Annotated in this window: 53 protein-coding genes and 2 pseudogenes (1 of these 55 running past the window's edge); 20 read left to right on the forward strand and 35 right to left on the reverse strand. The window is 58.7% G+C overall.

Annotated features, from left to right (window positions below):
• Positions 1-53 precede the first annotated feature (53 nt).
• The 13 genes from L338_RS02300 to L338_RS16240 all read left to right on the forward strand — a co-directional run bounded on the left by L338_RS02300 (position 54) and on the right by L338_RS16240 (position 16,976).
• Positions 54-422 (forward strand): hypothetical protein, encoded by a 369-nt coding sequence (locus L338_RS02300; protein ID WP_022696744.1) that lies wholly within the window; start codon positions 54-56, stop codon positions 420-422.
• A gap of 101 nt (positions 423-523) precedes the next feature.
• A complete protein-coding gene (locus L338_RS02305) occupies positions 524-877 on the forward strand; it encodes a hypothetical protein (protein WP_022696745.1) in 354 nt (117 codons plus the stop codon).
• Between the two features lie 113 nt (positions 878-990).
• The gene (locus tag L338_RS02310) at positions 991-2,232 is read left to right on the forward strand and encodes a TolC family protein (protein ID WP_152485786.1); all 1,242 of its coding nucleotides are present in this window, start codon (positions 991-993) and stop codon (positions 2,230-2,232) included.
• Positions 2,229-3,839, forward strand: coding sequence for an efflux RND transporter periplasmic adaptor subunit (locus L338_RS02315; protein ID WP_022696747.1), 1,611 nt, complete (start codon positions 2,229-2,231; stop codon positions 3,837-3,839). The genes L338_RS02310 and L338_RS02315 overlap by 4 nt, the downstream gene beginning before the upstream one ends.
• Positions 3,836-6,991, forward strand: coding sequence for an efflux RND transporter permease subunit (locus tag L338_RS02320; RefSeq protein ID WP_022696748.1), 3,156 nt, complete (start codon positions 3,836-3,838; stop codon positions 6,989-6,991). Before L338_RS02315 ends, L338_RS02320 begins: the two co-directional genes overlap by 4 nt.
• Positions 6,992-7,636: 645 nt before the next feature.
• Positions 7,637-8,035: a BlaI/MecI/CopY family transcriptional regulator gene (locus tag L338_RS02325; RefSeq protein WP_206740773.1), complete on the forward strand. Its 399-nt coding sequence runs from the start codon at positions 7,637-7,639 to the stop codon at positions 8,033-8,035.
• On the forward strand, positions 8,028-9,008 hold the full coding sequence (locus tag L338_RS16235; RefSeq protein WP_022696750.1) for a M56 family metallopeptidase: 981 nt from the start codon (positions 8,028-8,030) through the stop codon (positions 9,006-9,008). The genes L338_RS02325 and L338_RS16235 overlap by 8 nt, the downstream gene beginning before the upstream one ends.
• Positions 9,009-9,011: 3 nt before the next feature.
• The gene (locus L338_RS02335) at positions 9,012-10,274 is read left to right on the forward strand and encodes a TolC family protein (RefSeq protein ID WP_022696751.1); all 1,263 of its coding nucleotides are present in this window, start codon (positions 9,012-9,014) and stop codon (positions 10,272-10,274) included.
• Positions 10,271-10,492 (forward strand): hypothetical protein, encoded by a 222-nt coding sequence (locus L338_RS02340; RefSeq protein WP_022696752.1) that lies wholly within the window; start codon positions 10,271-10,273, stop codon positions 10,490-10,492. Before L338_RS02335 ends, L338_RS02340 begins: the two co-directional genes overlap by 4 nt.
• Positions 10,493-10,535: 43 nt before the next feature.
• Positions 10,536-12,329, forward strand: a complete 1,794-nt coding sequence (locus tag L338_RS02345) for an efflux RND transporter periplasmic adaptor subunit (RefSeq protein WP_152485787.1) — start codon at positions 10,536-10,538, stop codon at positions 12,327-12,329.
• Between the two features lie 21 nt (positions 12,330-12,350).
• A complete protein-coding gene (locus L338_RS02350; protein WP_022696754.1) occupies positions 12,351-15,473 on the forward strand; it encodes an efflux RND transporter permease subunit in 3,123 nt (1,040 codons plus the stop codon).
• A 27-nt stretch (positions 15,474-15,500) separates the two neighbouring features.
• Positions 15,501-15,857 (forward strand): hypothetical protein, encoded by a 357-nt coding sequence (locus L338_RS02355; RefSeq protein ID WP_022696755.1) that lies wholly within the window; start codon positions 15,501-15,503, stop codon positions 15,855-15,857.
• A 36-nt stretch (positions 15,858-15,893) separates the two neighbouring features.
• Entirely contained in the window at positions 15,894-16,976 is a 1,083-nt protein-coding gene (locus L338_RS16240; protein WP_022696756.1) for an acyltransferase family protein, read from the forward strand.
• A gap of 43 nt (positions 16,977-17,019) precedes the next feature.
• Here L338_RS16240 and L338_RS16880 read toward each other — a convergent pair whose 3' ends face one another.
• Complete coding sequence (locus tag L338_RS16880) at positions 17,020-17,511, reverse strand: magnesium chelatase subunit ChlI family protein (protein WP_241762224.1); 492 nt, start codon at positions 17,509-17,511, stop codon at positions 17,020-17,022.
• A pseudogene (locus L338_RS17870) lies at positions 17,433-17,672 on the reverse strand (hypothetical protein); the annotation flags it as partial. The gene L338_RS16880 and the pseudogene L338_RS17870, both read right to left, overlap by 79 nt.
• Here L338_RS17870 and L338_RS17505 point away from each other — a divergent pair.
• The gene (locus L338_RS17505; RefSeq protein ID WP_277813412.1) at positions 17,593-17,964 is read left to right on the forward strand and encodes a helix-turn-helix domain-containing protein; all 372 of its coding nucleotides are present in this window, start codon (positions 17,593-17,595) and stop codon (positions 17,962-17,964) included. The pseudogene L338_RS17870 and the gene L338_RS17505 overlap by 80 nt on opposite strands.
• Before the next feature lie 12 nt (positions 17,965-17,976).
• Here the strand turns inward: L338_RS17505 and L338_RS18175 are convergent, their stop codons facing one another.
• From L338_RS18175 to L338_RS17245, 3 genes and pseudogenes are all read right to left on the reverse strand, one after another.
• Positions 17,977-18,225: a MerR family DNA-binding protein gene (locus L338_RS18175; protein WP_022696759.1), complete on the reverse strand. Its 249-nt coding sequence runs from the start codon at positions 18,223-18,225 to the stop codon at positions 17,977-17,979.
• Positions 18,226-18,404: 179 nt separating this feature from the next.
• Complete coding sequence (locus tag L338_RS02380; RefSeq protein ID WP_022696760.1) at positions 18,405-19,655, reverse strand: hypothetical protein; 1,251 nt, start codon at positions 19,653-19,655, stop codon at positions 18,405-18,407.
• Positions 19,648-20,027, reverse strand: a pseudogene (locus L338_RS17245) (integrase core domain-containing protein); the annotation flags it as partial. The pseudogene L338_RS17245 and the gene L338_RS02380, both read right to left, overlap by 8 nt.
• Before the next feature lie 67 nt (positions 20,028-20,094).
• Here L338_RS17245 and L338_RS02390 point away from each other — a divergent pair.
• Positions 20,095-20,796, forward strand: a complete 702-nt coding sequence (locus L338_RS02390) for an IS6 family transposase (RefSeq protein WP_022696762.1) — start codon at positions 20,095-20,097, stop codon at positions 20,794-20,796.
• A gap of 143 nt (positions 20,797-20,939) precedes the next feature.
• Here the strand turns inward: L338_RS02390 and L338_RS17250 are convergent, their stop codons facing one another.
• From L338_RS17250 to L338_RS02425, 10 genes are all read right to left on the reverse strand, one after another.
• Positions 20,940-21,929, reverse strand: coding sequence for an MvdC/MvdD family ATP grasp protein (locus tag L338_RS17250; protein WP_152485788.1), 990 nt, complete (start codon positions 21,927-21,929; stop codon positions 20,940-20,942).
• Positions 21,930-21,936: 7 nt separating this feature from the next.
• The gene (locus tag L338_RS17255) at positions 21,937-22,785 is read right to left on the reverse strand and encodes a hypothetical protein (protein WP_152485789.1); all 849 of its coding nucleotides are present in this window, start codon (positions 22,783-22,785) and stop codon (positions 21,937-21,939) included.
• 60 nt (positions 22,786-22,845) lie between these two features.
• On the reverse strand, positions 22,846-23,046 hold the full coding sequence (locus L338_RS17260) for a hypothetical protein (RefSeq protein WP_152485790.1): 201 nt from the start codon (positions 23,044-23,046) through the stop codon (positions 22,846-22,848).
• A gap of 817 nt (positions 23,047-23,863) precedes the next feature.
• Positions 23,864-25,975, reverse strand: a complete 2,112-nt coding sequence (locus L338_RS02395; RefSeq protein ID WP_022696763.1) for a peptidase domain-containing ABC transporter — start codon at positions 25,973-25,975, stop codon at positions 23,864-23,866.
• An 11-nt stretch (positions 25,976-25,986) separates the two neighbouring features.
• The gene (locus tag L338_RS02400; RefSeq protein ID WP_022696764.1) at positions 25,987-27,222 is read right to left on the reverse strand and encodes an HlyD family secretion protein; all 1,236 of its coding nucleotides are present in this window, start codon (positions 27,220-27,222) and stop codon (positions 25,987-25,989) included.
• A 62-nt stretch (positions 27,223-27,284) separates the two neighbouring features.
• Positions 27,285-28,133 (reverse strand): hypothetical protein, encoded by an 849-nt coding sequence (locus L338_RS02405; protein WP_022696765.1) that lies wholly within the window; start codon positions 28,131-28,133, stop codon positions 27,285-27,287.
• Between the two features lie 115 nt (positions 28,134-28,248).
• The gene (locus L338_RS02410) at positions 28,249-28,710 is read right to left on the reverse strand and encodes a DUF6624 domain-containing protein (RefSeq protein ID WP_022696766.1); all 462 of its coding nucleotides are present in this window, start codon (positions 28,708-28,710) and stop codon (positions 28,249-28,251) included.
• Between the two features lie 29 nt (positions 28,711-28,739).
• The gene (locus L338_RS02415) at positions 28,740-29,204 is read right to left on the reverse strand and encodes a hypothetical protein (RefSeq protein WP_022696767.1); all 465 of its coding nucleotides are present in this window, start codon (positions 29,202-29,204) and stop codon (positions 28,740-28,742) included.
• Positions 29,192-30,181 carry an MvdC/MvdD family ATP grasp protein gene (locus L338_RS17265; protein ID WP_152485791.1) on the reverse strand — a complete coding sequence of 330 codons (990 nt, stop codon included), beginning with the start codon at positions 30,179-30,181 and terminating at the stop codon, positions 29,192-29,194. Before L338_RS17265 ends, L338_RS02415 begins: the two co-directional genes overlap by 13 nt.
• 84 nt (positions 30,182-30,265) lie before the next feature.
• On the reverse strand, positions 30,266-30,448 hold the full coding sequence (locus tag L338_RS02425) for a hypothetical protein (RefSeq protein ID WP_022696769.1): 183 nt from the start codon (positions 30,446-30,448) through the stop codon (positions 30,266-30,268).
• Between the two features lie 338 nt (positions 30,449-30,786).
• Between L338_RS02425 and L338_RS16245 the strand changes: the two genes are divergently transcribed.
• The gene (locus tag L338_RS16245) at positions 30,787-32,226 is read left to right on the forward strand and encodes an esterase/lipase family protein (RefSeq protein WP_022696770.1); all 1,440 of its coding nucleotides are present in this window, start codon (positions 30,787-30,789) and stop codon (positions 32,224-32,226) included.
• A gap of 16 nt (positions 32,227-32,242) precedes the next feature.
• Here L338_RS16245 and L338_RS02435 read toward each other — a convergent pair whose 3' ends face one another.
• From L338_RS02435 to L338_RS02485, 11 genes are all read right to left on the reverse strand, one after another.
• A complete protein-coding gene (locus tag L338_RS02435; protein ID WP_022696771.1) occupies positions 32,243-32,911 on the reverse strand; it encodes a hypothetical protein in 669 nt (222 codons plus the stop codon).
• 11 nt (positions 32,912-32,922) lie between these two features.
• The gene (locus L338_RS02440) at positions 32,923-34,005 is read right to left on the reverse strand and encodes a DNA/RNA non-specific endonuclease (protein ID WP_022696772.1); all 1,083 of its coding nucleotides are present in this window, start codon (positions 34,003-34,005) and stop codon (positions 32,923-32,925) included.
• A gap of 1 nt (position 34,006) precedes the next feature.
• Complete coding sequence (locus L338_RS17270) at positions 34,007-34,342, reverse strand: hypothetical protein (RefSeq protein WP_022696773.1); 336 nt, start codon at positions 34,340-34,342, stop codon at positions 34,007-34,009.
• Positions 34,343-34,360: 18 nt separating this feature from the next.
• Complete coding sequence (locus L338_RS02450; protein ID WP_152485792.1) at positions 34,361-35,263, reverse strand: hypothetical protein; 903 nt, start codon at positions 35,261-35,263, stop codon at positions 34,361-34,363.
• A gap of 209 nt (positions 35,264-35,472) precedes the next feature.
• Positions 35,473-38,133 carry an endonuclease/exonuclease/phosphatase family protein gene (locus L338_RS02455; RefSeq protein ID WP_022696775.1) on the reverse strand — a complete coding sequence of 887 codons (2,661 nt, stop codon included), beginning with the start codon at positions 38,131-38,133 and terminating at the stop codon, positions 35,473-35,475.
• Entirely contained in the window at positions 38,130-38,915 is a 786-nt protein-coding gene (locus tag L338_RS02460) for a hypothetical protein (RefSeq protein ID WP_022696776.1), read from the reverse strand. Before L338_RS02460 ends, L338_RS02455 begins: the two co-directional genes overlap by 4 nt.
• Positions 38,916-38,956: 41 nt before the next feature.
• Positions 38,957-40,738, reverse strand: a complete 1,782-nt coding sequence (locus L338_RS02465; protein ID WP_022696777.1) for a Hint domain-containing protein — start codon at positions 40,736-40,738, stop codon at positions 38,957-38,959.
• Positions 40,739-41,227: 489 nt separating this feature from the next.
• The gene (locus L338_RS02470; RefSeq protein ID WP_022696778.1) at positions 41,228-41,626 is read right to left on the reverse strand and encodes a helix-turn-helix domain-containing protein; all 399 of its coding nucleotides are present in this window, start codon (positions 41,624-41,626) and stop codon (positions 41,228-41,230) included.
• A gap of 58 nt (positions 41,627-41,684) precedes the next feature.
• Positions 41,685-42,092, reverse strand: a complete 408-nt coding sequence (locus L338_RS02475; RefSeq protein ID WP_022696779.1) for a hypothetical protein — start codon at positions 42,090-42,092, stop codon at positions 41,685-41,687.
• On the reverse strand, positions 42,079-44,115 hold the full coding sequence (locus L338_RS02480; RefSeq protein WP_022696780.1) for a hypothetical protein: 2,037 nt from the start codon (positions 44,113-44,115) through the stop codon (positions 42,079-42,081). Before L338_RS02480 ends, L338_RS02475 begins: the two co-directional genes overlap by 14 nt.
• Positions 44,112-44,540 carry a hypothetical protein gene (locus L338_RS02485; RefSeq protein WP_022696781.1) on the reverse strand — a complete coding sequence of 143 codons (429 nt, stop codon included), beginning with the start codon at positions 44,538-44,540 and terminating at the stop codon, positions 44,112-44,114. The genes L338_RS02480 and L338_RS02485 overlap by 4 nt, the downstream gene beginning before the upstream one ends.
• Before the next feature lie 235 nt (positions 44,541-44,775).
• Between L338_RS02485 and L338_RS16890 the strand changes: the two genes are divergently transcribed.
• Together L338_RS16890 and L338_RS02495 are read left to right on the forward strand one after the other, a co-directional pair.
• Positions 44,776-45,255 (forward strand): SH3 domain-containing protein, encoded by a 480-nt coding sequence (locus tag L338_RS16890; protein WP_022696782.1) that lies wholly within the window; start codon positions 44,776-44,778, stop codon positions 45,253-45,255.
• Positions 45,256-45,512: 257 nt separating this feature from the next.
• Positions 45,513-45,902 carry a Ros/MucR family transcriptional regulator gene (locus L338_RS02495; RefSeq protein WP_027068212.1) on the forward strand — a complete coding sequence of 130 codons (390 nt, stop codon included), beginning with the start codon at positions 45,513-45,515 and terminating at the stop codon, positions 45,900-45,902.
• 39 nt (positions 45,903-45,941) lie between these two features.
• On the opposite strand, the gene L338_RS02500 is transcribed toward L338_RS02495, so the two are convergent.
• Both L338_RS02500 and L338_RS17275 read right to left on the reverse strand, forming a co-directional pair.
• On the reverse strand, positions 45,942-46,592 hold the full coding sequence (locus L338_RS02500; protein WP_022696783.1) for a hypothetical protein: 651 nt from the start codon (positions 46,590-46,592) through the stop codon (positions 45,942-45,944).
• A 151-nt stretch (positions 46,593-46,743) separates the two neighbouring features.
• Positions 46,744-47,265 carry a hypothetical protein gene (locus L338_RS17275; RefSeq protein ID WP_152485794.1) on the reverse strand — a complete coding sequence of 174 codons (522 nt, stop codon included), beginning with the start codon at positions 47,263-47,265 and terminating at the stop codon, positions 46,744-46,746.
• A 108-nt stretch (positions 47,266-47,373) separates the two neighbouring features.
• Between L338_RS17275 and L338_RS02505 the strand changes: the two genes are divergently transcribed.
• Positions 47,374-47,853: a GreA/GreB family elongation factor gene (locus L338_RS02505; protein ID WP_022696784.1), complete on the forward strand. Its 480-nt coding sequence runs from the start codon at positions 47,374-47,376 to the stop codon at positions 47,851-47,853.
• A gap of 12 nt (positions 47,854-47,865) precedes the next feature.
• Complete coding sequence (locus L338_RS17280) at positions 47,866-49,101, forward strand: class I SAM-dependent methyltransferase (protein ID WP_152485795.1); 1,236 nt, start codon at positions 47,866-47,868, stop codon at positions 49,099-49,101.
• Between the two features lie 27 nt (positions 49,102-49,128).
• On the opposite strand, the gene L338_RS18180 is transcribed toward L338_RS17280, so the two are convergent.
• The 7 genes from L338_RS18180 to L338_RS02540 all read right to left on the reverse strand — a co-directional run.
• The gene (locus L338_RS18180) at positions 49,129-49,728 is read right to left on the reverse strand and encodes a tyrosine-type recombinase/integrase (RefSeq protein ID WP_206740776.1); all 600 of its coding nucleotides are present in this window, start codon (positions 49,726-49,728) and stop codon (positions 49,129-49,131) included.
• A 101-nt stretch (positions 49,729-49,829) separates the two neighbouring features.
• A complete protein-coding gene (locus L338_RS02515; RefSeq protein ID WP_027068213.1) occupies positions 49,830-50,165 on the reverse strand; it encodes a DUF3768 domain-containing protein in 336 nt (111 codons plus the stop codon).
• 114 nt (positions 50,166-50,279) lie between these two features.
• The gene (locus L338_RS16250) at positions 50,280-52,985 is read right to left on the reverse strand and encodes a type IV secretory system conjugative DNA transfer family protein (protein WP_022696787.1); all 2,706 of its coding nucleotides are present in this window, start codon (positions 52,983-52,985) and stop codon (positions 50,280-50,282) included.
• Positions 52,986-52,990: 5 nt separating this feature from the next.
• Positions 52,991-53,392 (reverse strand): hypothetical protein, encoded by a 402-nt coding sequence (locus L338_RS02525; RefSeq protein WP_022696788.1) that lies wholly within the window; start codon positions 53,390-53,392, stop codon positions 52,991-52,993.
• A gap of 60 nt (positions 53,393-53,452) precedes the next feature.
• The gene (locus L338_RS02530) at positions 53,453-54,634 is read right to left on the reverse strand and encodes a type IV secretory system conjugative DNA transfer family protein (protein ID WP_081639434.1); all 1,182 of its coding nucleotides are present in this window, start codon (positions 54,632-54,634) and stop codon (positions 53,453-53,455) included.
• Between the two features lie 188 nt (positions 54,635-54,822).
• The gene (locus tag L338_RS02535) at positions 54,823-55,716 is read right to left on the reverse strand and encodes a serine peptidase (protein WP_022696789.1); all 894 of its coding nucleotides are present in this window, start codon (positions 55,714-55,716) and stop codon (positions 54,823-54,825) included.
• Positions 55,709-57,252, reverse strand: the 3' portion of a protein-coding gene (locus tag L338_RS02540; protein ID WP_022696790.1) for a caspase family protein. The gene runs 145 nt beyond the window's last position; 1,544 of the gene's 1,689 nt are visible here — the last part of the coding sequence; its start codon lies off the right edge, out of view; the stop codon is at positions 55,709-55,711. Before L338_RS02540 ends, L338_RS02535 begins: the two co-directional genes overlap by 8 nt.

The raw sequence follows: 57,252 nt of genomic DNA on the forward strand, positions 1-57,252 counted from the left end.
TCTTCCTCGCGACCCTTAAAGCTTTACACAATGATTTCTGGTACTGTGCGCGCATGATCCGGCTCGTTCTCTCCCTGTTTCTGGCGATGGTTTTCGCCAGCGCGCCTGTTTTCCAGGCGCAGGCGGAGTTGATGCCGGCTCCCTCAAGCCCCGACCGCGCCGCGAACGTTTCTGACCACGCCATGGAATCCATGGCGGAGTGCGGCCATTGCGATGAGTGCAATGACAAGGCCTCAATGCCGGATTGCGCAACGCCCTGCCTGATGAGCTGCACTGGCGGCTTCAACTCTCTCGCGCTTCTTTCCGGGTCGCAGCATGACATTCGTATTGCGTCGAGCGCGCTGATTTTGCCTTTTGCCTCGCGCCGCGCAGACGCGCTGTTCGACGCCGATCCCCCGCCTCCTCGACTCCAGACGACGTGATCTTTGTCCGCGAGCCGCGAGCCTTCGTCTCGCCTCCCGGATTCACTCGACTTTCTGGAAACTGAAATTTGCTCCCGGGACGGAGCATGAGGAGACGAACCATGAACACCACAATCACGCTGGCCGCGGCCGCGGCCCTGACCATGACTCTCGCAGTCCATGCGGCGGCGCAGGACGCCTCGTCCGGCAACGCGCCGACTGGACAAATTACGGAGCGCGCGCCGGAAACCGGCGACACGCCTCCCTCTGCGATGATGCAGGACGAAGACACCCGCATGATGGGGCGGATGATGGATGGCGGGATGATGGACGGGCCGGGCATGATGATGGACCCGGATTCCATGACCGAGGAGCAGCGTCAGGCCATGTCCGACATGATGAAGAGCTGTCATCGCATGATGATGGCGATGTCGGAGCCCGGCCCTGACGGCCGCATAAACGCGGACTCTCAATAGGCGTCCCCGCAGATTCCAGAAGATCTGACGAATCTCTGGATCTGATTGACGGCCGCGGGGCCGCCTTCAGGGCGCGTCTCGCGGCCTGCCGCCCATCAGTGCAGGACACCATCATGAATATGTTTTCTGGAGCAGCGCTCGCCTGGGCGCTCGCCGGCGCCGCGCCCGCGGCGGAACCCGCCCCGCCCTTGCGTCTTGAGGATGCGGTGGCCATGGCCCTGAGCGCGCGCGATCCCGCGGCTGAACGATTTGAGGCGAAGGCCGAGGCGCTGGAGGACCGCGCCGTCGCCGAAGCGCAGCTTCCCGATCCGACCGCGCGCGTCGGTCTGGCCAATTTTCCGGTCGACACGCTGGCTTTCGAGCAGGAGCCAATGACGCAAATCCAGGCTGGTTTGCGCCAAGAGTTTCCCAAGGGCGACACGCTGACGTTCAAAGGCGAACGCCGTCGCGCTGAAGCCGGCGGCGAGCGGGCGCGCAAAGCCCTGGCTCTTCGCAAGATCGAGCGGGAGACCCGGCTGGCCTGGCTGGACCGCTATTACTGGACGCAGTCGCAGGATTATATCCGCCAGAGCCGTGAAGCGGTGGATGAGCTGATTGATTCTCTCAGCGCAGCGTTCGCGTCCGGTTTGATGACCAGCCAGGACGTGTTGCGCGCCGAGCTGGAACTCGCCCTGCTCGATGATCGTCTGGCGGAATTGCGCCGGCAGGAGGCGGCGGCGCAAGCCGTGCTCGCCCGCTATGTCGGCGAGGCATCAGCGCGGCCCATGCCCGCCGCGCTGCCCGCGTTTGCGGATCCGCCATCTCTGGAAATCATGGAAACCGCGTTGGCCGATCATCCCGCTGCACGCGTGAAAGATGCGGAAGTCCTGGCGCAGAGCATCGATACCGAGATCGCCGAGGAAGCTTATAAGCCGTCCTGGGCGCTGGAAGGCGGCTACGGCCTGCGCGGCGGCGGGCGGGCCGATTTTGCCAGTGTCGGCGTCAGCGTCTCAATTCCGTTATTTACAGGCAAACGACAGGACAAAAGGCTTTCCGCGGAGATCAAGGAACGCAGCGCGGCCGAACTGGCCCGCTCGGCGGAACTGCTTGATCTGCGGCGCGATCTGGGACGCGCCTATGCGGACTGGACCGGCCTGCAGGCGCGTATCGATCTTTATGATCAGGCGGTGAGGGTTCGCGCCGGGGAAACCGCCGAGGCCTCGATCGCCGCGTATGGCGGCGGCAATGCCGATTTCCCTGAACTGATCCGCAGCCAGCTCGCCGAGCTCGATGCGGAACTCAATCGACTGAAACTCCGCGTCGACCAGGCCAAAGCCTGGGCTGAGCTCGATTATCTTACAGGAGGCGCGCCATGAGCCCGTCACGCATCGCCCTTATTTCAAGTCTGCTGACCGCCGCGGCGGCGAGCGGGTATTTCGCCGCCCGTCTGACAGGCGCGCCTCAGCCGTCCGGCATGGGAATGGGCGAACAGTCGGACGGGGGCGATAGCGGCCCCGGCGAGGGAACACAAGACCGTGAGATTCTTTACTGGAAAGCGCCGATGGACCCGAGCTACCAGCGCGATGAGCCGGGCAAGTCGCCCATGGGGATGGATCTGGTTCCCGTCTATGCCAAGACGGGCGCGGCGGACGATGAAGAGCCAGCCCTGCGTATTAATCCGGCCGTGGTCAACAATATCGGCGTGCGCACCGCGGCCGCCGCGCGCGCGGATCTGTCAGAGCGCATTGAGACAGTGGGCTATGTAACCGCCGACGAAGAACAGGAATCGGTCGTTACTGTGCGGTCTGAAGGCTGGGTGGAGCGGCTGGCCGTGGAGTCGATGGGCGCGCGCGTCCAGCGCGGCGACCTGCTGTTTCAGTTCTATTCGCCGATGCTGTTCAGTGCGCAATCGGAATATCTCCAGGCGCGCCGCTTGGGCAGGCCGGCGTTGACCGAAGCGGCCACCGAGCGGTTGCGGTCCCTCGGGATGAGGCAATCTCAGATCGAAGGCCTGGCCTCTTCAGGGGTGACGCGCCGGTTAATCCCGGTCCATGCGCCGCAAAACGGCGTGGTCACCGAGATGAATGTCCGTGAAGGCGCGCAGTTGACGCCGGGGCAGGCCGCAATGCGCCTGGCCGACCTTTCCACGGTCTGGGTGATAGCCGATGTCTTCGAAAGCGCGGCGGGAACCGTCGCCCAAGGACAGCGCGCAACCATGACCTTGGCTTCATTTCCTGGCGAGCGCTGGTCCGGCGAGGTCGATTATGTTTACCCCACGGCCGACGCCGACGCGCGGACCGTACGCGTCCGCCTGCGTTTTCCAAATTCTGACGGCCGTCTGAAGCCGAATATGTACGCCAATATCAGGCTGGAGAGCGGCGACGCGCCGATAGGCGGCGGAGTGACCATTCCGCAGGCGGCTTTGATCCGCGGCGCTGACGGCGACCGGGTTATCCTGGCGCTGGGCGAGGGCCGCTTCCGGCCAGCGCAAGTCACAGCCGGCGTCAGCGCCGGAGATCGCGTGGAAATCCTCTCCGGCCTCGCTGAGGGCGAGAGGGTCGTCGTATCGGGCCAGTTCCTGATCGACTCCGAAGCCAGCCTGGACGCCGCCCTGATGCGGCTTGATACGCCGGGTTTCGAGAAACCCGGGGAGAAGTCCGGTCTTCCGGGAGAGATGTCCATGGAAAAGATGGACATGGATCAACCGGAGTCAGGCCGCATGCGGACGGACGTCTTCGCGGCGGCGGAGGGCGTTGGCGTGGTAAACGCGATCGATGCGCAAGCCCGGACCGTCAATCTTTCTCATGAGCCGATTCCCGCCATCGGGTGGCCCGCCATGCGTATGGATTTTGAGGTCGCTCCGGATGTGGTCCCGGGCGACATCGAAACGGGCGACCTGGTCGAGTTCAGTCTGCAAAAAACTGGCGAGAGCTACACGATCACCGCCATCGCGCCCGCCGTCGCTGGGGAGACGGAACAATGATCGGCTCTCTGATCCGCTGGTCGATCGCCAACCGTTTGCTGGTGATCGTCATTGCCCTGCTGATGGGGGGCTGGGGCGTGCAGTCATTGCGTACCACGCCGCTGGACGCCATTCCCGATCTCTCCGACGTCCAGGTCATCGTCAAGACCACCTATCCCGGTCAGGCGCCGCAAGTGGTGGAGGACCAGGTCACTTATCCGCTCGCCACCGCCATGCTCGCAGTGCCCGGCGCGAAGACCGTGCGCGGCTATTCATTTTTCAACGATTCTTATGTCTATGTGATCTTCGAGGAAGGGACCGATCTCTATTGGGCGCGCTCCCGCGTTCTGGAATATCTCAGCCAGGTCGCCCCTCAGCTTCCGGACGAGGCCGAACCCGCGCTCGGCCCTGACGCCACCGGCGTTGGCTGGATCTATCAATATGCGTTGGTCGACCGCACCGGAAACCACGATCTTGCGCAGCTGCGCGCCATTCAGGACTGGTTCCTGAAATACGAACTTCAGACTGTGGAGGGCGTGTCGGAAGTCGCCGCCATCGGCGGCATGGTCAAGCAATATCAGGTCGTCGCCGATCCCAACAAGCTGCGCGCCTATGGCCTGCCGCTGTCGCGCCTGCGTGAAGCGATTCAGCAGGGGAATATGGAGACTGGCGGGCGCGTTATCGAGATGGCCGAGGCGGAATATATGGTCCGCGCCAGCGGTTATATCGATTCCATCGGGGATCTGGAGCAGATACCGCTAAAAGTCAGCGCAGACGGTGCGCCAGTGCTTTTGAAAGATGTCGCGACGATCCGGCTGGGACCGGAACTGAGACGCGGCGTCGGCGAGCTCAACGGCGAAGGAGAAGCGGCCGGCGGCGTGGTCATTATGCGGTGGGGCGGCAATGCGCTGGCGACCATCGACCGCGTCAAGGAGAAGCTGGAGCAGCTTGAAGCCGGCCTGCCCGAAGGCGTCGAGATCGTCACGACCTATGACCGCTCCGGTCTGATAGAACGCGCCATTGATACGCTGACCGAAAAACTGATCGAGGAATTCATCATTGTTGCGCTGGTGTGCGCGCTTTTCCTGTTTCATCTGCGCTCGGCGCTGGTGGTGGCGATCAGCCTGCCGCTTGGCGTCCTGGGCGCTTTTATCGTGATGAACGCGCAAGGACTCAACGCCAACATCATGTCACTGGGCGGCATCGCCATCGCCGTCGGCGCCATGGTCGACGCCACCATCGTCATGATCGAGAATGTTCATGCCCGACTGGAGGGCAAGGAGGTGTCAGGGCGTGAGCGCTGGCGTCTCATTGGCGAGGCGTGCGTGGAAGTCGGCCCGCCGATCTTCTTCTCTCTACTCATCATCACGTTGAGTTTCACGCCGATCTTCGCGCTGGAGGCGCAGGAGGGGCGGATGTTCAAGCCGCTCGCCTTCACCAAGACCTATGCGATGGCTGCGGCGACCGCGCTGTCGGTGACTTTGGTTCCCGTGCTGATCGGTCTTCTGGTGCGCGGAAAGATCGCGCCCGAGCATAAAAATCCGGTCAATCGCGTTCTGACGGCCGCCTACCGGCCCATCATCGGCTTCGCCACGGCGCAGCCCTGGATGACGCTGGGACTGGCTGCCCTGGTCATGGCCACCGCCCTAATTCCGGCGAGCCGGCTGGGCGCAGAATTCATGCCCGATCTCGATGAAGGGGATCTGCTCTATATGCCGAGCGCTTATCCGGCGGTTTCCGTGGGCAAAATGTCCCAGATCCTGCAACAGACGAATAAACTGATCGCAACGATACCCGAGGTTCAAACAGTCCACGGCAAAGCAGGCCGCGCCGAGACAGCAACCGACCCGGCGCCGCTAACCATGATTGAGACGACGATCCAGCTGAAACCTCGCGAAGAGTGGCGCGAAGGCGTGACTCTGGACTCGCTCAAGGCGGAGCTGAATGAGCTGGTGCAGATTCCCAGCCTTACCAATGTCTGGACCATGCCGATCAAAAACCGCATCGATATGCTGGCGACCGGAATCAAGACCCCGGTCGGGGTCAAGATCGCCGGTCCGGATCTGGAAATAATTGGCGAGATCGGCCGGCGCATTGAAGAGACCGTTGGCGAGGTGCCGGGAACCGCTTCGGTCTATTCCGAGCGGGTGACTGGCGGGCGTTTTATCGACATTGATGTGGACCGGGAAGCGGCGGCGCGCTTCGGCTTGAATGTGTCCGATGCGCATGATGTCGTGCGCACCGCTATCGGCGGAATGACGATCGGCCAGAGCGTTGAAGGGCTTCAACGGTTTCCGATCAATCTGCGCTATCCCCGCGAAATGCGGGACTCCTTGCAGGATCTGCGCAACCTTCCCATCGTGACGCCGGCGGGCGACGAAATCCCGCTCGGCCGCATCGCCGAGATCCAGGTGGCGGAAGGGCCGGGCATGATCCGCAGCGAGAACGCCCGCCAGACGGGGTGGGTTTATGTGGACGTGGCGGGGCGCGATCTCGGCTCTTTCGTGGCGGAGGCCCGCAAAACGGTGGCCAACGAAATCGAGCTCCCGGCCGGTTATTCCATCGCCTGGTCAGGGCAATATGAATACATGCAGCGCGCCAAGCAGCGTTTCGCGCTGGTCGTGCCGGTGATGATCTCGATCATCATGTTGTTGCTCTTCCTCAATTTCCGCAACATTGCCGATGTCCTGATCATTCTCGGAACATTGCCACTGGCCCTGGTCGGCGGGCTCTGGCTGATGTTCCTGGCCGGGTTCAATCTTTCCGTCGCCGTCGCCGTGGGGTTCATCGCGCTCGCGGGGGTCGCGGTCGAGATCGGCGTCTTGATGATCATGTATCTGCGTCAGGAACTGGCCGCCGCCGAAGCGCGCGCGGCGTCCGAGAGCCGCAAACTGGAAACCGGCGAATTGGCGGAGGCGGTGCGCCGCGGCGCGCTTCGCCGGCTGCGTCCGATCATGATGACCTTCGCGGTGATCGTCGCCGGTCTTCTGCCCATCATGTACGGCCACGGGACGGGATCAGAGATCATGCGCCGCATCGCCGCTCCGATGATCGGCGGAATCGTCAGCGCCACGCTGCTGGCGCTGGTCGTGGTCCCGGCTGTCTATCTGCTCTGGCGCCGCCGGGCGCTCACGGTTGGTCTGGGGCTGATTGAACAATCTGAGCACGAGTGAATTGAATCTGGCGATATCGTCTGAAACCGGAGGAATCAAACAATGATGGAGGGAGGGCCGATGGCCCCTTGGGGCATAATTTTCATGAGCCTCGTATTTGTCTTTGCCGTAATCGGCGTCATCGCGACAATAAGCTTTTTTATGTCACGCGTGCGGCGGCATAACAGAGATTGACGGCAAGCCTCATTGAGGCAGTGAGTCAACTGGGCTCGCCTTGTTGCGGGTTTTCCTGCTCCGATGGATCAGCGGGTGGCTGATTGGAAGCGGTTCTTCTGTCTTCGAATTTGAATTTCAGGAACGCGCTGAAGCGGAACACGCGTCCACTGCCCTGCATAGTTTTCCGGCGGGCTGCGGCGGCTGAGGGGCTTGAACCCAGCCTGCGCCGTCCAAGATCCGCGACGCGCAGCGGGCGTTGATAGGCGCAAGGCGCTCTGGCGAAGTTGTGCGAGGATGGCGCGCCGCACTGCAGCGGTCGTGATTTCCGCATTCATTTTCTCGCCTTTTGAGTCGGCGCGGTCCTTCTATGTCTGACGGGCCGTGGCGACGCGGGCGACAGGAAATAGTGATCTCAAGATCATATATAAAACCGATTGACAGTCGGTTTTATATAGTGTCTCCCTTCCCGTCAGGCTGAAAATGGAAATCATGCGCGCTCAACTCAAACTCGGAAAACTCGAACTGGCGCTTCTGGATTTCCTTTGGACGGAAGGGTCATCCGACGTGAAAGGCGCGCATCAGGCGGTGGGCCGGCCGCGCGGAATTTCGCTCAATACCGTCCAGTCTGCGCTTGAGCGGCTTTTCCGCAAAAGCCTTCTTGGGCGGGAAAAGGTCAGCCATGCCTATTGCTACAAGCCCTGTGTGAGCCGCGCAGAACTGGCGTCGCGCATGATCGGCGGCGTAATGGAAGACCTTTCCGGGGATGACGAGGCGCTGATCGCCGCTTTTGTCGATCTGGCTTCCCGTACGGATGAAAAAACGCTGGAGCGGCTTGAACAGGCCCTCTCGGCCCGCCGGGCGGCCTTCGGGGAACGTGGCGATGACTGATTTTCTTATCGAAAGCGGTATCGCAGCGCTGACGGGACTGATTGCCGCGCTCTGCGTCTCAGTCGCCTCCGCACTGTTCTATCCATCCCTCAGAAAAATGGTTTCGCGCAGCGCGCCAGCGTTCCAGAGCATTTTTCTCATGGTTCTGGCGGCGGTCCCGATTGGCGCGTTCCCGGGCATGACGGCCGCGTCCCTCTGGTGGACGTTCCGGGGCGGGGTGATCAGCGATCATTGTCATGTTCCGGCTTCTTCGACCGCATGTTTTCCCCATGCTCCGGTCGAGACGCACTTGCTGGCGCCGGGCGTCTTCGTCGCTTTGGGTGTGGCGCTGTGCGCTCTGGTGGCGCTGGAATTTTCCGGCCTCGCCGCGCGCAGCCGACAGCGGAAGCGGGTCCTTCACGCCTGCAGCAGGGAAGACATGAGAGGCCGCAGAATCCTTGAGACGGATCGTCCGGTCGCCCTGACCGCCGGTCTCTGGCGCCCGGAAATCTATATCTCGCAGGGTCTGAAGCGGCGGCTCGGCACGGATGAGTTGAGGGTCGTCATGCATCACGAGAATGCTCACGCCGCCCGTTATGACAGCCTGTCTTTCGCAATGGCCGCGGCCCTGTCGCGCGCGCATTTCCCTTCCGTTCGCCGCCAGCTTCTCGCAGATTTGCATCTTTCCCATGAACGGGCGTGCGACGAAGCCGCCGCTCACAGGATCGGCGACCGCCTGTGCGTGGCGGCGACCATTTTGCGCATCGAGCGCATGAATGCTGCGGGCGGAGAGACACGCCATTGCCAGATGGGGATCACGGGCGGCTCGGTGCCGGCGCGGGTGGAGGCCCTAATGGGGGCCGCGAAGGCCCGTTCGCCTGTGGACCTTGCAACTTCGAGCCTGTATGCGCTCGCAATACCCATCGCTTTGGCGCTGGCGGCGGAGCCGCTTCACAGCGCTGTGGAATTCGTTTTCTCCAACCTCCCAGGTTAGCTCATGCCTTTCCGCTTCCATTTCTTGCGCCTCAAAAAACCGATCCTCAATCGGGTTTTTGGCGGAGCCGCGCTCTCGGCGGCGCTTCTGGTTTCCACTGCCGCCGGCGCGCAGCAGGTCCTGACCGAGGCGGAAGCGCTTGAACTGGCGCTCTCGCGTCCCGCGGTCGAGGACTATCTCGGCGGCCGTATGCAGGAGGCCAAAGGCGGCGTCATTGCGGCCGGCCGCTGGGCCAATCCGGTCCTGGAAGCCTATCGCGAAGGCGCGGACGGGTTCGGCGGCGACGGCGCGGAAACCGCTGTGATGGTGGAACAGGAAGTGGATTTTTCCGGCGAACGCCGCCTGCGCAAAGAGGCGGCGCGCCGGCGTCTGGACGCGGTCAGGTTCGGCGGCCGCGCCTATCAGATGCAACTCGCCGCCGATGTCCGCTCGGCGTTCTATGAAGTGCTGGCCGCGCAACGGCACGAGGCCGCTGTCCAGGACTTGATCGATCAGGCTTCCAGGGTTGAGTCGATGGTCGTGCGGCGCGAGGAGGCGGGCGACGTATCGCTTTATGAACGCCGCCGAATTGAACAGGAAACGGCCAGCGCGCCGGCCGCGGCGGCCGAATGGCGCGCCCGCGCGATATCCGCGCGGCAGAAATTGAAAGCGCTCGTGGGCGGTGTGGATTTTGATCGCGTGGAGGGGGATTTGTCCCCGCAGGCTGAAGCGGATTACGTCGTCCGCCTGGAGGCGCTGCGCGACCGTGCGCGCCTGCAAGCGCTGGAAGCGGAGGCCGAGGCCTCCCAAGCCGAGGAGAGGGCGGCGCAGCGCGCCGTCATCCCTGACGTGACGGTCGGTCTGGGCGCGCGGCGGATCGAGGATTCGCTGGGCGACGAAACCGGCGTCCTCATGTCGTTCAGCCTTCCCCTGCCGCTCTTCGACCGCAACGAGGGCGAGATTGCCCAGGCCGCAGGCCGCGCCTCCGCGGCGCGGGCGGAATACCGGCTGGAAATGGATCGCCTGATGGCGGAAGCCGATGGCGCGGCCCAACGGCTTAACAACCTGATTTCCATCGCTCAAACCTATGAGCAGGACGCCGTCCTGCCCGCGCGCGAGCTCCGGCGCATGGCCATCCTCGGTTATGAGGGCGGAGAAATCAGCATGCTGGAGCTGACCGACGCCCTGCGCCGGGCGTTCGAGGCGGAGCAACGCCTCATCGAACTTCAATACGAGGCGCGGCAGGCGCGCACGGACTTCGAAAAACTGACAGGAGACATTCAATGACGCTTCTAAGAACCACGCTTTCCATTTTCGCGCTGGCTCTGGTCGCAGCCTGCGGCAATGAGCCGGCCGCCGAGCCTCATCCCCATGGCGAAGGCGCAGATCATTCCCACGCCGATTCTCATGAAGAGGCGCACGCCGAGGGCGAAGCGCACGAACACGCTGAAGAAGCCGATCACGCGCACGAAGAAAGCGAAGACGATCACGGCCATCCGCACTAGAGGCCGACCGCCAGAGCGTCGTTCTGTATCCGAGGTATATTTGATGACCCGACTCCCCCTCACGGCCATTGTATCGGCCATGGCCCTGCTGTCCGCGTGTGGACAGGAGGAAGCCCCGCACAGTCATGCGGATGGCGAGGCTCACAGCCATGGCGAGGAGGCGGACTCAGGCGAGCACGGCCACCCTCATGACGCGGAGGCGGAGTCCGAAGAGAGTCACGGTCATCCGCACGGCGGGGAAGCGGAGGACGTCCCGGGGGAAGAGGCCGGGCATGGCCATGCTCATGGAGAGAATGACGCCAATTCCGGTCACGGGCACGCCCACGAAGCCACTGAACCTGAATCCGATGATGGCCACGAACACGCGGCGGCCTCAAACGGAGAGGAACACGGCCATGGCGGCGGAATCACTGTCACCGACTTTACGGATTCAACACAGCTCTTTGTCGAATTTCCGCCGCTCGCCATTGGCGAAGAGTCGGCTTTCGCCGCGCATTTTACCGATCTTGACGGCTTTTCGCCGATCGATAGCGGCCGGGCGACGGTCCGGCTGACAGGCGGCGGACAGCCCGATGAGGCCTTCGCATCCGGCCCTTCGGGCACGCCTGGGATTTTCCGGCCTGTCGCAACGCCGCGATACGCTGCGGAGCGTCAGGTGCAGCTGGAAATCGAGACGCCCAGCGTGACCGCGATTCACGATCTCGGGACTTATCGGGTGTTCCGCAACCCTTCGGCCGCGCAGAATTCCCTGCCGCATGAAGCCGGACCCGAAGGCGCAATTTCCTTCCTGATGGAGCAGCAATGGAAAGTCCGGTTCGATCTTGCGCAAGCTGAAGAACGGGTGCTGCGCGAGTCCGTCCCGGCGACCGGCGTGCTGCGGGGAACCAGCGATGGCCAGGCTATGATACAGGCCCGTGCGGCGGGGACATTGACCCCCGCCAGCGGCGCCTTCCCGCGGCTTGGCCAGACCGTTGAGGCCGGGCAGACCCTGGCCCGGCTTACGCCGCGTCTGGGATCGGGCGAAGACCTCGAGACGCTCCGCTCGGCGGCGGAGACGGCGCGCGTCGAGGAACAGCTTGCCGCCTCCGAGTTGAACCGGCTTGAAGGGCTGCTGGCTGAGGGGGTCGTGCCGGCCAGCCGCGTCGAGGAGGCCCGCGCGCGCCTCAATGTCGCGCGATCCAGATTGAACGCGGCGCGCACGCGGCTGAATTCCGCACAGGGCGGGTCGTCGGGCGGCGGCGTAGCGCTGACGGCGCCGATCAAGGGCGTCATTGCGCGAGCCTATGCGGGACCCGGAGAATATGTCGAGGAAGGCGCTCCCATCTTCCAGATCGTATCGACCGAACGGCTGTGGCTGGAAGCTTCGGTCAGCGAGATCTATGCGCCAGAACTGGGCCAGCCATCCGGCGCCTGGTTTAGCGTGGACAGCCGGTCCGCGCCGATTGTTCTGACTCCTGACCGGGCTGAATTGATTGCCGCGGGCGGCGCGGTGGATCCGGTCAAGCGCACCATTCCGGTTATTTTCGAATTCGCCAATCCGGGCGGCCTGCGCGTGGGCTCCTATGTGAACCCGCGCATCTGGACCGGCGAAACGGTCTCCGGGACCGCTGTTCCGGCCAGCGCGGTAATCGACGAGACCGGCCAGGACATTGTCTATGTGATGCTGGGCGGCGAGACGTTTGAACGCCGCACCGTGCAGACCGGCATCACCGATTCCGGTTTCGTGCAGATCGTCTCCGGGGTCGAGCCCGGCGAGTACGTCGTGAGCGAGGGCGCATACCTTGTCCGGCTCGCCGCTTCGGGTCCGGCGGAAGCCGGACACGGACACGCACACTAAGGCGCCAGGAGCACCGAACGAATGATCAGCAATATTGTCTCTTGGTCGCTAAAGAACAGGCTCTTCGTCCTGCTCGGCGCGGCCGCCCTGCTGGCATGGGGCGTCTTCGAGACCACCCGCATGCCGGTGGATGTCTTTCCGGACCTTACCGCCCCCACCGTGACGGTGGTCGCCGAAGCGCACGGAATGGCGCCGGAAGAAGTCGAGAAGCTCATCACATTCCCGATCGAGACCGCCCTGAACGGCGCTTCCGGCGTAAGGCGCGTGCGCTCCTCCACGACGGTGGGCAGCGCAATTGTTTGGGTCGATTTCGACTGGGGCACGGATATCTACCAGGCGCGTCAGATCGTCTCGGAAAAGCTGCAACTGGCGCGAAGCACGCTGCCGCCTGATATCGAGCCGCCCGTGCTGGCGCCGGTCACCTCGATCATGGGCGAGATCATGTTCATCGCCCTGAAGTCGGACAACCACACCACGATGGAGATCAAGACCGCGGCCGACTGGACGGTGCGGCGGCGCCTTCTGGCGGTCACCGGCGTATCCCAAGTCATCCCCATCGGCGGGGACACCAAGCAGTATCAGGTCATCCTGCAGCCTGACCGGCTGGCCGCCTATGGCTTAACGATTGAAGACGTGGTCGAAGCGGTTGAGAAGACGAACGAGAATTCCTCGGCCGGCTTTGTCAGCAAGGGCGGCCAGGAATTCCTGATCCGCGGCGTAGGGCGCGCCGAGACGGTAGAGGATATCGCTCTTACCCGGGTCGCGGACAATAACGGCGGCCCGGTTCTGGTGCGCGATGTCGCCACGGTCGATATCGGTCCGGCGCTGAAGCGCGGCACCGGCTCCCATAACGGCGAACCGGCGGTCATTCTCGGCATCCAGAAACAGCCCGGCGCCAATACGCTGGAGCTGACCGAGCGCTTGGATAGGGTTCTTGAGGAATTGGAAGCTTCGCTGCCCGGCGGCATGACCATCGAGAAACGGATATTCCGCCAAGCCGACTTCATTTCCCTGTCCATCGACAACCTTCTGGAAGCGCTGCGCGATGGCGCGATCCTGGTCGTGCTCATCGTCTTCGCCTTCCTTTGGAGCGCTCGTGCGACAGGCATCACGCTACTGGCGATTCCGCTCTCGGTCGTGGGCGCGTTGCTGGCGATGAAGGCGATGGGGGCGACGATCAACACGATGACGCTGGGCGGTCTGGCGATCGCGCTGGGCGTGCTGGTCGATGACGCCATTATCGTGGTCGAGAACATTGTCCGGAGACTGAGAGGGAACCGCGCAAAACCCCACGAGGAGCAGGAGCCGGCGATGACCGTCGTCTATGCCGCGACGCGCGAAATCCAGGGCTCCATCGTTTTCGCGACCCTGATCATCACGCTGGTCTTCCTGCCGCTATTCTTTCTCAGCGGGGTAGAAGGAAGACTGCTGGCGCCGCTCGGCTTCGCCTATATTGTCGCGCTGGCGGTGTCATTCCTGGTGGCGATCACGGTCACGCCCGCCCTCAGTTCCTGGCTTCTGCCAAAATCCAAACTGATTGAACGGGGCGAGGAGCCGCGCGTCCTGAACGCGCTTAAATCCGGCTATGAGCCCGTCGTGCGGTTCGCCGTGAGCGCCTGGATACCGATCACCGCAGTGTCTGTCGCGCTACTGGCGGGCGCGTTGATCTGGCTGAGCTTTGCCGGCCGCGCCTTCCTGCCCGAGTTTAATGAAGGCAGCCTGACAGTCAGCGCCGTCACCCTGCCGGGCACCTCGCTCGAACAATCCGATGCGCTGGCCGGCATGGTTGAGCGTATCCTGCTGGAGCAGCCGGAGGTCGTTTCCACGGCAAGGCGCACGGGCCGCGCGGAACTGGACGAGCACGCCCAGGGCGTCAACGCCTCGGAAATCGACGTGGCCCTGCAGATGCGCGAGCGCAGCAAGGCGGCTTTCCTTGAGGATCTGCGCAGTGAGCTGACCGCCGTGCCGGGCATGAATATCGTGATCGGCCAGCCCATCTCACACCGGATTGATCACATGCTTTCGGGCACGCGCGCCAATATCGCGGTGAAAATTTTCGGTCCGGACCTGTTCACGCTCCGCCGGTTGGGGGCGGAAGTACAATCCGTGATGAGCGGCGTTGAAGGCGTGGTCGACCTTTCAGCCGAGCAGCAGGCGGAAGTGCCGCTGATCAGTCTGGATTTCGACCGCGAGGCAATCGCCCGCTACGGCCTGACCATTCAAGACGTGGCCGAGGCCGCGGAAACGGCCTTCGCCGGCCATGAAGTTTCACGGATACTTGAAGGACAGGCCAGCTTCGACCTCGTCGTGCGTTATCCGCACAACGCCGCAGAAACGCCCGAACGCGTCGGCGAAACCCTGCTGACCACGCATAGCGGCGCTGAAATCCCGCTTTCGGCCGTCGCCCGCGTGCAGCGAGAGGCGGGCCCGAACATGATCAATCGGGAAAACGTGCAGCGTAAGATGGTGGTCATGGCCAATGTGGCCGGGCGCGACCTTCTGAGCGTGGTGAACGACATTCAGGATGGAATAGCGTCCTCCGTCGCTGTTCCATCCGGCTATCACATCGAATATGGCGGCCAGTTCCAGAGCGCGTCCAGCGCATCTCGCTCACTGTCTGTTCTGGGCGCGCTGGTGATCGTTGGCATCTTCCTTTTGCTCTATACCGCCTTCTCATCGGTGGCGGACGCCTTGTTAGTGATGCTCAACCTGCCGCTGGCGCTGATCGGCGGCGTTGTGGGCGTGTTCGTCTCCGGCGGCGTGCTTTCTGTGGCCTCGATCATCGGCTTCATCACGCTGTTCGGCATCGCGACGCGAAACGGCGTGATGATGATCGCTCATATCCGCCACCTTATCGAAACGGGCGAGGAGAGCGATTTCCGCAAAGCGGTCGAGCGCGGCGCGACCGAGCGTCTGATTCCGATCCTGATGACGGCGATCTCCGCCGGTCTGGCCCTCATCCCGCTGGCGCTGAGCGCCGGCGAACCGGGCAGCGAGATCCAGGCCCCAATGGCGATTGTGATCCTTTTCGGTCTGCTGACATCAACCGCGCTGAATATGGTCGTCGTGCCGGCGCTCTATTACCGCTTTGGCGCGCAGAAGCTTCGCCGTCAGATTGAAGAGGCCGAGCCGGTGACCGTATAGCCGGCGGTATAAAAGGAGAGAGAGGCTATGTTTCTCTGGTTGTTGAAAGCGGTCGTGGCTGGCGTCGTGGTGGCGACCGCGGCCTGGCTATCCGAGAAAAAACCGGGACTGGCCGGGTTTGTTGTCGCACTGCCTTTGGCCTCTTTGCTTGCGCTCGCCTTTTCCTGGTTCGAACACCGCGACTCGCAGACCAGCATCTTGTTCGCGCGCAGCATTCTGATCGCAGTCCCGGTGTCGTATCTGTTTTTCGCGCCATTCTTTTTTACCGGACGCACGGGCTGGGGATTCTGGAGCAGTTACGCGGCGGGCTTCGTCCTTCTGATCCTGGGTTTTTTCATTCATCGATGGGTCAGCGGGTGGCTGATTGGAAGCGGTTCGGCCTGATCCGGCTATGGCACAGGGCTTGCTGCAATAACTGCCATGAACGGGAACACGATTGGCGCGCGCGTTCAGTCGCGGAGCAATTATTTCACGGCGATCCGGATTTTTCTGGCCGCGTGTGTCGCGCTGTCCCATTGCTGGATTGTGTTTTCCGGACGGGAGTCGCCCGACCCGTTTGCCTTCAGGGACCTGACCCTGAGCTATATGGCGGTGAACGGCTTTTTCGTGCTGAGCGGCTTCTTTATCGCCAAAAGCCTGCATGACCGCCGCGATCTCCTTTCATATGCCTGGTCGAGATTTTTGCGGATCATGCCGGCGCTCGCCGTTATCGCGCTGAGCGCCGTCTTTCTCATTGGCCCGCTCGCCTCCGGCATGCCGGTCCGGGCGGCATTGGCAGACCCCGACACCTATGCCTATCCCCTCAATGTTCTTAGCTTTGTCGATACGCGCGGCGGCCCGCCAGGCTTTGCCCCGGATAATCCCTATAAGGGCGAATTCGCCGGCACGCTCTGGACCTTGAGATACGAGGCGCTCGCCTATATCGGCGCCGGGGCGGCGTTTGCGACCGGCCTTGTGTTTCGTAAGGGGCCGATCCTGATTGTCGCAGGCGCATCAGCAGCGCTGTTCATCGTGCTGACAAGGACGGGAACGCCGGCGTTCCTGCCCGAGTCGATCTGGGTGCTCACCCGTTTCATGACGGCGTTCCTGATAGGCTGCGCAGCCTATGTCTGGCGCGACCATATCCCTCTGCGGCTCGACATGGCTTTGCTGCTAACGCTCCCGCTGCTGGTGATCGACGGTCGCGCCGAGAGCGAAATCATCGCCACTGTGGCCCTTGGATACTGGATTTTCCTGGCGGGCGCGGCGCCCCGGAAGAACCTTAAATGGCTCACTTCGGTCGATGACATCTCATACGGGCTGTATATCTGGCACTGGCCCGTCATGCAGATTCTGCTGTGGCGGAGCGTCGTCGACCAGCCCCTCCATATGGCTCTGACCGCGATACCGATCAGCGCGCTCATCGCCTACGTCTCCTGGCGGCTAATCGAGAAGCCCGCGCTTTCCCTGAAAGGGTTTTCGGGAAGGTTTAGAAAACCGGTTGTGCATGTCCAGAGCGTCTAAAGCCTGTCATGCAATCAATTCAGCCCCCATATTTGCTTGAAATTCAGGATCGGGCCGCCGCGCTGCGGGCATTTGTCGGCCCTCCATAGCTTTCCGGCGGGCTGCGGCGGTGGCTGAGGGCTTCGGCGATGTGGACGCGGCGCACCGAGTCCGCGCCATCAAGATCGGCGATGGTGCGGGCGACGCGCAGGGTGCGGTGATAGGCGCGGGCGCGCAGTTTCATCTTCTCGGCGGCTTTGGCCAGGAGCGCGCGGACGGCCTCGTCCGGGGCGGCGACCTGTTCGACCATCGCCGTCGTGATCTCCGCCTTTGTATGGCCGCCTTCCGCGCCTTCGCCGCGGGCCAGTTGCGCGGACCGGGCGGCGGCGACGCGGGCGGCGGCAAGGCAAGGTCGGCGGCAATGACCGCCGGGACATCGATCTGCATTTCGATGCGATCCGTCATCGGGCCGGAAATGCTTGACTGGTATTCGGTGGCGCAGCGCGGCCCGCGCTTGCAGGCGATACCTGAAACGCCCCCATTTCCGCAGCGGCATACGCACGTTGCCTTCTTTCCAAATTTCAGTTGGTCAATAAAAACAATAAGGAAGCTCCCGTGCTTGAGCGAGCTCGCCTCTTTGGGAGAGCAGATTAGGCGGCGGCGACGACAGCTTGGATTGCGCCAGAAGGATGTCGCGGAGCAGCTTGGCGTGAACATCTGGACGGTCGGAAACTGGGAGAAAGGCGTATGCGGACCACAGATCGAGCATTGGCCGCGGCTCATCGATTTTCTTGGGCGGGACCCGTTCCGTCAGCCGCGCTCGCTGGGAGAACATGTCCGCCGCGAAATGCGGATGCGGGGGCTATCCTACAAGACCTTTGCCAAGGAGGTCAGGATGAGCCCGGAGACTCTCGTGAAGATCGTCAGGGACGAGTATGGCGTGATCGATCCGCGCCTTCGAAGCGCGCATCAAGCGCTTCAGCAGAGATATGGTCTTAGGAAGTTATAGCAGCGTCGCCGCCTAGGCCGACCGAACGCCTGCCAGAGCGTCAATAACCGGGCAATCTTTGGCCTCTCCGCCCTCGCAATCCCTGACCAATCGCGTCAGACTCGTCTTAAGCTTCCTGAGATCGCAGATCTTGGTCTTGATCGAAGCCAGATGGCTGCTCGCCATGTCCAAGACTTCGCCACAGGTAAATTCGCTCGAGTTCATCAGCGACAGCAAGGCGCGAATTTCTGCGACAGATAAGCCCAGATCACGGCCTCGCATGACAAACCCCAGCGGGGCTTGATCGTCCGGCGAATAGAGCCGGTGGCCGCTCTCTGTCGGTCAGGCTTCGAGCGCCCAGTTAAGCCGCCTCGGGGGAGGGTTTGCCCCACTCTGCCGCGGCTCCTCCCGCAAAATTGCCAAAAGCCGGCAATCGGGCAAGGCCTACGACTGGGAAAGCTTTATTTCTTGGTGGCGATCATGGTTTTCGCGAGAATTTCGTATTCTGGATTCAGCAATACGATTTCGTACTTGCCGGGGCTAAGCGCCAAGGGGCGGACCGCGGACCCACCCCTAACTAGAACACGATCAAAAGGCGCTGCAGCGTCCGAGCGGTTAGGCAGGCGCGCCTCAACCACCAAGAGATCCGCAGATTTCATGGCGCGCATATTTCCATCAAGCCAAGGCTGAACAGAATGGGCCGATCTGCCGATCCCCGTGAACCAGGAGGGCAATCCGTTATCCGTTTGCGGGAGTTCATTTGTCCGAATGATGAAATCGAACGCATTGTGCGCTGACTCAGCCGGGTTGGTTACTTCCAAGAAGGAATATGGCAAAGATTCATTTTGAATAATCGGGCAGGCTGACTGGCTCACGGTGACCGGGTCATAGCCTGACAAATCGCGCAGCCAACCCGCCATATACTTCTGCGGCAGGGGCGGCGCGCCGCTATCCTCACGGGCGTGCCCTTGGCCCGCATAGACGACAACCTTTGCTTCAGGGTCCTTTTTGAAAGTTCGCGTTACTAGATTTTCTGCCTGAATTCGTTCGCGGTCATTGATTGGGTCGCCAGTACCAGGCGTTTGATTTGTCATCCACTCGTAGGGAATCAGCGTGTACCCAAGCCGTATCGCGTGCTCGACAAAGCCGGCAAACACAGGTTCCGTAATCTCAGCGCCTTCGGACCTCTTTAACCAACCCCTTTCCTCTATTGCCGGCGCGGCGGGCGTAAGGTCCTCGATCGCGAGATACCGATATCCCTGTTCGTAGAGCCGCCCAATCAGGATATGGGCGTAAGCCCGATGCGCCGGGATGTGATGGATCTCATTGACGATGACAATCCGGGCGTCTGTCGAAACCGCTGCGACCGCCTCCACCCCATCGCGCGCGTGATCCGAATCTATTCTGGCCACACAACTGGCCTCATGCTCGATATTGTATGTACCGCCAATGGCGTAAGCGGCGGCATAGTCGCCCACGGCGGCGTACATCTGCGCTGCGTAGTCGCGCACACTATCACATCGGTGAAGGTTTTGATTTTCTAACGCCGCCACAGCAGCAAGGGGATTTCCCTGCAGGAACATTAGTACGGTCTGATTGCGAACCTGTATTGCTTGCTCGCAGCCCTCTTCCGCCGCCGCTGAGCCGCACAAAGAAAGAAAAAATAATACTGATGCGGCGAAAAAATTGAGTTGGAGAAAAATTTTATTCATGACCCTCGTCTTGGCCTGCCCCAAATGGGTGGTCCGGTTGTGATGTTAGTGGGTGTGGCTTTTCAGCTCCATAGAGAATCAATTCCGGCGCTGGCGGACGGCACCCGAGCGCTGAGTGAGATCTGACGCGGTTATAATGCTGGCTCTAAGCCTCGATAAGGAGCTGCGCTTCTTTCAGGGAATAGAAGATTTCTCCATTCAGCAGCTCGTCGCGCAGTCGTCCATTGAAGCTTTCGACGTAGCCGTTCTCCCAGGGCGATCCGCGTTCGATGAAAGCCGCGCAGGAGCCCCCGCTGCCTCGATCCAGTCCCGCCCCCGTCGGGCGACGAACTCCGGGCCGTTGTCGGAACGGATGAAATCGGGCGCGCCCCGCGCCTCGATCGGCATTGTCAGAGGAAACCGGCTTGAGCGGCCAACCTCGCGCCAGTAGCGTTTCCGGATGGCCAATCCCTTCCGCTATTTCAAGACATCGCCCGAGGTGATCCGCTTTGCGGTGATGCTCTATGTCCGGTTTCCGCTTTCCCTGAGGAACGTGGAGGATCTGCTCCACGAGCGTGGCATCGATGTCAGCCACGAGACGGTGCGGTGCTGGTGGAACCGGTTCGGCCCGATGTTCGCCGGCGAGATCAGGCGGAAGCGAGCCCAGCAAATGCTGTCGTACCCACAGTGGCGCTGGCACCTGGACGAGATGTTCGTGAAAATCCGCGGCGAGACGCACTATCTCTGGCCGGCGGTCGATCACGAAGGCGAGGTGCTGGAGGCTTATGTCTCAAAGACTCGGGATCGCGAGGCAGCGCTTCGATTCCTGCGCAAGGCGATGAAGCGGTATGGGGAACCGAGATCCATCGTGACCGACAAGCTCAGATCCTATGGCGCGGCGCTGAGAGAGCTGGGTCTGGACGGCCGTCAGGAAGCGGGGCGCTGGCTCAATAATCGGGCGGAGAATTCACATCTGCCGTTGCGAAGACGGGAACGGGCGATGCAGCGTTTCCGGCGGATGCGAAGTCTGCAGAAATTCGCCGCCGTCCATTCTTCCGTCTTCAACCATTTCAATCACGACCGCCATATCAACCGCCGCTCAGCCTTCAAGGAACACCGTGCCGCCGCCCTTGCCGAGTGGCGTCGGCTTGGCGCGGCCTGAGGCCGGCCTATACCGGCTCTAGGGAGACCGGTTCGCATTCGCCTGACAGCACCCGGGCCATGCATTTTCAGCCTGAAGGGTAAATCAGCTGATCGGAATAAGAGCCCTGCTGGTTGGCTCATGTTATCAAAATTACTCGGACATTAACTGTGTATATCTTTAACGTAGTCAACAAATAGTGATATTACCTGACTATCATTCAGTTTCCGCTCATATCCAAGCCACTGACCATCCGGATTGCATTCTAAAAAATATAATACTTCGTTTTCATCTACTATAAAATCAAAAACACCATAGTCCAAACCCATTTCTCCGAGATATTGATCTATCTTTTCTTGATCTTCGTCCGTTAAATTTACTCGTATAACCTCCGCCTCTTGGCTTGATAACCGCCAATCAACCGCACTGCCTAGGCCACTGAACTTAAAGCCAGCCCCCTTGCCCTTAAAAGATACATATCTAATTTCGTATTCTTTATATACTCTCCTTTGAATGATGCTTGGCGCCAGGGCGACCTCTTCCCTCGAGGCCGCTTCTATTTCAGCACAATTAATTTCATTGGTTAATATCCATTTATAATCATTCCCCTTAGATAAGGTGGGGGGGACAAAATTTGTTTTTAATGATTTTGTAATATAATTGGCATCACCCCTCATGAAAGATAGTATGGTGTTTTTATTTCCACCAATACAAAATCCCGGAACATTAAAACCCACCTTCAATGCTGTAGACAGTTCAATCATTTTATTTGTAGAAAATACCGTTTTCTGTATGTCGTTAAAACACGGTATGCTATTCAACAACAACCAACCCTCAAATGCCACTCGCTTTTCTGTAGCTGCATAATATTTTGCTTGATGAGCAGGTGTTGGAAAATATGTTATATTGTATTTATTCCTCCACCACACTAATATATTTTCTTTACCCGTAAATTCCTGCATGACCATGTCTTTATAGGAAAGCGCAGTAAGGCTGAACTGTAATTTATTATCTTTATTGGTATATGAACAAACTGCACATTCCGAAACTGGGTCGAATAGCGCAACGTTTAGCCCCTCCTCCACTAGACGCTCACACACCGCTTTAATATGAGGGTCACGGACTGAACCATAAACTAGAAGCGTCCTGCTCATGGCGCAATTATTCAGATGTTTCGCAAAATTTAGCGCCGTACGCCCGCAAAGCCTCGGCCGCGGTCCGGCCAAAGCCAAGCTGAGCTCGCAATTTGTCAGCCTCCTGTTCGCTCTCTAAGGCCGGATAGTATATTGGACCGCCATCACGACACGTTCTATATGTACCTAAAATTTGCGTACCATGCTTCATTTGATGAGCAAAATCTAAGAAAGAGCCATAGTCCACGCCCGAGAGATTACTTTCTGCATACGCTCGATCTGCTGCTATTTTTATTTCAGAGAATCTTTCCTTATCGGTAAAATGCTTAACCAACAAGCGCCCGGCCTCAGCTCCATTCTCACCCAAATCCGCCGTTACTGGATAACCGTTCTTTGCCACATAGTCATATAAATAGTCTCTATTGTTTTCCATTAACTTACAATATAGCCGAGCCGCAATCGCACGCTCTGTAATAGTTCCGTTCGATAGAGAGTGAAAATTAAATGAAAGTAACTGGTCTAAATTAGCTCTGGCGAGAAACTCGCTTGAAATCGCTTTTTCAGCCGGGCCAGATTCGAAGACCAGTTTGTCTTCTGAATTAATATCCGCTTGCAGTCCCGAGAGCTGTGTTTTTAACTCACCCCTAAGTCGCCCCCTGAATTTAACCTGAGAGAGTCGTAGCGATGACTGATTGTGAATAGACGCCCAATAAACATTCGCAGGTGACGCGCAGGAATTTGCATTTGGCTCAATTATTTCTTTTGATTCAAATTTTGTTAAATTATCTATTTCTTGGGACACGCTATCTTCAATTTCCAAGATCAGACGCTCAGCTGGCAATTGAAGCAAGAAAAGCAAGAGAAGAACTAAAGGCATGATTTTTCCCTAATATAGCGGCGCGCCGAAACAACCGACGCGCCACTACTGCGTTAGCCACTAACAATCGTCAGTGGTGCACCATTCTTGACTGCCGTCTGGTCCGATAGTCACGGTGTTCTTGGGATTATCGCAGCCCTCACCAATTCCCGCGGCGCCATCACCGCCGGCAATCAAATCAAGCGTTGGGCCGTCCAATTCCCTGAGCTGGTGTATGCCTGGTTCAGCTTTCTTAAACAAAAAAGGTGTAGGCATTTTCATGATTGTCTCCTCCATTAGTTGACGCTTGATGCAACCATAAATTTTTACCGCCCACAACCCATGGTAGATACGTTTTTATTAATAATTTAGCCCTTCATGACTCCCTCGCATGCAATCCGGCTGGTTGTCGATTATTAAAATGGGGCCCTGCAAACGGGTCAATCTACCGGTATCCATTTCATAAACACAATCAACGTATTCTATTAAGTCGGGCTCATGAGTTATAATAACGCAGGTTACTTTCATCTGAGACAAAGTATCTTCTATCTAGCTTTTGGTTAACCAATCAAGATTCGCCTTGCGCTCATCCTGGAACAGCACTGATCGGCTACGACACCAACGCTCGAGCAAGAAGAATTCTCTGACATCGCCCTCCTGAAAGCGTTTTACCTATATCGCCGACCACGCTGAAATAATTCATAGGCTGGTGTATAAGATCATCATGAACACGCTATTTGGGCTACCACATTTACGCGGTCCACATCTATATCAGGATCAAAAAATAGCAATATTATTTGCAATGGCGCCAGACAGAAGCTTATCGTTCTGCACTACAACTTCGATCTCACACTAGAGGCGAATGCCAAAGCGGTCTAGGGGAGCATACCCTGGACGCAGCTCCCTCCCTCGTTCCTCTGTTATAATTCAAGTAATAGCTTGGCACAAAGATTCATATGGTAAATGACTACTTCCAGCGGTTAGGATCTTATAAATCTTTTATCAGATAAATATGATGGTTAAATCTCGATTTCGCATCGATTTTTTAATTTCAGATTTGATGTTTCGGATTTAATTGTTTCTGCTTAGGAAGAGCCGATTAGGCCCTCGGCCTCTCTATTAGTTTGCCTTCTTCAACATGCAAAATTCTCGAGGCCCGTTTGATCAGTTCCGCTCGGTGCGCAATTACTATACGCGTGACCGGCATTGCTTCAATGGAATCAGCGATGGCGCGTTCAGTTTCCGGGTCGAGGTTAGCGGTGCCTTCGTCCAAAAGCAGCACTCTGGGACGACGATAGAGCGCGCGTGCAAGTAGAATGCGCTGCCTTTGCCCCCCGGAAAGAGTGCTTCCCATATCCCCCACAAGGCTCAAATAATTCATAGGCAAGCGCATGATATCAGCATCAACGTAAGCGATTTGAGCCACCTCCTTTACGCGCTCCATGTTGATTTGAGGATCGAACATGGCAATATTGTTGGCGATGGTGCCAGACAGCAGCGTGTCGTCCTGCATAACGACGCCCGCCGTCCTCAACCACGCCGCGCGATCAAGCGTCGCTTGAGATATTCCGCCATAGCTTATCTTACCGGCAGTGGGCGGATAGAGACCCAGCAAGAGCTTTAAAAGCGTGGTTTTTCCGCTTCCGGACGACCCCGTGATCGCAACAAATTCTCCCTCTTCAATTACGAAGCTCGCGCCTTCGAGAATCCACGGATCTCCATCGCCATAACGGAAAAAGACATCCGAAAACTCAATCTTTGAGTAAGACTCACCGGAGCCAAGCGCAGAGGACGCGGAACGCCGATCGCGCTTCGCCTCGACGATATCCGACAGTCGGCTCAAATGTAGGTCGAGCAGGCGGAACTGGACGAGCTGGTTCACAAATGTGTCTACCCGCTGGGAGAATCCTTGCGCATAAGCCACGAACGCGAAGACCATGCCGATCGTGAAGTCGCCTGCCAGCACCATCCGCCCAGCGATGAAAACCACAGCGACGGTCTGCAGGCCGATAAAAGCTGTCCGGGAAAACGCCATCAGGGCTTGGTACTTCCCGGCCGAAACCGCGGCCGTGATGGCGTCGCCATAGAGATTCCGCCAAGCGCTCTCCCGTTCGGACTCCATCCCTGAAAGCTTCACCAGCTTTGAGGCGCGAATTGTCTCCATCAAATGAGTTTGCTCGCGCGCCTGATTGACAATTTGCTCTTCCTGCCGGGCCCGCAACCGGGGATAAAGAGCCATCGTTGCCAATGTGTAGCAGCCGGTAAACGCAAGCACTATAAAGAGCAGCGCCCCTCCATAAGCCAGCATAGCCAAAGCCATGACGCAGGCGACCGCAAAATCAATAATAGCCGAGACAAGTCCTTGAGTTAGCGCGCTTTGGATCGGCCGCGTGGATCCCATTCTCGACACCAGGTCGCCAATATGACGTTTTTCAAAATATGAGGTCGGGAGCTTGAGCAGATGGCGGAAAATATTCCCGACCATTTGATAGGTGAGCAGGTTCCCGAAATATAGAATCGCCCAAGCGCGCAACAGCTCGGCAACGGCGCCAATCAGAAAAACGCCGGCGAATCCAAGGCAAATCACCACCAACAGATAGGCGTCTGACTTCAGAAGCGATTCATCAATGACAATCTGCAAAAAAAGCGGCGTGAGGAGGCTGACGCCGAGAAGAATGGATGAAATCAGCAAAAGCTGAGTGAAGGCGCGCTTCCAACCTCGGATTCCGCTCCATAATTGCGTAAGGCGTGTCTTGGCTTGGAGTTCTTGAGGCTCAAATTCCGCCGTTGGCTCCAATTCCAACGCGACGCCGGTGAAATGTTTGGACACCTGACTCAGCGAGAGCTTGCTGTGACCCCGAGCCGGGTCATGGATCTCTACAAATTGCCCGCGAACGCGCTTAAGGACCACGAAGTGGTTCATGTCCCAATGCAAGATAGCCGGCGACTGGACCTTATGCAGCTGATCAAGCTCAACGCGTATGGCGCGACTGCTGAGATTCAATTCATCGGCCGCGTTCATGAGACCTCTGAGCGTAGACCCGCTCATGGAAATCGAGAACTGCTGCCGGAGGCCATTGAGATCGACATGATGCCCGTGAAACGCGGCGATCATGGTTAGGCAAGCCAATCCGCACTCCGCCTCCTCGCTTTGCTGCACGATCGGGAGTATTTGCGCGCGCGGCAGATTCAGTCCGGCAAACTTGATCATGCGGTCGCTTCCTATTCCCGCCGCAGAGGGGCGACGATCCATGACCAGAGCGGACGGCGCTCAAGAATTATCCTTCCCTGAAGGGCCATCCCGGGCTGTAACGGAAATGTCTCTCCGAACGCTTCGATTTTATCGGAACCGAGATCCACGATAACGCGATAAACCGGTTCGTTGACCTGGGGCCCTTCAATCAGGTCGTCAGGATCAAGGATTGTCCTCGATATGGATTTTACCACCCCTTCACCAACCCCGAATTGCTGATAGGGGAAGGCGTCATAAAGAAGATCGACTTCTTGTCCGGGCTTGATAAATCCTGCTGCCCGGGTTGGAGCAAAAAGTTGAGCCTGCAAATTGCCGCCGCCGGGGAGGACCGTAAGGATGGTTTGACCGGCGCGTATGGACGATCCGCTCGTGAGCAAGATGCTGGCGATCTGGCCGTCACGGGAAGCGACGAGTTGATACTCCCCGCGCATCGCTGACTCAGCCCTTTGCCGGCGGAGATCTGCGAGCTGCCGTTTGATATTTGAGATCTCAATTTCTGAAGCGATCGGCGCAACTTGCGATTCCGAGGTCGCCGCGGCAAACTCGTTGTCTAAAGCCACTTTGCGCTGGCGAAAATCGGCGAGCGCCTGCTGTTGAATAATGACAGCCTCTTGACGTCGCTGCAGATCATTGACGGAGGCGGCGTCCTGATCAATCAAGTCCTCCACGCTTTCGAGTTGACGCTTCGCCAACGCCAAACGCTCTTCCTGCAAACGGATTTGCTCCACCAGCTGCGTCGCCTCTGATGCGAGAGCGGCTTGTCGGCGTTGCAAATTCGCTTGCTCGAGCTTGTTTCTTACTCGAACGCCCTCTAACGAGTTTTCGAGCTGTAATATTTGTTCGTCGAGGCTCACAAGCGCTGTTTCCGCCGCCCCTTGACCGTCTAACAATGTGATGTCCAGCGAAATTTTCGCGACCGGCTGTCCGGCTTGGACAGAATCCCCAACCTCGACGTATACCTCGCTAATCACGCCGCCCGTCTGGGAAGTGACACGCGCTACTCCCATTTCGGGCACCACCCATCCCTTTACAGTTTCCTGACGCGCGTACTGGCCAAACGCTAATAGGCCCAACCCCATTACGCAGATGAACAGAAGCACAGCTAAAACCGACCAGGAGGCTGGCGGCGATGCTAAGATGACTTCGCCTTCAACGCGCTGCCTGGCTTCGACCGCCTCTTTTCTAAAAAGGTCGTGGTCAGACACTTAGACCGCCTTTCAGACTCGCATGGCTGATGATTCGAAGGTTTGTTCTAGTTTTTAAAAGACTAATCGCATGAATTGATGGGCTGACTATGCCGAATCGTAAAATCGACATACATTGAGCACGATTTGGATTTATCATCGCCGTCCCAATGAGTGATCTTCATATTCTTGTTGTCCATAACCGTTCTTGACACAGAGCAAGCCGCCATCTTGTCCACCAGCCCTCTAATGGGTATCTGGTCGATGCTCACAACGCGCGCGCGTTCGTCGCGCGACACCAATTCAGCGACCCAGGCTTTGTCAATTTTATACCCGTCCGAACCTTCGGCATGCCCTTTGTAAACGTGAGCATGTCCGACATGGGCAAATATTTTGAGTTCTGGGTTATTCTCCAAATACAATAACAAATTTTGTGCGGCCGTAAATTCTCTTTGATTATTGATTTGAGGCCTAAGTCCGTAGTTTTTTAAATACAACTCAGGATGACGATATTCTTTAGGCGTCTCATATGGCAACAAGCGCCAGTTTAATGTTTTAGCCGCCTTAATTAATAGATCAAAATTCGGATAAGTTGTATAAAATCCCATAAGCGGAAGCGTCGGATCCTCTTGGAGAAGCGCCGGGTTTGGCGTTGAAAAAGTTTCAGCCGCCAAGACCGAGAAGTCCGCCCTGTCGAGACTCCTTATAAAACACGATGATATGAGGCGGGTATATGGATCATTATGATCTTCGTTCAGGAACACGACGTTGGCGTCCGTTTGCTTAATCTCTCGGAGTATCGGCGCGATTTGAGCATCAAAAGAATGGGATTCCGTCTGGTCGACAGCCCTTGTTTCTCCGATTAGCATCGCCCAACCGCCGGCCCCGATTAGCAGAACGCCGATTGCGATGAGAAATGGGTTTCGTAGCATTTAAAGTCTCGCTGCCCTCCATAAGTACGAATCAGATTACTTTAGGGCGTAGTTCTTTGAAGACTCATCATCCTCAAACCGCGAATGCAAGCTCACCTCTAGAACCTCGCGCTGATTAGCATTGAGCTTCCTCGTCCATTGATTTTTCATGCAAGGCGCTGGAAAGGCCGATCTCTCGCCGCCTCTGCGCAAGCAGGGAGGGAGTTTCGAGCGGGGCGAGAACCAAGCGTCCCTGAGCGCACTCCATTTGCGTGCCGAACCGTTGCTTCCCTGTTTTTTTCAGCGCCACTCGATCCGCCAGATACGCATAGTGCCGAGGCGCTACCTCCTTGATGGCGAGCAAGGGTTTGATCGTACGCAGCACGGCCTCCTGCAACTCAAGGTCTGAATGCTGTGCGACCAGCCAAGCGTCATGCGCGGCTTGCGCCCCGTGCGTGGAAATAAGCGGCCATCCATTCAATTTAATAATTTCGCGAAGCTCGTGCGCGTTCTGTTTGTCAATAGCGCAAAGTTGAACGCTCCATGCGTTTGCCAAAAACTGCTTCTCGTATCCTTGTGCCGACAATATTTGCGACATCGGGGTCCGCCAGATTTCATCTCGAAGAGCTAGGATGCGTAATTTTTTTCTATTCCTTTTAGACCATTTGAATCGAGCGCTTCGATGTCGGCGCGCTCAAGGCGTCGGGTTTGGTCCAGAAGATCCCGGGCCCGCTCGGCTGCGGCGGAATAGGCGTTTGCGTCCGGCGCCAGTTTGGCGTTGATCAATCCGAGGCTAATCGCGCCAAATTCGCATCCAAGTTCGTCCAAACCGAGCCGCCTGCTGGACCGCTTATATTTTTCCGGAACGAGGGATTGCGCATGATTGTCTAACGCGCCGAGCGCCTCCCAGGCGGCGGATTGATCTTCGGCGAACCTTATTGCGCCATAATCAAATGTTTGCGGATCGAGCTTCCCTGAAAGTAACGCTTCAGTCCGCTCTCGAACATCGCCCTCAATAGCCGCAGCGGCGCTTACGATCCAAATGAATGTGAGCGCACAGCCTGTCATGGCGTGTAAGGTCAGGCGGACCATAGGTTATTCCTCTCCGCCAGGGCCCCTGATTCTAGGCGGCGGGCGACACTCTTGGAAATCGGCTGACGCGTCTCATGCTCAAGCCAAAGCCACTGTCCCTCAGGATTGCATTCAAAAAATATAGCGTGGCCTTCGCGATTTATTGCGAGATCAAAGGCCCCGAAAGACAGGCCGAATGCGCGCATATATAGCAATAGCTTATGCCGCAGATCCTCTTCAATCTCATAAGTCTCGTAGGAGACTGTATTGACAGACCGGCGCCAGTCGGTTGCCGCGCCGGAGCATGTTTGAGAGTTTATTCTGATTGCAAATATTTCTTCGCCAATCACGTTGACGCGCAATTCGAATTCCTTTTCGACTTTTTCCTGATAGATCGCGGGACAAAAGCGGACCGCGTCAGGTTCCGCCTGGACGACTTTGAGACTGGCTTCAGCCAGACCCAAATGGATGCCGTCAATTTCGGCGTCAGGAGTCCGCGCGGACAAGCGTTTGATAATGAACGTGTCTTCTTTCCGGGCAAACCGAATAACGGACTCAGGCGCGTTGGAAACAATGGTTTTCGGGATTTTAAATCCGCACGCGCACGCAATTTGTAGCTGGAACGGCTTATACGAAGCCCGCTGGCTCAATCCCGGATCATTATGTGAAGGCCGATCGGACAGATGGTGCCTGAGCGCCCAGAGAAGATTTGCCCATTCGTGCCGCCAGAAACTTCTCTGAGCTTCGCTTAGGCCTGTTAGCGAATTGTCAGGCGCCATAGCCGGCCATTTCAAGCGCCACCAAATTCCAGAAATTGTATCAGCGCGCACCAATTTACCCTGGATCGACAATCGACGTTCGCAGGGGAGATATGTGACTTCACTAAATTTGTGACAGTCTAAAATGATCGGCCGACGCTTCAGCGCAGACGCAACCGCCTTCACATGGGGATCTGCGTTTTGCCCAATTATGAGAACGGCGCTCGCCTGTTGGGCCACAAGACTGCCTTCTATTTCGAATTACCGCCGCCGAAGAGGCGAAGAGAGAACCCCGCCTTTTCGGCGGCGGCGTCAGGCCAACGCTCAGTCGTAAATTGCTCCCTCGAGCCACATCCTCCCAAGCTCGTCCGACCAGCAGAAGGTTGGTTCATAGGTTGGATACTGGCCCGGTGGATCATCGTGGCTCGCGCCCGAGACGCGCGCGACTTCATCCTCGGAAAGCTCAACCGGATTCGCCTCAAGCGCGGCTTCAAGAATTGAACGCATTTTTTCCTCCCGATAAACGCCCTTTTGGGCAGTGACTTTTTACGCTCAACTCAAACGGGAAACAATCTTAAATCGTAAAAAAGCGACTCGGTTTCGATCGAACCCTCCTCTTAAACCAAGAGAAAGCTTTTGTTCACTTGTGATTTCCGCCCATAGCCCAACTTAGAGCGCTTGCGGAGGCGCTATTTGTAATTGTATAAAATTATTCATGAAGCGTGGTTGGAGTCACACGAAACGCGCCGCGCCGCTCGGAGAATGTGTGCCGGCCAGCGTCCTCCCGATTTGAACAAACACTTAGCGACATCGCGATTGCTTTCAAACGACAGGAGTTACATTGAATGCCCGCCGAAATCGCCATCATTCACGGTTGGAGCGACAGCTCGAAATCATTTGGCGCGCTCAAGGCGTTTCTTGAAGAAAACGGATATGAGACCACTCAAATCTGGCTCGGCGACTATGTGTCGCTGGATGACGACGTGAGGATTGAAGACGTCGCTAAGCGCATGCAGTCGGTTGTCTTGGAGCTCATTGACGCGGGCAAGCTCGCGGCGCCTTTTGATTTGGTCGTGCACAGCACCGGCGGGCTTGTCGCGCGGGAATGGATCAGCCGCTACTATCCGGACGGCGCGGGTTGTCCGGCCAAGCGCCTCATCATGCTCGCTCCGGCCAATTTCGGATCGCGGCTTGCCTCGCTCGGGAAAAGCATGATCGGACGCATCTTCAAGGGCTGGAACAATTGGTTTCAGACCGGCGAAGAGATGCTGAAGGCCCTGGAGCTCGCCTCGCCCTACCAGTGGTCTCTGACGCGCCGCGACCTGCTCGATCCAAGCGGATCCAGCGCCGCCTCAGGACCCTACGGCCACGGAAAAGTGTGGCCGTTCGTGATCACCGGATCGCGCTCATATTCCTCGGGCCTGCGTCAGATGGTGAATGAAAACGGATCGGACGGGACCGTGCGCGCCGCGGCCGCCAATCTCAACACGAACGGCGTCACCATTGATTTCTCGTCCGACCATGAAAATCCGACGCTCGCACCATGGTCGTCCCGCCTAGGGGCGGCCCGCATCCCTTACGCCATTCTCCCTGACCGCGATCATAGCCTCATAATAAAGCCCGCCGAGTCATTGTCTCCGCCCGAGGCGGCCGTGACGGATTCGCTGGGTGAATTGATCCTGGACGCTTTGAGATGCGAGAATGATCAAGCCTATAGCGCGCTTCATGAAAGCTGGTTGGAGGCGAACGAGCGCGTCGCGGCGCTTGCCGATGCGCCGGAGCGGATTGAGGCGCTGTTCCCGGACGCGCAGCCGGAGAGCGAGGCCTACCATCAATATATGCAGTTCATCGTCTATGCCCGTGACGATCACGGCCAGCCGGTCGATGATTATTTTCTTGAATTCTTCGCGCCTAAGCCCGGCGGAGATCGGAATTCCGTTTATTTTCACAGTCGCGTTCTCGAGCACGTCCACACAAACACGGTTGATGCAAGCTATCGCTGCTTCTTCCTAGACCGCTCCGATCTTATCACCGGCTTTTACGGCAAGTCCCGAAAGGCGGAGTATAAACGCCTGGCGATGGGCGTTTCGGCCGCAGAAGTCGGGCCAAACGTGCGGTATTTTGACAAGACGCGGGAGGGGGCCCGCGGTCACGTGCTCCTGCATGACGCCGATCAAGAAGAACGCGCGCAGCTTGAGGCGCGGTTGCACCGAAACAGCACGCACTTGATCGAGCTCATTCTGCCGCGTCAGCCAACAGACAAAGTGTTCCGTCTGTCGGTCTAGGAACCGCCCGCTTGCCTCATTTTGGCCGGGTCTCGCCTTCCGTCGCGTCGGAGGGCTCGATGCGGTCGCCGATCATCGAGATCATATTGTGCAGCGCGCTGGCGCCTCCGGTCACCAAGCTGACCGTCAAGACGATATCCACGAAATTCAAGACGCCCCACTGCCAGCCGCTGAGCGCTTCGTATTGCACGTCGAGCAGCGGCGTGAGCGCCCGAACGCCGGCGAGCGCTGTAAGGGTTCCCAGAATCGTGGAAAACGCGATCGTGAGAATGCGGGTCGCGGTGCGGTAACGGGTTAGATCGTCCTTTGCGGCCTCGAGCTGCTCCTGAGCCTCGGAGCGTTCGGTCTCCTGCACTTGCGCCAAAGCCGCCTCCAACGAGGCGATGCGGCGTTCGGCGATGGTGCGGCGCACGGTGCGCGTATTCTTGATAAACACCTCGTTCGCGCGCTCGATGAAGAGCGCGACCAGTAAGAGGGCGGTCAGGGTTTCAAACGCGGCCTCAAGCGTATTCGGAACGAACAGCAGGGTGAGCGGCCCAATCGGCGCGCTGCCAGTCAGCTGGTCGCTTTGCGCCAGCGCAATCCCTACAAGGGCAAGAGAGACGGCGAAGGAAATCCGAAGATACCACCAATACCGGCCGAGCCTGTCGTTGGCGAGTGGCCAGTCAAGCCGTGGAGTTGTCATGCCAAGTCCTTTCACTGTGCGGCGCCGCAAGAGGCGGCCTCAATCTCCGACTCGATGTCGTCCGGCAGAGCGGCGAAAAGATCGACACCCATCAGGCTTTCAATCTCGTCGACGGCGTACTGGTAATCCTTGTAGCTTCCCATGCGCTGGGGGATGTTCGCCATGATGAACCCGCAAGCGCGCCAGATCCCATCGTCATCGGTGAGTATGGCTTTGAACGTGTGACTTGGAATCGCGACCCGCGCGCTCATGAAGCGGTCAGGCGGGATCTCCGCCTGCGATGGATCGACAAATCGGCAGGATTGGGGAGCCAGCGCGGCGAAGCAAGCGGAATCCATGGGAAGGAACAACGCGCCCGTCACGACCCAGGCGTGCGCGCCTGCATGCACGCGCTTCCGGACAAAGGCCTCAAGCCGCGACCAGGCGCCGGAGTTGACGCTGCCGGTCTGAGGGACGGCGTTGGTAAAGACGTGCGTCGCGTCGACCGCGCGCTGGGTCCGCGTAAACGCCTCCGCAGGGGCCATGTGGCCTCTATGGAAACCGGAGCCGATATAATCCGCGTCGCGCGCCTGATCGCTCGCTTCAACGCGGTCATCCGGACGCCAGCGGGACTGGCTCCGGTCGCCGACCCCGTCCATCCGCGCCGGCGTCAGGCGATATGAGACCCAAACCGGAATTCGGCGCTCGGCATCGAAACAAATGATAAAGAGGTCATCTTCCAGCAACCGGCGGACGCCGGGCTCGCACGCCGCCTGCAGCAGCGCCTCCCGGTCGATCCCGCCAGGCTGCGCCTCGGCGACGGAACCCGCGTAATCCGCCAGAATCCAAGCCTCCGCTTCGCCGATACGAATGCGCAGCCAGTGTCCGTTGTCCGCCGCCTCGACGATAACCGCCTCGATGCCATCCGCCGCGTATCCAAACCAGCTTGATCGCGCGTCCCGATGAAGGGTAACGCCGCGTCCGCTTTCCGCCTCAAGTCTCACCGCATCGCCGGGCTCGAGGGACTGGGCGTTGGCACCGGACCAAAAGACAAGCGTCGCGCCGATAAGCAAGCCGATCGCCGCAATCCGCCTTATCTGCGCCGAGGCCGCCATCTTACAGCGCCGCCTTCCGCACCAAGGATTCGACAGAACCCACGGCTTCCGAGATAGTCCGGACGAGTTCGGCGGCGGACTCGGCCGCTTCGCGCGCTTGAACGACGGCGTCATTCGCCCGTTTGGCCGCCGAGTACGCGTTTTCGACCTCCTGGCCGTTGCGTTCGAGAATTGCCCGGCCGGCGCGCAAATATACAGCCTCCGCGCGGTCCTTGTTTCGGATAACGCGGCGCACCTCAGCTTGGCTGGAAGCGCGTTTCAGATCGCGTTCAAAATTCTCCTGAGTGTCGCGATAACATCGTTGCGTTTCCCGAAAGCGATCCTCATGCGAACTCATTCTGGACTCCCTTCAAGCTTAGTGAGCGAGCTCTTCCGCCGCAGGCCGCTCTGAAAGCGCGGCGTCGATATCCTCTGCGGCTCCAGCGAGCTCCGCCAGCGCCGCTTCCACAGAGTCAAAATCAGAGGTTGAAAGCGAATCGAAGCGGCGATGCGCTTCAGACAGATTTTCAAGCGCGCGAGCAGCAGCAGCATACGCTTGCACAGCGCTCGTCGCGCGCAATTCGGCCCGGGCGATCGCTAGCGCCTCAACCGCGCGCGCCAGCGCCGGCTCGTCTGAAAGAGTCCGCTCGCTGTCCGCAACGAGGTCCGTGCCCAAATCTTCGAGAAGCGGCATCAGAACGTCGGAGCGGCTGTTCAACCCGGCCTCGATCAGGAGAATGCGCATTTCACTCTCGCGTTTGCTCCAGTCACCCATAAAGGCGGTAAACACGATTTCTTCGCGCTCCAGCGCCGCGCTCATTATCTTCGTCGCCCCGCCGATCAGCTCGTTTGCAGCCCGCAAACGCTCTTTTTGACGCCGCCGCGCCCACAATCCGCCGGCGCGGGGGAGGACCGCGAACGCCGCGCTCAGAGGCACGCTGGCGACCGCAGCGTAGGCGTTGGCGGATGTGGATAGCTCGCCCAGCGCCGTCTCAAGGTCTGATTCGGCGTCATACTCGGCTTCCATGCGAAACGCGCCGTACGCGCTGTTGAGCTCCTGCAATGCTTTTGTGCGTAGCTTTATGAGCTGCACGAATTTGAGCCTCTCCTCCAGAAGCTCCGGAGAGTCAGTGACAGGCTGACAGAAATCCGGCCTTATCCTGCAAGTCTTTGCTGTTGTGAGGAACGCGTTCACTTCGGATTGTCGCAGCGCCGCAGTGGACAGCATCTGGAGGTTTTGTTGAACGGCGGCAGTTGTTTGTTCGCCTGTTCGCGCCAACAGAAGCGCGTCATCTCGCGGAGGCGAAGCGCAAGCGGTCAAGATGAGCCCGTTTAGAAACAGGACAATCCACGCGCGAGGCAACATTATTAAACGGGCCTTCTTCCTAATATTGGCGACCTACAACCTGGGACGCCAAGGTTACAACTTATACAAGACCTTAATTCATTGCTCGAATCTTGTTTAACGTCTTGGCCGCAAGACCAATCTCAGAACCCGCAGGCCAGGGCTCCGGTCAGGTTTGCGCCGGCGGCGACGACGGCGCCCGCCAGGAAGCCGGTTCCCAGCGTGAAAAAGCCTGATCCCGCGCCCACCGCCAAGGCCGTTCCGGCCGTCGCCTCGACCGCCACCCAGCACTGGGTGGCGTTGTTTGACGTCACCTGAGCGCCCTGGAAGTCGTGGGTGTCCGCCACCGCGGTGACGTGGGCGCTGTTTTCCGAGGTCATCGCGCCGCCATAGCTCAGCGCGCCGCCGCTGATGCATTGCGTGACATTGTCGCTCGACCAGTCGTTCAGGAAGGCCACGTCATACTGGTAGAGGCCGGACGGGTTGCTGCGCTCATTATGATAGGAATCGTCATCCAGCATGCGGAACCCGGTCTGGGCGTCCGGCGTGATCAGCGCTTCAAAATCCGCCTTTCCAAGCTCCGGGCCGCAAGCATAGCGCGATGACGCGGCGCGGGTGGCCTCGTCATAGTCATCATTATCGGAAAGCTGAACGCTCAGGGCGCGCTCCAGATATTCCTTGTATTCGGACACCGCCGGGTCGCCATTGGCGTTAGGTCCCAGCACGTCATGGCCGGCGACGCTGAAATAGTCCGTCATGTCGCCGATGTCGCGGGTGTCTATGGGATCATTGACCCCGAGCTTGCCGTCGCCGTCCAGATCGAACACCAGATTGAAGCTGTTCCCGTAATAGTTGGAGAACAGGAAGCCGAGATTGCAAGCCTGCTGAAACTCATCGTCCTTGCTGGAGGACGCGTTCTGGCAGGGATCGTCGTCATACCCGGTGTCGTCGGGCGAGGCGGGCGGATCGCCCTCTCCGGCGAAGGCCGGATCGAACACCGAGGCCGGCGGGGCCTGGTAGTTGATGCTGGCGTTCATCAATTGCGCCGGCCGGGGCCAGGCGCTGAAGAAGGTCTCGCCGTCGGAATTGGTCGTAAAGGACTGTTTGCGGTCGGCGTCGGTGAGCTGCGCGGTCTGGATCGTCCCGGCTTCGGCCAGCTGGATCGGGATTGAATAGGCGGCCAGATCGATCCGCGCCGCGCGCGCCGCCGCCCAGGAATGATAGCCGCCCTGATCGAGCAGCCGATCGCTGACGATATAGGCGTCCGCGGTCAGATTGGCCGGCAGATTCTTGGCCAGCGCATAGACATTATAGGCCTGGCTGAGATCGAAGACGTCCCGCAGCACCATATTGTCGCCGAGCGTGACAAGGTCGTTATGGCCGGTCTCCGATTGCGTCACCAGAATATCGGCCTGCGTCCCGTAATTGGCGAAATCGCCGTCTTTCAGCGAAAACGCGCCATCGCCATTGGCGTCGAAGACGAACACGTAGGCGCCGGCCTCCGGGGCGCTCCACGACACTGTCTGGTTGAGATCGCCGTCGGCGTCGGTGGTCACCGCCGTCGGCGCGCCGCGCACGTCGGTCAGGGGATAGGTGAAATTGGATTTGTAATTGCGCGCCGTCGAATAGGCGGTGATGTAGAATTGCGCCGAACTGGCCGAGGGCAGGAGCTGGGTCCCGGTGGAATGGACGTCGTCGGTTTCCTTGAACTTGCGGCGCTTATTGGCCTGGGTCACGGGAGCCGAGGCCGAGGCGGTTATGACCGGCGCCGCCTTGATCTGGGTCTGGCCGAGCTGGACCCAGACGAGATAGTGGTCAGAGACGCGTTTGCCGTCGAGGCGCGTGGCGTTGCCGAAATGGTCGTAATCCACGCCATGCAGCCGGTAATAGGCGTTCAGCGCGTCGTTCAACAGGATCCGGTCATAGCCGCAGGCCGTGCCCACCGCGGTGTTGGTGCGTTGCCCGTAATTGATGTGCCAGTTCCAGCCCGCGGCGAAATCCTGTCCGCGGAACCCGACCGGATAGGAGGCGCAATCGGCGTTCAGATCGCCGATCAGCATCTTATTGGCCCCGGCGGCCAGATTCTGCTCGATCGCGCGCAGCTCGTAATGCACCGAGCTCGCGTTGGACGCGCCGGCCACCGTGCCCGGCGGGCGCGCCTGCGCCGAATGGCCGTAAGCGGGCTTGGTGTGATTGGTGTAGATGTCGAACGCCACCGGCGCAAAAGTCGGATCGTTCGGCGTATAGGTGACCGTGGCGATGATGGGCGGACGCATCCACACATTGGCGGCGGGCTGCATCGTGCCGTTGGCGGCGAGATAATTGACGCCGGTCGTCGAATAATCGGTGAGCGGGGCGATGGCGATCGTCCCCGTGGCGTTGGCCGGCGGCGCGCAGACCACGTAGCGCTCCTGCCGGCCGACCCGGCCCGACGGCGCGCTGACATGATTGCAGGCAAAGCCCGCGGGAAGATAATTACTCAGATGGGCGGTGACCGATGCGCCGGTCTGCAGCACTTCCTGAAACACGACGATGTCATACCCGCCGGCGATCGTGCCCATGCGGGTCAGCAGATTGACGCGGTCGCCGCCCGCCGGAAAGGTCGCCTTGCTCATGGAGAGATTCATGAGGTTCCAGGACGCCACGTTCAGGGCCCAGGAGTGATAGGTGACCCCATTGGCCGCGGCCGTTTCGGCCTCCGACATCAGGGGGCCGGCGGCGGGCGGGGGCGCGTCCGCGCCGTGCCCGCAGGCGGCCAGCGCCGCGGCGCTGGCGAAGGCGGCGGCGATGCGTCGGGGGCTCATTGGTCGCTCTGCAGGTTGGTCTGATAGGTATAGGGACCGAGGCCGGCCACGCCGATGCTGCCCCGGGCGGGCTCCACCACAAGCGGCGGGCCGTCGGCGCGCACCGCCTTGACCTCCCAGTCGAAGCGTTGCGCGGAGTTTCCGTTTTCCGAAACGACGGTGAAGGCGCCGTCGACGATCCGGGCGCCGTCCCGGGTCTGCACCGCCAGACGGTCGAACCCGTCAATATTGGTCAGCTGGATCGTTTGATCGCCGTCGCGCGTCAGCGCCTCGAAATAGGGCGGCAACGCGATCCGCGCCGCGCCGTCCTCCAGCTGCGCGCTGCCGCGATAATAGACCGCGCCCTCGGGACCCTCGAGCGAGGCGTGAACCAGATGGCGCTCCTGATCCAGCGGATGGTCAATGATGAAGGTCTTGAAAACGGACTGCGTGGGATCGACCGGATTGATGGCGTGGATCTGGATATCGCTCTGCGCCGAGCCGGTGCCGCCATAGACCAGAACGAACGGACGCTGGCCGTACCGCACGTCAAACCCGTTTATGACCGCTGAGGCGCCGAACTGGCCGTCCAGCCCGCCGCCCTTGATCAGCCCCTCGGTCAGGGAATCTCCGGCGACATGAAGGGTCTCTTGCGGGTCGCTGGTGCCCACGCCCATCTCGCCTTCCTGGTCGACGACAAATCCCTTGATCGCGGTGTCCGCCTCCTGGGCGGCCGCGGCGGCGGCGCCAAGGCCAAGCGCTGCCCCGGCAATGATCGGCAAAGCCTGTGAGGAAAATCGCATGTCACGCTCCTTTATTCCTGGATGGCCGGCGGCCGGGGGACTCAGCGGTTTGCGCGGTCTTCCAGATGACTGGCGTAGTCGGTCTCAAAGCCCTCGGGCAGAAGGCCCTGGACGCGCGCCGGCGCGGCCTGTTTGGCGGCGGCCAGCTTTTGCTGGGCGTCATGCCCGCCGACGAGGAACCCGTTGGCGTAGAACGAGCCGGTCTCGGGGTGCAGCGCGGCGGCGGAGCGGTCGAGCATGAGATTATAGACCGGCCCGTCATACTCGATTTCGGCGGCGGCGCTCACGCTCACCGGACCGTTTTGCGAGAGAATCCGGTCGCCCGGCTGCAAATCCTCGGCGGCGCGCCACGAGCCGTCCGCCATGACGAACGGGTGCATCGCGGACGCCTCGATTTTCAGGCCCTCGCCCGCTTCAATGACATAAAGGGTCGCCTCGTCGCCCTCGACCGTGCCGACGATATGGGCCTCAACGCCGCCCATGGAGATGACCCGCTCGCCCTCGCCGGCGAACTCTGAAATGGGCCGGTGACCATTGCCCCCGGCCAGCGCGATCAGCGTGTCGGGATGCAGGCAGCCCGCCACAAGCCGCAGCATCGGGGTCGCCAGGGAGCCGGCGGTCGGGCCGAGGAAATGCGGCACCGTGGTGCCGGCCTGGGACAATTGCGAGGCGACGATGGTGTTGTCGCTATCGGCGTCATTCTCGACCTGAAGGGTCAGCGCAAACTGCACGCTGGTCCCGTCGCCCCCGCAAATCAGGTCGGACGCGCCGCCAAAGTCCAGATCGTCGAAATTCCACGACAGGGTCTTGGTCGCGGCGTTATAGGCCACCTGCTCCTGGGAGAAGAAATTCGACCCGCTGATGGACGGCGCCAGCCGGCAATTGCCGCCCTGGACGGTGTTGATCAGCGACACCGATCCGGTGCCCACCAGATCGCCCGCGCCGTCGGTCTTGGGCGTCTGGGCGGGCTTGTAGGTGACCGAGCCCTCCATGTTCACCAGCACGTCGGTGTTGGAGTAGGTCCCATAGTCGCACACGCCCGGATTGGCGTTGGCGTTCACCGAACGGCTGGTACAGACCAGCGCGGTCTCAAGCGAGTCGTTCTGGGCGTGAACGATGATCGGATCCGATATCGACTGAACCTGCGGATAGTCGATCGTATCGAGCGTCAGCGCGGAGATCTGCGAGATATAGCGCTGGTTGGTCGCGTCATAGAAGGTCGCGGAAAACGCCCCCGTAAAAGCCTGATCGGCGGTTGTCACGGCGTGATTGACGGGAAAATACTGACCCGACCCGAAGGACGAGGTGGTGGCGCAATCGCCGATCGGATTGTTGTTCAGGTCGTAGAAACAAAGGCTGGTATAGGCGATCTGCAGCGTGCGGGACGGATCGTCCGCCGCCGCCTCCATGCTGGCGGCCGCCGAACCCTGATAATTGGACGCCGTGTTGGTGGGATAAAGCGCCAGCATCTGGGTGGCGATGTCGGTGTAAACCAGATCGTCGGAGACCTGCACGGTTTCGGGATAGGTCACGCCCTGTTCGGCGTGGACGCCTTGCTGGGCGTCGATGAGCGCGTGCAGCCCCGGATAGCGGTCCGCGGCGAGGCCGGCGCGCTCATAATGGCGTTTCAGGAACCGGACATTGCGGGGGTCGCTGTGATCCAGCGTCACGGTTTCGCCGTCCGCGGCCTGCGCCAGCACGTACGCCGCGGCGGCGCGGTCCGCTTCATCCCAGACGGGCGCGTCCGCCGATTCGGGCTGCGCCTGCGCGCCCCCCGCCATGCACGCCCCGGCCAAGCCGGCCAGCCCCATCATCCTGAACATCGTGACGCCCCCTATTTCTATTTGTAATTGTGTATTAGCAGAAAATTATCGTCTTAGGAATAGACCGTCCTTGATATGACATTCCGGCGCGCAAAGGGGAGGCGGCGCTCGATATGGCTGGATTCTGGATAAGGCTGGGCTTGATCTGCGTTCTGCCCTGGAGCGCCGCGGCCAAGAGCAATGCTCCGAGCCCCGGCGGCGCGCCAGAATGCGAGACGGCGGTTGTTATGAGCCGGGGCGTGGATCCGGCGACGCTGGGCGCCCGCGCCATGACCTGGGAGAGGGAGGCTGCGGCAAGAACCGCCGGCGATCAGAACGGGAGGGACGCCTGCCCGTGCCTTGAGGGCGAAGAGGCGGGCAAAGCCTCATGCGGCGCGCAATTCGCCTATTCGACGCAAGACGGGTTTGAGCCTCTCTGCGGCGCGCCTCCGCGTAGCAACGCCGGACCGGCCAAACGGACTGAGAAAAAGCTGGGCCGGGCAAACCCGGTCAGACGTCTTCCCGACGCAGATTTGAAATCATCGCGATAATCTGATCGCGGACCCGGTCGTCGCATTCATCAAGATTGTGCAGCATCTTCGACACAGTGCGGGCCTGCAAATTCTTGAACGACTCAAGCGGCGCGTCGGCCTCATCGGCGTCCGCCGCATTATCGGCCGGATAAAAATAGGTGATCGGCTTGCCGACGACCTGCGCTATTTCATAAAGCCGCTGCGCGGCCACGCGGTTCGCGCCGCTTTCATATTTCTGGACCTGCTGAAAACTGACATTGAGCCGGTCGCCCAGCTCCGACTGGGACAGGCCGCAGAGCTGACGCGCCAGCCGCACCCGGGCTCCGATCAGCGCGTCCAGCTCCGTGGTTGATCGCGGCTTATTTTTTTCTGTCATGGCCTGTCTTGTCGCCTGTCATTCTTAAGATATGGGCAAAAAGACAGAGCGATTCAAATTAATCCCGGTCGCCATTATCAGCGGACGGGTCGGTGGTGGCGAGTTCGCCGGTTGCGATGTTCTCCAGGACCAGCTGGTAAAAATGCGGATAATAGGAGCCGCAATGATCGGTCATGACCACCGTCTTGCGCGCGTCATCGCCGAACGCGACCTCGAAATCGCTGTCTTCCGGGAACACCGACACGCCCGGCCAGGTCCGGCCGGCCAGCTGGAACTCATAGAACCGCCAGCCCTCGGGCGCGATAAAGATGAAGTCGGTGGGGTAGTCGGCGCTCAGATTGCCGTGTTTCAGTCCGAAATGGACGGCATGGGCCGCAACGGTCCCGCCTTCGCGGAGCTCGAGCTTGGGGTATATGCGGACATCAACCCGGCGCGTGTCGCGCGGTGCGTCGTCAGAGTTCGCCATCGTCTATCTCCCTGTTGCTGGCGCGGCCGGCCGTGGCCGGTTGAGACTCGCGCTCCCAGAACGCGAGGAAATCGGGCCGCTGATAATCCGATTCTATCAGCGCATTCTTCAGGGCGCGGGCGCGATCGCGCTCGCCCAGCCGCCACCGGATCCGCGCCAGGAGGTCCTGTCCGGCGCGGCTGGACACCGCCTCGGCCCCGTCCAGACGGCGCGCCGCCTCCCGGTAGGCGCGCATCGCCTCATCGCGCTGTCCCATCGAGGCGAGAATTTCGCCCTGGATAAAATAGGCTTCCGCGGCGAGCGGCCTGGCCGAGGCGCGGCCGGACTCGACCGCAAGATCGGCCGACCCCGCCGCGCTCGCGATATCGGCGCGCGCCGCCTCCAGGGCGCCGGAGGCCTGCGCGATCTGCGCGGAGATAAGCTGCAGTTCGGCGCGCGTGACATGCCGGTCGTCATCGGCGCCTTGCGGATCCTTTCCGGCGAGGACGCGGCGCGCCTGATCGGCCAGAAGTTTCGCCCTCACGGCCTCGCCGGCCCACAGCGCCAGCCGGGCGCGTTCGTGAAGCGCCTGCATATAGAGCCGCCGGAACCGGGCGTTATCGGGCCGCGCGTCCATCAGCGCCTCCAGACCGTCCAGCGCTTCTTCCAGGGCGGCGTTCGCGCGCTCCACGTTCCCGGCCTCAGCGAGCAGGCTCGCCTGGGCGCGAAGGCTGTTGGCGAGCCGCCTCTGAACGAAGGCGTCATCGGGGCGCCCGGCCAGTTCGGCGCGATGGATTCCGGTTTCCGTCCGGCGCGCGTCCAGAGCGTCTTGCGCGCGCCCGAGCGCGGTCAGGGCGTCGGCGCGCCAGGCATGGGCGTTGGCGACGTCCTCTGCGCTCGCCGCGCCGGCGTCCACCGGGCCCGAGCGGAAGGCGTCAATCGCCGCCTCGAACCGGGTCAGCGCCTGTTCGGGCCGCCCCTTCTCCAGGGCGACGAGGCCCAGATTGACATCGGCGTGAGCGGCTTCAGCCTGATAAAGCGCGTTGTCCGGCGCGCTCTGGGCGAGGCCTGAGATCAGGCTGGCGTATTCCGTGAACCCCGCGTCGGCCGAAGCGAGGTCGCCCCGCCGGAACGCGCTGTTGGCCAGCCAGAACGCCGATTGCGCATGATCGAAGCGGCGGTCCGGGTCGGCCGGCTGGCGTTCGAGCAGTTTCTCCGTCGTGCGGTAGGCGAGCGCAAACGCGTCCCTCGCGGCGCCGGGATCGCCCGCGACGTCTTCGGTCTCCGCGACCAGCCGCCAGAGCTCGGCCCGCCGCGCCAGGGCCGCGTCATCCAGACGGTCCAGATTTTCGCCGCCGAGCGCGGCCATCGCGTCTTCCGCAACGCTTAAGAGCGCGGTCTGGCGCGCCGCATCCGGCAAACGCTCCGTCATGCCGGTCATCAGCGCCGTGGCGAACGCATCGGCTTCCCGGGCCTCGCTCTGCGCCGTTTTCAGGGCCTGGCCCAGCCATGCGCCGGTACCGGCCCAGCCAATGACCGCCACGGCCGCAGCGATGGCGGCCAGGCGCGGCCAGGCCGCGGCAAAGGAACGGTCCGCCGCGCGGACCGGGCCGGCACGCGCGGGATCGACGCCCGCCCACGCCGCCGCGCGAGCGACCAGATCGTCCGGAATTTCGCCCTCCGGCCCGATGACGCCCAGAGCATCGGGAGGATTGACCGGCCGCAGGAATCCGTCCTCGCCGCGTTCGGCCGTGAGAATGGGCGGGATCGCTCCTTCCGGTTCTGCGGCGCTGGAGATCCGCGCCAGCCGCAAGCGCGCGCGGCGCGCCGGCCTGGCAAGGGCGCTCAGGGTGCGGCTGAATTCAAGATCCTCCGCCGCGTCCTCCGTACACAGGATCAGGAATAATCCGTCTTCCTCAGAAGCCCGGGCGTCTTCCGCCAGCGCGGCGGACACGCCGCCGCGGCGGAGCGCCGCCCGAAGGCGTTCGGCCAGCGCGCCGTCTGACGCCGCCGAAAGAATCTGGACTGGGGTCTGAGCGGTCATGATTGGCGGCGCCTTCCTCGTTCGCCCGGTTCTGCGTCTGACCGGGTTTCTCCGGCATCGGTCTCTGTCTGCACGGCGAGTCTTCCGGCGATATCCAACAGCTCCTGCTGCAGGCCGGCCCGCTCCTTTGCGGAGAGCTGGGCGGCGTAATAGAGCAGCTCGGCATAGGCGATTTCGAGTTCTTCAAATCCGCCGGGCGAGGTCACCAGGAAGCTGGAAAAGGGCACGCGCAAGACACGGGATATCTCGATCAGCTCGCTGAAGAGCGGCTCGCCGCCCTCATAGAGTTCGGCGAGCCGGAGCGGGCCCAGGATTTCAAGCAATTCCTGCTCGGCGGCAAGGCCGCGATAGGCCACCAGAAACGCGAACGATTCCGAGAATCTCTGTTGCGCCGACTGCACCAGGCCAAGGGAGGGGCGATTCATCGAGCTGTCGGGCCGCGCTTCTGCTGATTCGATTAGAGATTGTCACACAGGAATCCTTCCCGCCAAGAGAGGATGTCGCCTCAGGGTTTGCTTGAGCAAGGAACGCGCGGCCTTCCGCGTTGCGGGGGCCTTCGGGTCAATGCCTCAAACATATCTCGCTAAACGTGTATTATTTACGTTATATATAATAAAAGTTATACCGCCAAGCCGACTTTCAGTCGGAAAGGGGAGGCCCATGTCTTTCATTCGAACGTTCGCGCTCATCATAACGCTCGCGATGTGCGCCGGATGGGCCGCCGTGCAGGAGGCGTATGTCATTGGCGACGGATTGCGGTTGCGCGAAGCCCCCAGCCAAGAGGCGGGCGTGATCGCGCGCCTCGAAAGAGGCGAGACCGTTACGGTGAAAGAGCGGCGGGACGGCTGGGCGCATGTCGCCGCGGGATATTCTCAGACGGGCTGGGTGGCGGAGCGATTTATCGGCGACCGCGCCGCGCTCGATGCGCAACTTTCGGATTCCGAAATCCGTTCTCTTTTAATCGCCCGGAGCAAGCGGGGTTATTCCGGCTCTTGTCCCTGTCCGAACAATTATGACCGCGGCGGCCGGCGGTGCGGCGGACGCAGCGCCTATTCGCGTCCTGGCGGCGCTTCGCCGCTTTGTTACCCTTCGGACGTCAGCGCCGCCGCCATTCAAGCTTACCGGAACGGCCTCCGCTGATCCGAGTCTGGGAGGGGCGCGCTTCAGGACACTTCTCCGGCGCATATGAAGCCGCCGCTTTTATCTCGCCCGGAAGTACAGCCCGCTGGCGCCTCAGGGCGGCGAGCCGGGCGGGCCGGACGCGGGCACTGGTTTTATCCAGGAAGAAGACCCCTTTGCCAGTTTGCCTGATCGGGCTTTCGCAATCATACTGGCGACATATTTGTCCGCATTTTGTGGGTGCCGCCTGACGATTGTCCCTGGAGTTTTGTTCCCTCATGCCAAGCGATCCATCCGAAACGCTCAACGCCGCCGCGGCGATTGTTACGGCCTATGTCAGCCGCAACGTCCTTCCAGCCTCAGAACTGCCAGACCTAATCGGCAGCGTGAGCGCGGCGCTGGACCAGCTTGGCGGCGTAGAGCCCGAACCAGCCCCGGAACCGGCCGTCCCGCTCAAGAAGGCGCTCAAGCCGGACGCCATAACCTGTCTGGATTGCGGGGAGAGCTTCACCTCGCTCAAACGCCATCTGCGAACCCGTCACGACCTGACCCCGGATGAGTATCGTCAGAAGTGGGGACTGGCCTCCGACTATCCTATGGCGGCCCCGGAATATTCCCGGCGACGGTCTCAGTTGGCGTATGAGTCGGGACTTGGACGGAAGCGCTAAGTCAGGCTTTCACAAACGAGTAAGCCCTCCTATCAGCCATCAGGGGGCTGCCTGGGTCGCCTCAATGTCATCCCGGTCTCTGGGTAGATATGACACGCGAAGGTCGCCCACGGACAGATCAGCGAGCCGGTCCATGAGCGCGCGACCGGCCACTTCTTCCACCTCGCCGGGATTAAAATTGTAGCCGCCCAACGGGACGCCGGCGAGCAGATACGAACTCCAAATCTCTGTGTTACTCGAGCGGTCATAGAGGAATACGCCATAGCGATATGTCATGGTCGCTTTGGCAAAGGTGAAAAAACCGGACGCCTTGGTTTCGGTCCCAAGCTCCACCATTCCCAGGACAAGGTCGGATCCGCTGGCCTCGGCCAGACCGCGCATGGCGACAATCCGTTCGGCCTGGGTCATGGTCTCAAGGTCCGCCGCCCCATAGGCGCTTCCCAGCAACCGCCCGGAGCTTGCCGGCGGCGTGACATTCGCCAAACCGATCTGGCCGGGCGCGCGTTCAGCCGCCAAGGCAAGCGAGCGCATGGGCGACGGCCAGAACGCCAAACTATCTGCGGAAGCGATCTCACGCTGGACGTTCTCGGTCAGGTAGTCGTTTTCGAACGCGACCTCCACATCCCCGCCGGACTGACTTTTATACATCTTGTAGGAGATGAACGTTGCGGCGCCGAACTGAGCAGCCATAAGGGCGACTGGAAGAGCCGCGACACATCCCGAAACTCCAAACGATGCCGCTATTAGAACCGCAGCGGCTGCGGCTGTCTTAACCTGGCGCATGACCCCACCACCCGTTGAACACTATAGTGCATAATGTTCGACGGCCTGGAGAATTATATCATGTAATTTCTGATATAATTCTAATCAACTCACTCCTTGTTTCCTCCTTATCCCCCCGGAGAACATAATCCGTTCTAGTTATACGTGCTTTTATATTACGCAGCCGCCCCAGTGTTAGCACTCGGTCTAATTGATACCCCACCCTCTTGTGCTGCGTGTCTAAGTTATGCATATTGTCTAAACCCACAGTTATTATTTTTATATTATTTTTAGCTATTATTTGTTCTAAGTCATCCATCATTTCTGGATCAAATGTTACCACTCCACATTTATTATCACTTATCTTGTGTATTTCACTTTTAAGAACACCATAAACACCCGTGCTTCTTTTAATTCCCCAAGCTACGTCTATCTCTTCGGGCGGACTCCTTAGATAAAGGTACTCATCTTTCTCTCCAAGCCGCCTTTTTCGCGTTGTAAAGGACTGCAGACAAACAACCTTCGGATGGTTCTGTAGACTGGCCATTGCAGTTGATTTTCCAGCCCCCTGTGGCCCCAAAATGAAGATCACTGTCTTCATCAAAACCTATCCTCATGCTTCCTTTTTTGCTTATCGCCCTATAGGGGCAACCATTTATACATTTATTGCCTTCTGTTATAAACGAGGTAAAATGATATTGACGAAATTATGGCGAAGAAATTTGTAACCACTAATGGAATGAACCTCTTGAACCAAAAGCTTCAAGAGACACTGGCTGCCGCTCGCAAGGTAAGCAAAGAAGTGGGTGAGGCTGCGGGATCTAGCTATGACTGGCACGATAATTTTGAGTACGAGGATGCTCAACGGAGACTAGCCCAAGTTGATAGACAGATAGCAGACCTAAAAGATATCTTGGCTGAATGTCAGATTATTGAACCAGAAAATCAGTCTGAGCGCATACAAATCGGAAATATTGTATCTATTGCGATTGATGATGATGAAAAAAAGCTAACCTTAGTTGGGCACGGGGAAAGTGCTCCACAATTAGGTTTGCTGGCCTACGATACGCCATTGGGTGCCGCCCTGGTTGGGAGAGAGGTCGGTGACACGTTTGAGGTGATGATTGGTCGTAATAACCGGGAAATAGAAATCCTTCGAATCTTCCCGCCGCCTGAGTCCACTAATTAGGGAGGTGTTCAAGTGACTATCACCGAAAGGGCGGCAGGGTTGTCCCGCGTGCTGGATTTGATTTTTTCGACCAAGCAAGCCCATGCCCGAAATATGATCGAGATTTATCGCTCAATATATAATTTACCTATTTTGGAGGCGCAGTTTAATATCAATGAAGAATTATTGGCCAAATTTTCTGAATGGGAGGTTTTCGTAACCGTAGCGGTTTTTGATGATGCAGGCAGAATTTTAGTTTTTCTAGAACCGTCAGAGCAGGGACAAACGTATCTTGCCGACGAGCCCCGTATACTCGGAAAGCAAGTTAACAAAGTTGATACATTCTCTCTTGAGGAGGTGGCAAATGAAACTGTGAAGCAAAATTGTGATGTAAGTATTTCTGAACTTATTCCATTGGCTGTCGTAAAAAATAAATTTGTTTCAGGCACTTTGTCGCACACCCATTGGGGTGTAGCATTTGCTTCTAGCTTAGATGGTGATTTTAAGAATCCTCGTAAATTGGAGCATGCCTTTCTGGAAGATCCACCCGATGTAATGGTGTATCAGAACAAAAGTATTTTTTTATTAGCTCGCGACGCAATAAGTAGACGTCGCTTTTTCCCGGATCCGGAAGAGGTGAGAGCCCACGATCGCCCATTTTACGTTCGGGCCCTGCATTCTTTTGTTAAAAGAGTAACTTACCCTTTTGGTTCGGGGCGTATACGGCAAAAAATGAAGGGCGACGTTATTGGTGCAAAATCTATCATTGATGTGTCAGTTGGAGATGATCATTTCATCTTGGACATATGTCAGGAGTACGAGCCCGATCTTGTGGTTGCCAATGACATATCTTGGATGCAAATGCAGAGCCTCATGCAGAAAGCCTCAAAATTGAAATACTATATGTTATTTAGCAATCACAATATAGCGCATATGCCTTTTGATTTTAAATTTGATGTAGCATTATTCAAGAACACTTTACACCATATTGATAGTAAGGATGAAATGAGTGCGATACTAAGATCGCTTGAAAATTTAGCACATAAATTAATTATTGTTGATATCGAAGAACCCAGTCGAACGTTGAGGGGTCGTTTTTTCAACTGGTACTATGAAAGATTCTATGGGGATGCTGGACACAGTCATAATTTTTTGACCCAGGCCCGTTTTAGAAACCTCATTAGTTATTACTTTGAAAGGAAGGATATCACGTTTGAAACCATTGAAACCATTCGCGGCCGGTATTTAATGGCAAAAATAACCGGTTAACAGGGCTTGGCTTGGGCAGTCTGCGGTCTACCAAAGGCGCGTTGCTAGTTTACGCTCCTCGGGCCCGATAGCCTCTGCATAGATCGCTGTTGTCTCAAGACTTGAATGCCCTAGCCACCTTTGCAACAAATTTAACGGGACCCCCCTTTGGGTGGCTACGATCGCAAGACCATGTCGAAGCCCTTTAGGGCACGCATGAGGACCCACAACTTCAGCTGTCGCCATCACCCGCTTGATATGCATCCAGCCGGTACCCCGGCACCAAGGCCAAAGACGGTAATCTGCCACTTGATAACTGAGTTTATGCGTATGGGATATATCCTTCAAAAGCTGGGGCGGCACTGGAACTGACCTGTACATGTCCGCACGACGCTTCTTAAGCGACCTGAACACGATTACTCTTTCTTCTATGTCGACTCTCCCGGCACATAATTCTAGAGCCTCCGAAATACGGCATCCCGTGAATGCGATCGTAAGGCAGAACGTTCGTACTGAGGGAAGCTCTTTTTGCGCGGCTATGATGAAGCGATCCCGCTCTGCTGGGGTAACATATTTGCGCCATCCTTTTGGATCTCTAAGCATCAGCTTACCAGTTTTGGAAATTGTTGATTGACAATTATTACGCATTTATAAACATTATGCACTATAGTGTTCAAAACGCCTATTTTACTTCTTGTTTCTTTCTGTTTTTGCAAGAAAGCCGCCCCAGCTGTGCCAGGGCGGCAAATTTAGTATTCGTGCGCCATCATGATCGTGAGCACGCGCTTGGTGACAACGGGATCTGAAGGGTCATTTGATCCGCCGTCGAGCGTTCGATTGTAGTAGTCGATCTTCCAGAACACTCGGTGGCCATCGATATCGATCGCCCCGAAATCGTGCTCTCCATAGGGGTCGTTGTCTTCTGAAAACTTATCGAACCTCCGCATCGCATCGACTACGCGGAAGATGAAATCATCTCCCATGTCCTGAACGCCTCGCGTGATCAGCATGTGCCCGCCTAATCCCGTTTGGCGGAATTGGTCATTCAGTTGCCGGATTAAGGTGCGTTTTGCCTCATCTGTCATGTCGGCCTCCTCAGCGATGACCGACACCCTGGATCAGGTGCCGGTTGGCGCTGACGAGTTCGAATGAGCCGAGAACGGGGCGTGGAGCGTCCCGACGTCTATTCTACCAGATCCTCATGTTTTGCGTGATATCGACCGGCCCAGGACAGTCTGGATTGCTTTCAACCGTCGTTCGGCTTCTTCGGCCTCGCCGGCTTTCCGGCGCACCTTGACCGTATACCCCCGAAGTTTTGTCTCAGATGGATCCTCGATAGCCGCATGCTGGTCCAGAAGGTCGATGATCTCTTCAGCCAGACAGACCCGCGCACCTTTCAGGTCAGAGCGTTCATTAAGAGCCTTCTGAAATGCCAGCTGTTTGCGTTGATCTCCAACGACGATCCAAACCGCGTCATATCCAGCCGCCAGGCTTTTTGCTGCACTCGCCATCTCATATTCAAGAGGTGTCGAGACGCAGATTTCGCAAGCGACCTTGAGATCGCCCGCCTCGAGCGCAACATCGATCTTTCCTTCGGGAATGGTTTTCTCGATATCTGCTTTCCATCCCCGCTCCTGGGCGGCGGTTCGCACGAAGTGCTGAAGATAGGTGTGCTCCCGGCCGCCTTGACCACCTTGTGGCCTGGCGGCCCGCGGCAACGGATCAGATGAGGCGGGCGCGACGGTCGCTTTCTTATCTGAGGCCGATTGAGGCACTACAGCGACCGGCAGCTCCTCTATCTCGCTGCGCCCTCCGGTGGGGAGGCCTTTATCCATGCTTTCCGGCGCGGAATATTGCGTTCTATTGCGCTCAATGAGCACCTCCCGCTCCTCGTCCGACAGTCCGGGAAGCGCATTAATCCTTCCGAGCTCGATTGAAATGCGAAGGGCGCGCTCCGTTTGATTTTTTACAAAGCATGCAAACTCGCTGCGTCCCCGTTTCTTGCGCATCGAGGAGAGGAATTCGGTGTCGGTTCGAAAATCTTCATGAAGCGCCCGAGCGTCCTTCGCTGAAAGTCCGCCGGCGAATTTGACGCTGGTTGAGGTAAGGACGCTGGCGCGCAACTTAGGGGTAAGCTGATCCAGGTTCTGGTGGGCGAGCGTCAGCCCGACGCGGTACTTCCGCGCCTGGTTGAGCAGATGCTCGATTGAATCGTCGAAATAGTCGTGCGCCTCGTCGATATAGACAAAGGAAGGGTGGCGGCCGGCCTCAGGGATCACGGCGCGCTCCATCACGACCTGAGCGATCTTGGCGATGAAGAACCGGCCGAAGATGGAGCAGCCCTCCGGCTTCAGCAGGTCTTTCGCGGTGTTAATGAGGACGATTTTGCCGTCATTTAACGCGCCAAAGAGATCAATCCTGTTTTCTTTTGAGGAAAACATACGCTCGAACGCCGGGTTCGCGAGGACGCCCCAAAGGCGGCGCAGAATCTGTGTTTTGGTCGCCTTGAAGGAAGGGGAGAAGAATTCGGTTTCGAAGAATCGGCGCGCCGAACCCTCCAGCTGCCGCATGTACGGCTTGTATGGCGCGCCATCCTCCATGAGCTCCCGGAAAGTCTGGATGGTCGCCTCGGGGATCTCGATTAAGAGGCGCGCAAGATAGCGAAACACCACGCCCTGCTTCTGGGTAAGCTCGGCTCCCAGAAGGGAAGAGAAGAAGTGCTCGTAGAGATCGACAGCGCCATTGAGAACGCGCTCGCGCTCGGCCGGCCCATAGGCCGCCATCCGCTCCTGGTCGATCGCGAACATATTGAGCGCCGTCGGGTGCTCAATGTCGTGCGGATCAATCAGGATCAAACGATCTGCCAGACCGCTTGCCTCCTCCGCGCCAAAACATTGAAGGCGTAACAGCGTTTCGATGAGATCGCCCTGGCTGTCGATCACGACGATGCCTGGCGCGGCCGGCCGTGTTAGATCGTGATAGATGAGCTCCTGCAGGAGCTGCGTCTTGCCGTGCCCCGTGCCGCCCACAATGTGGCAATGCTCGAAGCGGACCTGCTCGGGGATGGAGACCGGGAGCGCGGCTTCAAAAAAATCTTTGAACGGCGTATGCGCCAAATAGGCGTCTACCAGCCCGCCGGCCGATAAGCCCTTTGCTTCGGTCGGCATGATGTATCGCCGATCGGAACGCGTATCCCAGGGCTCGATGCCGGAGGCGAGCCGGGCGTTGAAATCGAGCTGCGCGTAGAGATCGCAATACAGCTCAAGCGTCTGCATCTGATAATCGGTGATCGTGCCGATCGTGGATTCGACCGCCTGCGCCGGATCAATGAGGAAGTCAGCCAACCGCGCGTCAAAGACGAGCGTCTGGTCCGTTTCCTCCATGGCTAGGGCGTCGTCTGAGAGTTCGCCGAGCACGCCGGCGAACAAGACGGCGACCTTCCGGCATCCCTCATCGAACGGATGGTGATAGCCTGCGAGGAAGCGCTCTTTCCGTAAGAGGTACGTTCGCAAATGGGCTGATTGCTCGAGCGATAGCGCCCGCCAAGCCGCATCTTCATCAAGATCCGGGAACGCAAAGAACTCCTCTTCGAGGAGTCGTTGGAGTGGACAAGCGAGGACTTCGATCAATCGGCCATTAAGCGAAACCTCCGCCCGATCGACGATATCCTGGAGCAAGAGGGTCATCGTCGTGAAAACGCCGTCGTCATCGGCGAAGGGCGAGGCGTCGTGCGCCTGCTTCACGCGCGCATATAGCGCCTGCAGGTCGCGTGCCTCACGCTCCTGCTCGCTTAGAAACCAGTTTGAGAAGAAACCACGGCCGACGACCGGACTTGGCTTATAGCCGCCAGCAGTCCAGCCGTCGCGCCACGATTTGGCAATTGCGTTCCAGAAGCCGTCGCTCACGATCGCTAGGCGGCGACGGTCACCACTTCCTCTTCACCGTTAAAGAGCGCAGCCGCGGCGAGATACTGCTTGAGCGCTCCACACGCCGTGCGGACCTGCTCTTCCGTGGCAATTGTTTCCGCCAGGTCCTTGCACTCGATGTGCTGGCCGTTGACCAGGTCATTCACCGTGAATGACCGTTTCAACATGCGGTCGAGAAACATCGACCCCAGCGCGCCGATGTTTCCCGTCTGCGCCGCGGCGGCGTTGCGGTCCGCCTGTTCGCTTGAATACACAAGGTTCTTTCCAAGTTGGTATTTCCGCACCAGCTCCGTTTCCTCCGACGTCAGCTCCGCGCGAACATCCAGAATGAACGTCACCTTGCCCATCATTCCGGAGTTCTGGCTCCGGCGGATTTTAAGCTTCATAACAACCTCCCCATCTAGGCGGGAGATTATGACGTATTATCACTATAAGTAGAAGCGCTTTTAATGAAGCGTCCGTGGATTGAGCGTCTCGGCGCTGAACGGCTTACTCGGCGAGCCGTTGATCATGAGCCGGATATAGAAGCAGTGGTTGGGGAGATTGATGAGATCGAACCGGTCGAAAGTTGGCTCAAACTCTCGCGCCAAAAAGGGCGCATCCTCTGGCCCAACCCGGAACGAAATGATCGTGCCGGCGTTGCCGAGTATGGCGTGCCTGATCTCCGGCCGCAGCTGGTTGAGATATTGATGCGCCAGGACCACGCCGACACCGAACTTGCGCAATTCCGATAGCATCTCCGCGATGGCAAGCGTCGTGAAATTCTGAAATTCGTCGGCATAGATGAAATAGGGCCGCCGTTCTGCCTCTGCTTGATCGGCCCGGCTGAAGGCTGCCAAACCCAGCGAGGTCATGATAAGGCCGCCCAACAGGCGTGAAGAATCCGAACCCAATCGGCCTTTCGACAGATTGACAAGGAGGACCTGCCCTTGGTCCATGATCGAGCGGAATCGCAGCCGTTTTTCGGTAGCAGTCAGGAATCGATAGATCCGCGGATCGGCCAGGAAGGACCCTACCTTCGACTGAATCGGGGCAATGGCGTCGGCCTGGTATTTCCACGTGTATTTCGGAAACTCCTGGCTCCAGAAACGCCGCACAGGCTCGTGGCGAATGTTACGCGTGACGCGATATCTGAACGACTTATCGGAGAGCAGCCTCAATACATCTGGAAGTGTTGCGTCCGGCTGATCGAGAAGCGCCAGAAGCGCGTACCGAAGGACGTACTCCATTCTCGGCCCCCAAGCATCAGGCCACATATGACGGAAGACATCGATAAGACCGCTCGCGATGAGCGGGCGAAGCGCCGGCACAGCGAAAGCCAGGGGATTGTATCCGAGCGGGCAACCGGATTCGGCCACATCAATTAGGAGAAGTTTCTCCGCGGCGGGCCAACCGGAGGATCTGACAACTCGATCGGTCAAATCACCGTGGGGATCAAGTAGCGCAAAGCCCTGTCCAGATTGCTCGTCAGCCTTAATCAGGGTCTGGAGCAGCGTCGTTTTTCCAACGCCGGTCTGGCCAACCGAATAAAAGTGGCTAAAACGATCAACCGCATTCACACCAAATTGACGGTAATCGGTTCGAAAGCGAATGCGCGCAAATGAATTAGCATCACTTGAAGGCGTCATTCACATATCATTGAGTTTCTGACACGCTGATTGAAGACGTGGAGATTGGGCATGCCTCCTAGCGTACAATTCTGCTTCGCGCCTAATCTAGACGTAGCCTGTCGCCCCGAGAACGGACTTAGTGAATGCCCTACCACTTCGTCCGATAATTCTCTTAACTTGCAATAAAGCCTAGACATTAATGATATTTATCGACTGGTTTTTGCCTCGAGTAGGCCGCGATACAAACACTCAACAGTCGTCGGATCACTGAGATATCCTGAAATTCCGTGGTTGTTATTGGTTCGATTCTTCACCCCGCTGAAATCTGTGATTTCAGGATCAATTTCAAAGAATTCTCGCGTCAACGGATAAAGGGCCACCACGTCTCTAGAATCTCGAGCGTTGAACCAATGCTCGACGGTCGTAGGGTACCTAATCGGCGCGAGAGCTTTGCGTGCGATCCTGAGCCCTAGCGGAGAGCCGACAGTCAATAGCTGCGTGACTGTCCCAGAGAACCGTTCTCGAACAATGTCGTATGCCACTATTGATCCAAGTGAATGTGCCACCAACACGACGGGTAGATCGGTATCCAGAGCTGGTTCTACTATTCCGTTTATTATTTTTCGAACCGACCGCCTCTCAAGGTAAATCCAAACATCGCGAAGCGCGCGCTCTATGAGATCACCATCAAGTCCAGGAATTTTGTCAAGTGCGCGCACGATAGCTAGGACCCAGCGCCAATTCTGAGGCCCGCGCTCAGTTACCTCCAACCCAGCTTCCATGGCAATTTGTTGGTCTGAAATGCCCTCTCGAATTCGCAACTCTTCCAACGTTTGGCCAAGAAAAAACCTATAATGCTCGTCGACCTCTTGCTCGGCTCCTCTGACGATTATGTCGTCCGGGATTGTATCCCTAAGAGACTCAACAAGTTCCACTAACCGGTCGCCATAATATGGCGCTCGGATTTCGACATCGTCGAAAATCTCCGCTCTGGTGCCTAACGAGGCGCGCAACGGTTCAATCCACTCATCAGCGAGATGAGATTCTGACTTACCTTCCTGTGCGCGACCATGAACAAGAACAAGCTTCGCTCTAGCCATGTATGAAGCTATCCTTATAAGAAATGCCAACATACTCTAGAATGGTAGGCATTGCCTGTGCCTCAAAAACCGTCCAGAAACCAGGGATGCGCGGCATAGAAGTAAAAAAACCTGGGAGGACGTGACCGAATACATCAAGGAAGGACCAAGTTTGCGAAAGCATTGGCAGGTGCGGCCAAATCGGCAAACTTTCGCCGGCACCGGACAGCAGCCATACATCAAACAGATCAATGCCTAGATCAGCTCGCATATAGTCGCGCACGGAGATCGCGCCCTTGGGTTCGCCGGCATTCATATATGCTAGTGCAGCCACGAGTCCCAGTGTGGGGTCAAACCGCTTATAGCGTCGAATGCGGCGCGCAAATTTTCGGACAGCGTATGGATCATGATTCAAGAGCCCCAACGTCGCGGCGCTTAGGACTTCTTCGCGCAGCTCCGAAACCATTGGGTCTTGAAAATAATTCCATGAGTATCCGATCGAAATCGTTCGGCCTTCATAGCGTATGATGTCGCACGTGTAGTCCTGCAGAACGGGAAGGACCATCCCGGAGCCATCGTCGAATTGCAGGGCCAACTGACCATCTTTGCCTTCGGTGGCGAATATTCTCAATTGTTCTGACCGTGTATAATGATTGGTGATTTCGGCCAATCCAGGTGACGTCTGGAGAGTCTCGATATTGCCCCCTCGACACCGCACCACGAATGCTTTCCCGGCAGGTTTGAACGGCGGGGTTTCCAGGTAATGCTGCTTCGAAATCTTGAGCCGCTTTTGGAAGTCCGGAGAGGCGCGCGCACGGCCCGCTATGAGTGTGCTTTTGAATTCACGGTCGGCAGGCGCAAGGTCCGGCTGACTGACAGGCTTGGAACCCTTTGTGAATGGCTCCAATGCACTGGCGCTTGGTGTCGACGATTCGGAGGGACTCGCGACTTCGTTTTGGGCAATGAAACCATTTTCAATTTGGATATGCACATCCGGCTTCTGGGTTAACGAAAGCGAGATCTTCTGCGCCTTCAGATCAACCCGCTCGCGTAATTCGTTCTTGAGCCAACGGTTGTGAACGTACTCTCGTCCATTGATGGAGAGGATGGCCTCACGGGGTGCGCCCACGTGCGCGTTTAGCAATTGCTCCGTGAAAAGACCTTGAGCTTGCTTTGCTTCTGTCTCACCCCGCTCGTACGCGGGGTCTCCAGGGTGAGTGCCATAATAGAAGTCGATCTCTGCGCTGTTCTGGGACGGCTGTGAGTTTGGGAAAATCGACGTCCCATTAATTGAAGACATCTCAGTGCTTTTCGGCGTGACGCGACACGCATCGCTGATGAAGATGATTTCTGGAATGCCTTTATATCGCGCCATGGCGGCCGACAGCGATACGTTTATGGCGGCAGCAGGATCTAACGGAGCATCGCTCAGCAGCCAGACTTCATCGAGCGGCCCCTTAAGGAATCCATGGCCAGCGAAGTAAACCAATAGTCGCTCTAGATTATGGGCTTCTACGTGCCGCCTAATAGCGCCGAAAATCTCGCCGCGATCGACCA

Origin of the sequence: Euryhalocaulis caribicus (assembly GCF_000412185.1) — a bacterium.
GTDB classification, from domain to species: domain Bacteria; phylum Pseudomonadota; class Alphaproteobacteria; order Caulobacterales; family Maricaulaceae; genus Euryhalocaulis; species Euryhalocaulis caribicus.

Bases quoted from the DNA above. Each gene is read 5' to 3' on its own strand.
- L338_RS02300 (WP_022696744.1), top strand. From the start codon at position 54: ATGATCCGGCTCGTTCTCTCCCTGTTTCTGGCGATGGTTTTCGCCAGC.
- L338_RS02305 (WP_022696745.1), top strand. From the start codon at position 524: ATGAACACCACAATCACGCTGGCCGCGGCCGCGGCCCTGACCATGACT.
- L338_RS02310 (WP_152485786.1), top strand. From the start codon at position 991: ATGAATATGTTTTCTGGAGCAGCGCTCGCCTGGGCGCTCGCCGGCGCC.
- L338_RS02315 (WP_022696747.1), top strand. From the start codon at position 2,229: ATGAGCCCGTCACGCATCGCCCTTATTTCAAGTCTGCTGACCGCCGCG.
- L338_RS02320 (WP_022696748.1), top strand. From the start codon at position 3,836: ATGATCGGCTCTCTGATCCGCTGGTCGATCGCCAACCGTTTGCTGGTG.
- L338_RS02325 (WP_206740773.1), top strand. From the start codon at position 7,637: ATGCGCGCTCAACTCAAACTCGGAAAACTCGAACTGGCGCTTCTGGAT.
- L338_RS16235 (WP_022696750.1), top strand. From the start codon at position 8,028: ATGACTGATTTTCTTATCGAAAGCGGTATCGCAGCGCTGACGGGACTG.
- L338_RS02335 (WP_022696751.1), top strand. From the start codon at position 9,012: ATGCCTTTCCGCTTCCATTTCTTGCGCCTCAAAAAACCGATCCTCAAT.
- L338_RS02340 (WP_022696752.1), top strand. From the start codon at position 10,271: ATGACGCTTCTAAGAACCACGCTTTCCATTTTCGCGCTGGCTCTGGTC.
- L338_RS02345 (WP_152485787.1), top strand. From the start codon at position 10,536: ATGACCCGACTCCCCCTCACGGCCATTGTATCGGCCATGGCCCTGCTG.
- L338_RS02350 (WP_022696754.1), top strand. From the start codon at position 12,351: ATGATCAGCAATATTGTCTCTTGGTCGCTAAAGAACAGGCTCTTCGTC.
- L338_RS02355 (WP_022696755.1), top strand. From the start codon at position 15,501: ATGTTTCTCTGGTTGTTGAAAGCGGTCGTGGCTGGCGTCGTGGTGGCG.
- L338_RS16240 (WP_022696756.1), top strand. From the start codon at position 15,894: ATGAACGGGAACACGATTGGCGCGCGCGTTCAGTCGCGGAGCAATTAT.
- L338_RS16880 (WP_241762224.1), bottom strand. From the start codon at position 17,511: ATGCCGCTGCGGAAATGGGGGCGTTTCAGGTATCGCCTGCAAGCGCGG.
- L338_RS18175 (WP_022696759.1), bottom strand. From the start codon at position 18,225: ATGCGAGGCCGTGATCTGGGCTTATCTGTCGCAGAAATTCGCGCCTTG.
- L338_RS02380 (WP_022696760.1), bottom strand. From the start codon at position 19,655: ATGAATAAAATTTTTCTCCAACTCAATTTTTTCGCCGCATCAGTATTA.
- L338_RS02390 (WP_022696762.1), top strand. From the start codon at position 20,095: ATGGCCAATCCCTTCCGCTATTTCAAGACATCGCCCGAGGTGATCCGC.
- L338_RS17250 (WP_152485788.1), bottom strand. From the start codon at position 21,929: ATGAGCAGGACGCTTCTAGTTTATGGTTCAGTCCGTGACCCTCATATT.
- L338_RS17255 (WP_152485789.1), bottom strand. From the start codon at position 22,785: ATGCCTTTAGTTCTTCTCTTGCTTTTCTTGCTTCAATTGCCAGCTGAG.
- L338_RS17260 (WP_152485790.1), bottom strand. From the start codon at position 23,046: ATGAAAATGCCTACACCTTTTTTGTTTAAGAAAGCTGAACCAGGCATA.
- L338_RS02395 (WP_022696763.1), bottom strand. From the start codon at position 25,975: ATGATCAAGTTTGCCGGACTGAATCTGCCGCGCGCGCAAATACTCCCG.
- L338_RS02405 (WP_022696765.1), bottom strand. From the start codon at position 28,133: ATGCTACGAAACCCATTTCTCATCGCAATCGGCGTTCTGCTAATCGGG.
- L338_RS02410 (WP_022696766.1), bottom strand. From the start codon at position 28,710: ATGTCGCAAATATTGTCGGCACAAGGATACGAGAAGCAGTTTTTGGCA.
- L338_RS02415 (WP_022696767.1), bottom strand. From the start codon at position 29,204: ATGGTCCGCCTGACCTTACACGCCATGACAGGCTGTGCGCTCACATTC.
- L338_RS02425 (WP_022696769.1), bottom strand. From the start codon at position 30,448: ATGCGTTCAATTCTTGAAGCCGCGCTTGAGGCGAATCCGGTTGAGCTT.
- L338_RS16245 (WP_022696770.1), top strand. From the start codon at position 30,787: ATGCCCGCCGAAATCGCCATCATTCACGGTTGGAGCGACAGCTCGAAA.
- L338_RS02435 (WP_022696771.1), bottom strand. From the start codon at position 32,911: ATGACAACTCCACGGCTTGACTGGCCACTCGCCAACGACAGGCTCGGC.
- L338_RS02440 (WP_022696772.1), bottom strand. From the start codon at position 34,005: ATGGCGGCCTCGGCGCAGATAAGGCGGATTGCGGCGATCGGCTTGCTT.
- L338_RS17270 (WP_022696773.1), bottom strand. From the start codon at position 34,342: ATGAGTTCGCATGAGGATCGCTTTCGGGAAACGCAACGATGTTATCGC.
- L338_RS02455 (WP_022696775.1), bottom strand. From the start codon at position 38,133: ATGAGCCCCCGACGCATCGCCGCCGCCTTCGCCAGCGCCGCGGCGCTG.
- L338_RS02460 (WP_022696776.1), bottom strand. From the start codon at position 38,915: ATGCGATTTTCCTCACAGGCTTTGCCGATCATTGCCGGGGCAGCGCTT.
- L338_RS02465 (WP_022696777.1), bottom strand. From the start codon at position 40,738: ATGTTCAGGATGATGGGGCTGGCCGGCTTGGCCGGGGCGTGCATGGCG.
- L338_RS02470 (WP_022696778.1), bottom strand. From the start codon at position 41,626: ATGACAGAAAAAAATAAGCCGCGATCAACCACGGAGCTGGACGCGCTG.
- L338_RS02475 (WP_022696779.1), bottom strand. From the start codon at position 42,092: ATGGCGAACTCTGACGACGCACCGCGCGACACGCGCCGGGTTGATGTC.
- L338_RS02480 (WP_022696780.1), bottom strand. From the start codon at position 44,115: ATGACCGCTCAGACCCCAGTCCAGATTCTTTCGGCGGCGTCAGACGGC.
- L338_RS02485 (WP_022696781.1), bottom strand. From the start codon at position 44,540: ATGAATCGCCCCTCCCTTGGCCTGGTGCAGTCGGCGCAACAGAGATTC.
- L338_RS16890 (WP_022696782.1), top strand. From the start codon at position 44,776: ATGTCTTTCATTCGAACGTTCGCGCTCATCATAACGCTCGCGATGTGC.
- L338_RS02495 (WP_027068212.1), top strand. From the start codon at position 45,513: ATGCCAAGCGATCCATCCGAAACGCTCAACGCCGCCGCGGCGATTGTT.
- L338_RS02500 (WP_022696783.1), bottom strand. From the start codon at position 46,592: ATGGCTGCTCAGTTCGGCGCCGCAACGTTCATCTCCTACAAGATGTAT.
- L338_RS17275 (WP_152485794.1), bottom strand. From the start codon at position 47,265: ATGAAGACAGTGATCTTCATTTTGGGGCCACAGGGGGCTGGAAAATCA.
- L338_RS02505 (WP_022696784.1), top strand. From the start codon at position 47,374: ATGGCGAAGAAATTTGTAACCACTAATGGAATGAACCTCTTGAACCAA.
- L338_RS18180 (WP_206740776.1), bottom strand. From the start codon at position 49,728: ATGCGTAATAATTGTCAATCAACAATTTCCAAAACTGGTAAGCTGATG.
- L338_RS02515 (WP_027068213.1), bottom strand. From the start codon at position 50,165: ATGACAGATGAGGCAAAACGCACCTTAATCCGGCAACTGAATGACCAA.
- L338_RS02525 (WP_022696788.1), bottom strand. From the start codon at position 53,392: ATGAAGCTTAAAATCCGCCGGAGCCAGAACTCCGGAATGATGGGCAAG.
- L338_RS02530 (WP_081639434.1), bottom strand. From the start codon at position 54,634: ATGACGCCTTCAAGTGATGCTAATTCATTTGCGCGCATTCGCTTTCGA.
- L338_RS02535 (WP_022696789.1), bottom strand. From the start codon at position 55,716: ATGGCTAGAGCGAAGCTTGTTCTTGTTCATGGTCGCGCACAGGAAGGT.